The following is a 57,671-nucleotide window of genomic DNA, read 5'->3' as shown; positions in this document are numbered from 1 at the left end:
ACATTAAAAGGCAATTCGGATGTAAAAACAGGTGGTCTGAGAAACAGTTTGACCGTGCTGCAATTTACGATAGCGATTGTATTAATTATCGCCACCATTGTGATCAGCGCGCAGCTTCGGTACATGGCCGACCGACCTCTAGGTTTCGATAAATCAGAAGTAGTCAGTATTCCCATCGGTGAAGGTGTGGATCCGCAGACAGTCTTGCAGCAGATGCGTGTAGAACTAGCCGCCCAGCCCTGGGTACAGGGTGTCAGTGCTTCTGACATCAATATCGGCCGCGGCCGTGACGGAAGCATGTCAACAAGTAAGTTCGGGTTTGACTTTGAAGGCAAGCAGATATCAACCAATTTTATGCGTGTAGATTATGATTATCTAAACACTTTAGGGATCAAGCTGATAGCAGGACGTGATTTTGATAGGTCGTTCGCTACAGATACGAACGCCGTCTTGGTCAATCAACAAATGGCAGCTGTACTCGGTGGTACCGCTAACGTATTGGGGAAAACTATTTCGATGGATGGCAATCCGCAAGTCATTGGGATTATTGATGACTTTAACTTCCAAGATCTCCGGCGCACGGTAGCTCCATTGACCATTTCAATCAACCCGAGGATATTCTCCCTATCGTATATCTTTGTACGCGTTAAGACAGCGAATCTACGTGAAACGTTGAATCGGGTAGAGCAGCTCTGGAAAAAGGTAAACCCAAAAGCAAGCGTTCCGGCCTCATACCTCGATGAGAACACGCAAAATATGTATAAAAGCGAACAACGACTCGCACAGATTATTATAGGCGGCGCCGTTGTCGCTATTGTTATTTCTTGTTTGGGTCTATTTGGCTTGGCCCTACTCATGATCAACAGACGAATCAAGGAGATCGGAATACGGAAGGTTCTGGGGTCTTCGGTCACAAACATTGTCATTCTCCTGTCGAAGGATTTTATAAAGCTAATGGCTGTTGCTTTTGTGATAGCGGCTCCGTTAGCTTGGTGGATGATGAATAATTGGCTCCAGAGCTTTGCCTACCGCATTCCAATTGCCTGGTGGATGTTTGTTGTCGCCGGCTTGTTGACGTTGGTTATCGCGGTTGCGACCATCAGCTGGCAAACATTGCGCGCAGCAATGGCCAATCCGGTGGATAGCCTGCGAGACGAGTAAGATATAAAATAGCATAGACCATCATTTAAGCCCATGATCAAAAATCAAATTAAGATTGCTTGGAGAAGCATCTTCAAAAGAAAGTTTCACAGTTTCATCAATCTAGCTGGACTAGTTTGCAGTCTAGCATTTGTCTTACTCATCGGCGCCTATATTTGGCAAACATACCAGGTAAATTCAAGCCTTCGGCATAAAGACAGGCAGTATGCTTTACAAAGTTCTTACAAAGAAGCGGGTATGGGTCTGGATCTGACAACGGTCGGTGCACTCCCTCGCGCACTGAAAGAAGAGTATCCACATTTGGTAGCAAACTACTACCGTATTGACGGACTCACCTGCATTGTCTCAAACGGAACGAACGTACATGAAGAGAACGTATCCTTAGGTGATGCCAGTCTTTTAGGAATGTTCGGTTTTGAATTGCTTGGGGGCAATGTTCAAACCGCACTATCCTCGCCTTTTTCCGTCGTCCTGAAGGCATCCATGGCCATGAAGTATTTTGGTAGGACAGACGTCGTTGGTCAGCGGCTAACGATCCGCAACTTCGCTGGCAACAAACACGAATTTACAGTAACCGGGATACTAAAACCAACGGAGGCAAACACGGTAATGGAGCTGATGCCGGCTATGCGAGCGGGCGTGTTTATACCATTGTCCAATGAAGATTTCTTTGGTCGAGACGTAGATAATTGGGCGAACCTTTGGATTGCCAGTTTTGTGGAATTGCAAGAAGGTGTTCGCCCCGAACAGCTGGAAGAACCAATTCATAGCTTGCTAACAAAACATGCTGATGAGCGGGTGGCGGCAAGTTTACAGCCTCTGCTGAAGCCACTACAAACCTACTACCTCGACGATAATAACGGAGCTATCCGTCAGCTAATACGTACGCTCGGTATAACCGCGACGTTCTTGCTGCTTATGGCTGTTATCAATTTTGTCAATTTCACGATCGGGCAGAGTGTAAGCCGACTGAAGGAAGTCGGCGTGCGCACAATCATGGGAAGCAATAAGAAGCAACTCGTTTCTCAGCTGTTGACCGAATATACGTGCATGGTCGCTCTCGCTGGGGTCTTAGCGCTAGTGTTATACCCGTTATTATCACACCTTTTTGCAGGCATCATGGCACAGGCCTTACCTGCTCTCTGGGACCTTCCGCTTTCGTTCTTTGCGGCGTTTACAGGAGGCGTCCTCCTGTTGGGTTTATTATCAGGTTTGTATCCCGCGCTAAAACTAGCAAGCAACCCATTGCTTGCTTCTATCCAAAATCAGCTTGCTAATTTTGGAGGCAAACACCATCTCCGGCGCGCGCTATTGTTTTTACAATTTGTGGTCGCGATCGTCGTATGGATAGCGTCGATAGTAATAAGTAAACAAGTGGACACGTTTGTTGACGGACATCTAGGATACAACAAAGATTATTTACTGACGGTTCAAGTACCGCGAGACTGGTCTACACAAGGACTTAGCCACATGGAACATATACGACAAGAATTCAGCCGCTTGTCGCAAGTACAAGATATCAGTTTATCCTATGGGGTACCGGGATCATTGGGTGGCGGTGTGCAGCAAGTACGCAAGTACGGCGCCGAGCAGCCCATCGATGCATTGCTGATCACTTCCGATCAATTTTTTGCATCGACCTACCAAATACCCGTAGTCGCTGGCCATTTCTTTACACGAAGAAGACAGGATCGGCTTTCGGACAATCAGGTGGTCATTAATAAAAAAGCGGCTTTAGCTTTCGGATACTCCGAAGCTGAACAGGCCTTAGGCCAGCAGATTAGTCTATTCGACAATCAGTACATAGGGAAGATAGCCGGCATCACAGAAGATTTCTTCGCGAATTCCATGCATACCGAGTCTCCGGCTGTGGTCTGGTTGCCGGTTACCGCCAGCAATCAGTATCGCTTTCTATCCATCCGGTTGCGTCCAGGCTCAATGCACCAAGCCATAACGGAACTGGAAACGCATTGGAAACGCTTGATGCCTGATGCGCCGTTTGAAATACAGTTTATGGATGATACCATCCAACAGATGTATACCACAGAGCGCCAATTGCTGCGTGCTTCACAAACAGCTACTGCGGTATGTATCTTTATCGTAGCGCTCGGCGTTATTGGCCTGACCACGCTTGCATTGAACCTCCGTATGAAGGAGATCGGAATCCGCAAGGTACTTGGGGCATCCCTGTCCGATTTGGTGCAGCTGTTCGGCAAAGAATTCTATATCGTATTCGCTTTGGCGTTGTCTGTCAGCCTCCCACTTACGTGGATCCTTATGAAAGATTGGTTGATGAATTACGCCGTTCGGATGGAACTAAGTGGTATGATTTTTTTAACACCTATAATCGGTATTCTCCTCCTCTTACTTTCAATAATTACGATCATCATTATTCGCTCGACAAAGGTTAACCCTATCCGTCACTTGAGGAATGAATAAAACGACACCCTAAACCATCCCTTATCACAACATAAGTCAACGTTTTTTATAAATAATTTTTCTTTGAATATAAAAATATCTACCTTTGAGCTAATAATCCTGTATTCCTGCTCCGCGTGAAAAATAGAAACTAATTATACAATATAGGATCCCATTAGCGTTTTACTTTTCTAATCAACTCCCATTATGGACGAACGTGTTCTTTGATGTATTGTATTTTTTAGTGTAGATAGGATTGAGGCTGTGAGAATGTTCTGATGAAATTCAATACCAATCATTCCCCTCGTCTCGTTGGACACCAAGATAACGAGACATCACATGTCGAAAGATATATACACCAATCTTGCGAGGCTTAGGCACTACTCTTCGCAAGTTGAATGGTATACCACTATTTGTTCAAGAACAATAAAAGACTGACCATACAGATCGCATCCATATCATTATCACATGTGCCAATTCCATGCCGTAGATCCAGCTGCTGTCTCCTTCCCGCCCGTCGAAATGACAAAAGAAACAAGAGAAAGGTATATAGTCCGAGCGAGCGGAGACGCGCCATGATCCGGTAGGGATCAAAAAGCACATAATGAGGCTCCTTGTAGCGCCGTAGGATGAGGGTAGACGCCATTCGCTAAATATCCTTTCTTTTTTATCCAAACATTCTCCGATCCATAGTAAAAAACCAATACGCCATGCTCACGGCTGAACAGCTTTCGTGACTCTCCAACGCTTCCGCTCGACGTGTCCGGGATCACGAAATGCTGTTCTTTATGCGACTAACCAACGAACAACTATATGAGAATTCTCTTTCGTGCCTATTTGGGAAAGACCGTTCAGACTGCGTGTTTTGTTTGCAACGGGCTTTGGTTGAACAGCATTAACAAATAGTTTCCAAATCCGTGTGTGCACTAATGACGAGCAGCCCTAGCGTTGTCTGTCCGCTGACGGACGGCTACTGTTCGATATCGAACAGTAGCCGTTTGCCACTTAGACAATAAACAGCTAAAATACAACATCTTACATTTGTGGCGCATCGATTGCAATTTCCTACACGAAAACGGAAAGTACACTTTAAAGCTGCTTACGTATGTGGAAAAATAATATAAAGATCGCTTGGCGCAATATCCGAAAGAACCGGGGTTTTGCGCTATTGAATATCACAGGACTAACAGTCGGTATTACGTGTTTTTTGTTATTAGGTGCGTATATCGTACACGAGATGAGCTACGATCGTTTTATACCGAATGCCGGGCGGATTGCGTACGTATCCTTTGCTTATAAATCACCCAATGATGTTGACTTCCATTATTCTGGTGTAACTCCGTCTGCTGTGGCTCCCACGCTACAAAAAGAATTCGCAGAGGTCGAGCGGGCCGTACGTCTATACCACTACAACCAAGAAGGTCTGATTCAAAAAGACAACGAACAAATTAAGGAGACAAAGCTACGCTTTGCGGATGAAGCTTTCTTCGAAGTAATCAACTATACATTCTTAGCCGGCAATGCAGCACAGGCTCTATCAGCTCCCTATCAAATTGTCTTATCCGAAGCGCTGGCCAAAAAATACTTTCCGGCGAGCGAAGCTTTGGGACAAACTTTACAAATAGACGGACAGCCCTGGAAGGTGTCTGGAGTGGTACCTACCCCGCCTTCGTATACACAATTGCCTTTTGATGCTATCCTTTCTAATAAACATCTTCAACGCTATCAGGAACCTCAATGGCATAGTGCCAATGACGTAACCCTGGTTTTGCTCAAGAACGAAACATCCTTCGGCACATTAGAACAAAAAGCTAATAGCTATATCCAAACGATGTTTGCAGACGTATTTGACAGTGGATCGGCCTTGAAAATACATCTGGAGCCGCTGCCCGATGTGCACCTCTATTCCAACGTTGGTAGTGGGAACCTGACTTATGTGTACATCTTTGGTGCATTGGGCCTCAGCATCATGGTAATAGCCTGCGTCAATTTCGCCAACCTCAGCTTAGCCCGATCTGCTGAGCGCACTAAAGAGATCGGCGTAAAGAAAGTCTTAGGCGCGAGTAGAAGAGCTTTGTTCTTTCACTTTCTGGCAGAATGTAGCATGATGGTACTCGCAGCGCTAATACTCGCTATGTTGCTTGCGTACTTTCTCCTTCCTGTATTTGCGGTATACATTGGTACAGTGATACAACTCAGTTTTCAATCCAGCATACTTTTTTATCTGGGTGTACTAATATTCGCCGTATGCATTGCCCTGCTCGCAGGGAGTGGTCCTGCATGGGTGATTTCTGCCTTTAAACCTACCCAAAACATACAGAGGAAAACTTGGGGAAATGGCAAAGGTCCCTCTTGGAGGAATGCCCTCGTCGTTTTCCAGTTCACGATATCGACCCTGTTCATCATTTGCACCCTGGTAACGACGAAACAGCTGCATTATATACAGACTAAAAACACAGGGCTACAACGCGCACAGATGGTCGTACTAGATGGGGATATTTTATCCAGCGCAGACAGATCAGCGTTGAAAAATAAGCTTTTAGCCTGCCCGGAGATTATTGGATTTAGCGCTTCTTATGACTCGCCGGTCAATATCCAAGGTGGCTATAATGTGAATAAGGCCGAAGGAAAAAGCGCCGACTTCCGGTTGAGTGTTACGGCTATTCCCATCGAGAAGGACTTTGTTTCGGTTTTTGAGATTCCGATCGTTGCGGGCGAACCTTTAACAGATGGAGATATAGCCCGCGCACAAGATACTACGGACGCACGTCGTTACAGCTTTGTGGTCAATGAGCAATTCGTACAAGCCATGCAGTGGACACCAGAATTGGCCATTGGGAAACAGATCAATCTAAATGGAAGGCAAGGCCGCATTAAGACCGTTGTACAAGATTTTAACTTCGCATCCTTGCGGGAAGATATACAGCCTGTGGTTCTTTTTCCGGAATACAGTTACTTCGGGAACGTCTTTGTCAAAGTGGCGACGGGGAGCAATATGCGACAAGCACTAGACCGTATCCAACACGTTTGGAAAGAGGTGAAACCACAGGCTCCATTTACGTATCACTTTTTAGATGATGACTTCACCGCTTTGTACCAACTGGAAAAGCAGACCAGCCGTACCATGCTACTGTTTTCCATCATTACCATTGGGATCGCCTGCATGGGCTTGTTTGCCTTGGCGGCTTTCCAGGCCCAAAAGCGTATTAAAGAAATAGGCATTCGCAAAGTTTTGGGTGCGTCCGTCGGGAAAATCGTATCGTTGTTAACAGCTGGCTTTCTAAAAATGGTGATGCTCGCCCTCATTCTAGCGGTCCCGATCGGGTGGTGGGTTATGCGCGGATGGCTCCAGCATTTCGCCTACCGCATCGCATTAGACTGGTGGATATTTCTTATCGCGGGCTTATTGGCCGTCGGCGTAGCCTTCCTAACGATCAGCGGGCAGGCTATGCGCGCAGCGAGGACAAACCCGGTCAATAACCTTCGAGACGAATAGATGTACAAAACTTAATATAAAAAGCAATGAATAAAATGACGTTACTACTGTTGCTTGATTGGGGTACGCTTCTAGGAGCACAAGCACAGAACGTTCGGAGGCAGCAAAAGCGATTAAATCGAAATACTATTACAGCGAATTGATGCGGAAACTCACCGCTTCTTAGCTCGGCATAAATCAACGGGGTATGATGACGACCTATTTCAAAATCGCTTGGCGGAATATGACGAAAAATAAGTTGTATTCGCTAATCAAGATCGGTGGATTTGCAATCAGCATTTCCATTTGTATTCTCATTGGATTGTATATCAAACATGAACGGAGTTATAACACGTTTTATTCGGATATGAACAGCGTATATCGTTTGGTTGTGCAGATTCCAAACAGCGATATACCAGGACGCTGGCTATCCCTCCCCGCCCCTACAGGGCCGACATTAAAAGACGAACTTCCATTTGTGGAGGCTGCCGGCCGGATATTGCCTAATCCGTTATTTGGTGCAGGCAGCAACCAACTGACATTGAATAACGATCCTAAAACCTATTATGACGACGGCTTTGTCTACATGGATCAGTCGATCTTAGACATGTTTCCTCTTCCCATGGTTGCAGGCCAACTAGCACATGCTTTAGATAGGCCCAACAGCATGGTTCTGACAAAAAGTAAGGCGCAAAAGTACTTTATAGGGGATCCGATTGGTCAAACGGTCTACTTAAATGCAGACACAAATCGTGCCTATACCGTCACCGGAGTTATCGATGATATTCCGACAAACTCCCATCTCTACGGCTATTCATTTTTTATGTCACTTGCCGGAGAACCTTTTTATCCTGGAGAACAAACCAATTGGGTAAGTAACAACTATAGCGTTTATGTAAAACTTCGCCGAGATACAGATGTGCGACAAGCCGAACAGATCATCACCAAAAGTTTTTATGAGGAGCATTACATTCCGGCATTTCTCAAAACGGGCCGTCAGCTAAATCCAGTGGTACGACAAGCTAAAATCAGCCTGCAAAACGCCCTGGACATTCATCTCCTGTCTGCCGATATTGAAGAAGATAAAGTCGCAACCTTAAACAGAGGAGACATCCGGATGGTTTGGATTTTTGGCGGAACAGCACTCTTTATCTTGTTGATTGCTTGCGTCAACTTCATCAATTTATCCACCGCCAATGCGGCGACTCGGGCGAAAGAGGTCGGCATCCGGAAAACGGTTGGATCGGACCGCCATACATTGGTCATACAATTCATCACAGAAGCCATCTTTTACAGTGTACTCTCTGTTTTGCTTGGTATATTGATTTGTTGGCTACTCCTTCCGCTATTCAACAACCTGGCCGGAAAGACGCTTGTATTGCCGTGGTTGACCTGGTACTTTGTTCCTTCTTTGCTGCTAACGAGTGTGCTGATAGGTATGATTTCTGGCATTTATCCGGCTTTTTATTTGTCTCGCTTTAAACCTATCGGCGCCATAAAACATAACATCTATTCGACTTCATCGTCGCTGCTGCGCAACGGACTAGTCGTTTTTCAATTCGCAACTTCTATCATTTTAATCATAGGCGCGCTAGTTACAAACCAACAGGTACACGATATCCTCAACAAGGACCTCGGATTTAATAAAGAGCAGGTCGTAGTATTAAATGGGCTACAAACCGTAAACGATAAACTTCCAAGCTTAAAAGACGAATTAGCGTCCATCCCGACGCTAAAAAGTATATCAGTAGGTGATTTTTTACCTGTCCCAATGGATGGCGCTAAGCGTAATGGTAATCCTTTTTGGCTAGAGGGAAGGCGCTCAGAAGATCTGGCGAAACAAGGTCAATTTTGGGCAATAGATTCTGGGTATATATCCACGTTTGGGTTAAAGCTGGTCGAGGGCAGAAACTTTGATCCGACAATGGCCAGCGATTCGTCCGCGGCGATCGTGAACAAACGTATGGTAGCAGAACTGCAACTTAAAAATCCGATCGGTGCTCAGATTAGTAACGGCGAAACATGGACAATTATCGGGGTAGTGGATGATTTCATCTTCGATATGCTATCGAATGATGATCCAGCACCTTTATGTATGGTGTTGCGGGATAGCCCGTCCCTCCTCTCGATAAAAGTGCAATCCGAAAACATGGATAAGACCTTAGCTGCAATTACCCACGTGTGGAATCGGTTTGCTCCGAATCAAAAAATAAATTACCGATTTTTAGATGAATCATTTGCAGAATTATATGCAGACGTGGAACGCACCAAAAATATTATTAGTTGCTTTGCCTTATTAGCGATCCTTATAGCTAGTCTCGGACTTTTTGGCTTAGTAACCTATATCATTGAACAACGGACGAAGGAAATCGGTATACGGAAGGTGCTTGGAGCTAGCAGTATGGGCATTATTCGACTTTTGTCGACAGGCTTTCTGCGCTTAGTCATCCTATCTATATGTATTGCGTGTCCCATCGCTTGGTGGAGTATGCACCACTGGTTTGGCAATCTTCATGACCGCACGTCAATAGATTGGTGGATATTTATTGTAGCTGGATGTTGTACAACCGTTCTGGCACTGGTTACCGTTAGCTTTCAAGCTTATAAAGCGGCACGAGCCAATCCTATCGACAGCCTGCGTAATGAATAAGGAACAACAACTCGCAACAGATTATAAAAACAAGGAAGGGTACCTATGAACTTTTTAAAATTATTTTGGCGAAACCTGTGGAAGAACAAGACCTATTCTTCCTTAAATATTCTTGGATTAGCCCTAGGATTCGTGGGATTCATACTGTCTTATCAATACATTAACCGGGAAACAAGTTACGATACATGGAATCCAAACTATAACCAGATATACTTGGTCGGCCTCACGATGCACGGTGCCTATACCGATCAGACGCCTTCAACATTTGCCCGTGCCATACAAGAAAATTTTCCGGAAGTAATCCGTGCCGGCAGGCGTATTGATCATTTTTATGGAAACTATCCGGTTTTCGGTGAAGAAACCGCGTATGTGAGGCGCGCTGTTCTCATAGATTCAGCTGCTGCACGTATTTTTGCCGTACACGCCAAAGGTGGCCCGCTATACAAAAGTGCTGAACAAACCGAGGCGACTTTGGTCACCCAGCAGTTGGCAAACCGTTTGTTCCCGCACGACCAATCGTTCGACACTCCGAAGCACGTTCCAGTGCTTTCACTGGAACTCGGAATACAAGAGCGTATTTACGGCATCAGCCAAGAACGAAAACCTTCTGTCTTGACCTATGATCTTCTTTTCATCCGAGAGGTTGGAGGCGAAGGAGATCTACATACTTACCAAACATATATTGAAACGAAACCAGGTTCGGACCCTGCGCTATTGGAGAAAAAACTAGGAGAACTATTTAAAGCAGAGATATCCAAACAACACCATAATACAGCATCTACATTTGCCAATGGAACGGTTTATCTAGATCCCCTATCCCATCTCCATCTCCGGCCGAAACACGGTTCTAGTACACCCTATCTCATGGTTTGGGTGCTGGGCATACTTTCCGTCGTTATTTTAGCGATAGCTGCGGCAAACTTTACGAATCTAATTTTCGCTCAAGCGGACCGCCGCGCAAAAGAGATCGCGCTCAAGAAGGTATTCGGGAGCAATAGACGGGTGATAGCGTGGCAATTCATCGGAGAGATTTTTTACCAATGTTTACTAGCGGCCGCTATAGCGTTTCTATGCATCAATTTAACAGGAAATGTGGCTCAAAAATGGTTTAATGACGATCTGCTTAGGCATATAAACTCAGGTACTACGGTTTGGCAATTGGTAGTTGCTATTATATTCACCACGTTGATCGCCGGCGTTTACCCCGCACTGAACTTATCCGGCTACAAACCCGCATTGCTTCTGAAGGGTGGATTACATACGCGTCCGCAGCGAACGATGTTTCGTCAAAGCTTACTATTCTTCCAGTTTGTTATCGCGCTGATCTTTATTAGCGGTGTGTTGGTGGTGCGGGATCAAGTGCATTATATGCGTGAGAGCGACAAAGGCTTTGAACCGGCTCAAGTTATCAACTTTAAAAGCATTGGCTTATATTATGACTCGAAACCACAAGGGTCGTTTTTTGATTTTAAAATGCGGCTTAGACAACACCCTCATATTGCCTATGTCGCTGCCGCGAGTAATATTCCTGGCGACAGCAATATGCCGCCTAAAAAGCAATTTCGGTATGTCGATCAATACGCGGAATTGGATCATATCGGCATTGACGTGGATTATTTCAAGACATTGAATATAGCAGTGCTCCAGGGTAAAGGAGAGATCTCTTTGGCAAAACTACTGGATACGAGCATGCACTATGCGGTTATCAACGAAACTGCTGCCAAGAGATGGGGATTAAAGGACCCAATTGGTGCAAAAATATCGGGGTGTTCCCTCGACTTTAGCATTGTCGGGGTGGTACAAGACAATAAAGCGTACGGTTTTGAAAGAGCGGCGGCGCCGACACTGTACTCTTTTAAGGACGAATGTGGTCCGGGACACTTCAAGACGACACTGATGGTCAAAACCTCGGCTGGCAAAACCAAAGAAGCCATCAAAGCTGTAGAACAGGAGTGGTCAAAAAATCCACATGCTGAGGCGCTTCCATTAGACTACACATTTATGGATATGCAATATACCTCGCTGCATGAACGGCAAGAGCGCTTAGAGCAGGTGATGTATGGATTCAGCGGTTTATCTTTATTTATTGCTATGTTGGGATTGTTTAGCATGTCAGCCTACCAAATTCACGCCCGTCAAAAGGAGATGAGTATCCGCAAGGTATTAGGAGCCTCTGCCCGAGATCTTTTCATACAATTGAACAAGCCTTTCTTGCGGATCACACTGGGCGCAGGCCTCGTGGCCATTCCCATTACAACCCTTTTGCTCAGACATTGGTTAGGTAATTTTGCCTATAAAAGTCCGATCAACCCTTGGAACTTTGTCCTAGTGGTATTAATTGTTATTTTGCTCCTCCTATTGACCGTATGCCATCAAACACTACGCTCCGCAAGAGCAAAACCTGTAGACAACCTAAGAGACGAATAAAGAAACGACGATATAAACAACAACGACATGATAAAATTAGAAAACATTTTCAAATGGTATAACGTAGGCGGCGCACGCTCCTTTATTTTAAAAGACATTAGTTTAACCATCGAGCAGAGCGACTTTGTTTCGATTATGGGGCCTTCCGGTTCGGGAAAATCGACATTACTCAATGTAATAGGACTCCTGGATGAACCTAATGAAGGAAAATATTACTTTATGGGTGAGGATGTGCTGGCGATGAAACCTAAAAAACGTACGGCGTTGTTCCAGTCGCACATGGGATATGTATTCCAATCATATCACCTGATCGACGAACTGACTGTATATGAAAATATTGAAACGCCCCTGATTTATAAAGATCTTTCAGGAAAAGAACGTAAGGCTATTGTTGGAGATATGTTGGATCGTTTCGGGATTGTGGGCAAAAAAGACCTATTCCCAGCACAACTGTCTGGTGGCCAACAACAGATCGTAGGTATAGCGCGCGCCCTCGCTGCTTCGCCGAAATTGCTCTTAGCAGATGAACCTACGGGTAACCTCAATTCGAAACAGGGAGAAGAGATTATGCAGCTTTTTAAACAGCTAAATGAGGACGGCGTTACCATTATCCAGGTGACACATTCGGAAAAAAACGCAGAATATGGCAAACGCATCATCCATATGCTGGATGGGCAGCTGAAAGCAGATTAGTAGAACGACGGGTAAAGTTATAAACAGTAAAAATACGGGCTTACATCGTTTATTTCACGACTTTACCCGTTTTGCCTTTCTCCAAAAAAGTCGTAAATTCGTTTACAATGAATGAGCAGGAGTTAAAAGCGCTGATCTCGTTATTGGATGATCCCGATACGGACATCTATCAAGCTTTGGAAGATAAGCTGATAACGTGTGGTCCCGAAGTTATTCCCATGTTGGAACAATCTTGGGAAGAGTCGTTTGATGTACTCCTTCAGGGACGGGTAGAACAAATTATCCATAAAATACAATTTAATCAGGTTCAGAATGATTTACAGCTTTGGAAAATCAGCAATCAGGACGATCTGCTGGAAGGCTTGCTGATTATAAATCGTTATCAATATCCAAACCTTCCTGAAGAAGAAATTCACGCCAAACTTGCTGAACTCAAACGGAGTGCTTGGTATTATTTAATGTACGAGATGAGTCCGATCGAGAAAGTCAAGTTGTTGAACAATGTGTTATTTAGAGAGTTTGGTTTATCTGGAAATACCTCCGATTACCACGCACCACAAAATTCATTCATCAATAAGGTGTTAGAGACTAAAAAAGGGAATCCTATATCCCTTGCGTGCATTTACAGCTTAGTAGCTCAGCGCTTGGACATCCCTATTTATGGGATCAATCTTCCCAAGCATTTCGTATTAGCCTATATGAAGGAGGAGAACCCCGAGGAAGTTTTGTTTTATATCAATGTGTTTAATCGTGGACAGATTATGCGTGAAGAAGATATTGTCTCTTTTCTCCATCAGTTGAATCTACCGGCCAGTGATGAGTTTATCCGGCCGTGCGACAACCTAGCTATAATTAAACGCGTGCTACGCAATCTGATCGCTGCTTACAACCACATTGACAATATAGAAAAACGACAGGAAGTACAGTTATTGCTAGACCTTATTGACCCAGCGTAGAGTCATCTCGCGTATCAAGGGCCAAAGCCACCGGAGTGGCCCCTGCTTCCTGTAACTCCATATCGGGCTCCACATTTCCATCATCCGTGTATTTAAACCGGAAAACTTTCTTAGCCCCCCTATCAGCTACATACATATACACCCCGGTCTCGCGTGTGTCAATAGCTACATCCATTGGTTGCTTCAAGCCTGTGGCAAGGCCTTGAATTATACGTGTAGGCGTAATCGTATGGTTTCCTGTTCCAATCAAATCACTAAATTTCTCAAAAATTAAGATTCGACCTGCCATAGCCTCTCCTGATCCGGAATAGTCCGTCACCGCTAGCACGTTTTTAAGCGTATCGTAGGACAGACCTCTCAAATTGGAAGAACCATCAATCGTTAATGTTTGATAGGACATATTGGCTGTAGAATCAGTAGCGTTAACTTGTGTTGTGACAACATTAGAAAACACAGCTATTCCACCGTCTGTACCCTGTATGGAGCTGAAAAGTCTGTTGTTTTCATATGCTGCCCCCCAAAATGGCCGGGAGCTATCTACAATATATTTCTTTAATGGCCGAACATACGCACTACGCGTTGGTCGGTCCACCACATAAATTCTGGAATTAGATGTTCCATCCACATTCACAGCAAAAAGAACGTTAGACGCCCGCTGATACGCTAAACCCTTTACATAAGAGAATATTCTGTTTGGAAGCCTCCCATTATTTTGCAATAAGCCCGTTGTTCCGACCTCCATCGATCGAATTACGGTGTCATTCACGCCATTTAGATTGGCGCTAGCCTGAAATAGCCGCTTCAGATATGGATTAAAGTACATAACTCCGCCTCCCTTCGCTTCAGATACATGGTTCACACCATACTCAAACACCGACGAATCGGCCGGAAATACGATACGGACATTCACAGCAGAAGCACCGGAGGACGTCTCATTTTCTTCAAAGGATACATATAAGCGAGAAAATTTACGCGTCTCCAATTCCGGCTCCGCATCATCTCGTTCGCAAGCAGTGATACCTACAAGGAGCGCCAAGCCGGCCAACATTTTAGAGAGAATAGAAATCTTACACATAATGTTATCGTTGTCTGTTACAAAAGTATAAAAATAAACGCGTCTTCCGTCATGCCTGCGACAGGTAGCTTGTTAACTTTTGTAAAATCTTTCCGTTTTCCGTAAAATTGCAGAATATTTAAGGGATGATGGAAAACAAGGAAGTTCAGAGAGAACGGCTAAACCTACCAAAAGACGGAAAAAAGCTACTGCTTCATTCATGCTGCGCCCCATGTTCGGGTGAAGTGATGGAGGCATTAATCGCATCGGATATTGATTTCACGATTTATTTTTACAACCCAAACATCCACCCTCGAAAAGAGTACGATTTGAGGAAAGAGGAAAATATCCGATTTGCTGAAAAACACAATATCCCTTTTGTAGATGCCGACTACGATGTAGATCATTGGTTTGACTTGGCCAAAGGGATGGAAAACGAGCCGGAACGCGGTATACGATGTACGATGTGCTTCGACATGCGTTTCGAAAAAACCGCAGACTACGCTGCCGCTCATGGTTTTGATGTCATATCCAGTTCTCTGGGTATCTCTCGCTGGAAAAACATGGAACAGATTAACGACTGCGGATTGCGCGCGGCCAACAGACATCCCAATATGGAATATTGGACATTCAACTGGCGAAAAAAAGGGGGATCGGCGCGGATGCTGGAGATTAGTAAACGCGAAAAATTCTATATGCAGGAATACTGTGGATGTGCCTACTCATTACGGGATACCAATCGCTGGCGAATGGCCAACGGCCGGGAGAAAATCGAGCTGGGAAAATATTATTATGGAGACGACGAGCAATAATTTGCAAAAAAGTTTCCATCTTACTGAAATATTAATTAATTTTGCAGGCTCAAATGCAGATTGTGAAATATCTAAAACAATATAGAATTCCCTTTTCAGGCTTAGCCTCCGGAAAACACAATTTTGAGTTTGAGATCGACAATGCGTTCTTTGATTGTTATGAACATTCCCTCATTAAGAAAGGGAAACTCAAGGCAGATGTAGAGTTACAGAAGCAGGAAAACATGCTCATCGTCAATTTCCATATTTATGGAGTCATACAACTGACATGTGATGTATGTTTAGCTGAATTTGAAGCTCCGCTGGACTTTCATGAACGGGCATTAGTTAAATTTACGGAAGAAGATTGGGCCGAAGAAACAGAAGAAGTGATGGTTTTATCAAAAACCGATTACGAATTGGACATCGCCAATCTATTGTACGAATACGTAAATGTGCGTGTTCCTTATTACAGCAAATGTTCGGAACAAGGAGTTAATTTAAGTTGCGATCCAGACATGTTGGCGAAACTGAGCGCAGAAGCGCCCGACGCAAAAACCGAACAAACAGAAGAAAAGATAGACCCACGTTGGGATATATTAAAGAATATTAAAAATAACTAAAACAAAAATACGAGATGGCACATCCAAAGCGTAAAACTTCTAAATCAAGAAGAGACAAAAGAAGAACACATTATAAGGCTGAAAGACCTACATTAACAGTATGTAAAGAAACAGGTGCAGTACATACACCTCACCATGCTTACACAGTAGAAGGCAATGTATATTACAACGGAAAATTGATTATTGAAAACACTGCCGCTGTCTAACGACGTCATTCAACGAAATTAAACATCCCAAATAGGTGTAAAATTCATTTTTTATACTTTAATTTGGGATGTTTTTGCGTATTATTGATTTAAAAATAATAACGGATGAAGATTGGTTTAGACGTTTTAGGGGGTGATTATGCCCCTAACTCTACGATAATTGGTGCTATCGAAGCCCAAAAAACATTGCGAGACGATCAACGTCTTGTTCTCATCGGCGATCAGGAGGCGTGTGTAGATAGCTTGAAACAAGCTGGTGCGGATCCCGAAAACTTTGATTTCGTTCATGCCCCTGATTCGATTAGCATGCATGAGCACCCGACCAAGGCAATTAGCCAAAAACCCAATTCCAGTATTGCAAAAGGATTCGAACTCCTAAAAAATGGAGAAATAGATTCGTTTTCGTCCGCAGGTAACACCGGCGCTATGCTTGTAGGAGCCATGTTCAGTGTAAAAACAATACCGGGTGTGTTGCGGCCGGCTATTGCGACAAATGTCCCAAAAATCAAAAGCGGGTATGGTATCTTACTCGATGTCGGCGCTAATGCAGACTGCAAGCCAGAAATGCTGAATCAGTTTGCCCTCCTCGGAAGTTTATACGCACAGCACGTCTACGGTGTTGGAAATCCCAAAGTCGGTCTATTAAATATTGGCGAAGAAGAAGAAAAAGGAAACAATTTGACGATCGCCACCTATCCCCTTTTAAAAGAGAATACTAAAATTAATTTCATAGGTAATACGGAAGGACGGGATTTATTTTCTGAGCTAGCAGACGTCTATGTATGCGACGGTTTTACGGGAAATGTGGTACTAAAGCTTGCAGAGTCTTTTTACGTGGCCACATTAAAAAAGGGATTTAAAGATGAGTTTTTTGATCGGTTCAATTATGAACAATATGGAGGTAGTCCCATTCTAGGAGTAAACGCTCCTGTGATCATTGGGCATGGAATTTCCAGTCCGGAGGCGATTAAAAACATGGTTTTACTTTCAAAAGACATGATCGAGTCCAACTTTATCGACCGCATCAAGTCTGCTTTCAATTAATTTAATATGTCGAAAATACATGCTGCCATTACCGCAGTAAACGGTTATGTGCCTGATTACATCCTAACGAACAAAGAGTTGGAGACTATGGTAGACACCAACGATGAATGGATCGTAACACGCACGGGGATTAAGGAACGTAGGATACTAAAAGGAGAAGGAAAGGCTACTTCGGATTTGGCCGTACCCGCTGTACAGGGCTTATTGCAAAAACGAGGCATTACAGCCGATGAAATAGAACTGATTATTTTCTGTACGAGCACTCCTGATATGATGTTTCCGGCCACGGCCAATATTCTGGCGGATAAAATCGGTGCTAAAAAAGCATGGGGATATGATCTTCAAGCTGCATGCTCCGGTTTTCTGTTTGGACTGACCACGGCTGCACAGTTTATCGAATCCGGTAAACACAAAAAAGTACTCGTAGTGGGCGCTGATAAGATGTCATCTGTCGTTAATTACCATGATCGCAATACCTGCATCCTATTTGGTGACGGATGTGGATGTGTGCTTTTAGAACCAAACGAAGAGGGCAACGGGTTGATTGATGCCGTTTTAAAAACTGATGGTGCTGGCGGCCCCTACCTAAATATCAAAGGCGGAGGTTCACTGAACCCGGCGACACACGAAACTGTCGAAGCCGGATTGCACTATGCCTATCAAGAAGGGCGTACTGTCTTTAAATTTGCCGTCACAAACATGGCAGATGTTGCCGTCGAGGTAATGGAAAGAAATAACTTGACATCGGACAATGTAGATTGGTTAGTTCCCCACCAAGCCAACAAACGGATCATTGACGCGACGGCCGAGCGGGCTGGACTCCCTGAGGACAAGGTTATGGTCAATATCCACAAGTACGGCAATACAACCAGCGGTACGATCCCACTATGTTTATGGGAATGGGAAGATAAATTAAAAAAAGGCGATAACTTGATTTTGGCTGCATTCGGCGGCGGCTTCACGTGGGGGTCTATTTACCTCAAGTGGGCATATACAAAATCATAATATTTGCTTAACTTTATAAATTCATCTAAAATTTTTATACATAAAAAACCTACTAGAAATATGAGTATGGATATCAAACAAATTCAAGACCTGATCAAATTCGTTGCGAAATCGGGTGTGAATGAAGTCGCTATCGAAGAAAAGGACTTTAAAATTACCATAAAAACAAATCAGGAGCCTACCTATGTGACGGCAACGGTTCCTAATCCCGTAGCAATACCTGCACCAACAGCTATTCCTGCACCAACAACTGCTCCGGTGGCGAGTGCTCCAATAACGGCGAGCGCGCCGGCTGCTGAAGCATCGAATTTGATTACCATTAAATCACCAATGATCGGTACTTTCTATCGTGCGTCAGGCCCGGAAAAACCAGTGTTTGCCAATGTGGGTGATGAAATCGCTCCTGGAAAGGTCTTGTGTATTGTAGAGGCAATGAAGCTCTTCAATGAAATTGAGTCGGAAGTATCTGGTAAAATTGTTAAAATATTGGTAAATGATGCACAACCTGTAGAATTCGATCAACCGTTATTCTTAGTTGACCCGAATTAATTGTGTTTTCTATAAGAAACACCTTTTTAGCGAATAGTCGCATACAGTAACATCATTTATTATCTATGTTTAAGAAAATATTAATAGCCAATAGAGGAGAAATCGCTCTTCGTATTATCCGCACTTGTCGGGAGATGGGTATCAAGAGCGTCGCGGTGTATTCGACAGCAGATCGAGACAGCTTACACGTTCGTTTTGCGGACGAAGCCGTCTGTATAGGTCCCCCTGCCAGCAAAGATTCGTATTTGAGTATTCCGAATATTATTTCTGCGGCGGAATTGACCAATGCTGATGCGATTCACCCGGGTTACGGCTTCCTATCGGAGAATGCCAAATTTTCGGCAATTTGTGCGGAATATGGGATCAAGTTCATTGGAGCCACAGCAGATCAAATCGAAAAAATGGGGGATAAAGCATCCGCTAAAGATACCATGAAGAAAGCTGGTGTTCCAACGGTTCCCGGTTCCGATGGCCTAGTCCCTGATGTAAAAACCGGTATCCGTTTAGCTAACGAGATTGGATACCCGGTGATTATTAAAGCTACAGCAGGTGGCGGTGGGCGTGGCATGCGTATCATTTGGAAAGATGAAGAATTTGAACCAGCTTGGGATTCTGCACGTCAGGAAGCTGCGGCCGCATTCGGCAACGACGGCATATACCTAGAGAAGTTTGTGGAAGAACCTCGCCATATCGAAATCCAGGTGATCGGAGATCAATATGGAAAAGTTTGTCACCTTTCCGAACGGGACTGTTCGATTCAACGCCGTCATCAAAAGCTCGTCGAAGAAGCGCCGTCGCCTTTTATCACTCCGGAGTTGCGGGCACAAATGGGAGAAGCAGCCATAAAAGGGGCTCAGGCTGTGAACTACGAAGGGGCTGGAACGATCGAATTTTTGGTAGACAAACACCGCAACTTCTACTTTATGGAAATGAACACTCGTATCCAGGTAGAACATCCGGTCACGGAAGAAGTCATTAATTTCGACCTGATCAAAGAACAAATTAAGGTTGCTGCCGGAATTCCAATTTCGGGAAAAAGCTATGAACCCACTATGCATGCCATAGAGTGTCGTATCAATGCAGAAGATCCTTTCAACAACTTCCGCCCCTCGCCCGGTAGGATTACTAATTTTCATTCTCCTGGTGGACATGGTGTACGGGTAGATACGCATGTATATGCGGGTTACTCTATTCCTCCAAATTATGATTCCATGATTGCAAAACTCATTTGCGTCGCGCAGACACGCGAAGAGGCAATCAACACCATGGAACGAGCGTTAAGCGAGTTTGTCATCGAAGGAATAAAAACAACGATTCCATTGCATTTACGGTTAATGCGCGACCCGAACTTTAGAGCGGGTAATTTCACAACGAAGTTTATGGAAACGTTCGATCTTACAGAATACCCTGAAGACGAAATTTAATAAAATTTCGTTTACATAACTATAAAATACCATTCTTAACAAGAAGAATGGTATTTTTGTTTTTGTCCGGAAATAAAATTTTACGATGTCAAAATCAAACGATCTAATAAAAGCTATAAAAGAAAAAGGGAAGAACATAGAGGCAGAAATGTCTTTTTTTGACCATCTGGAAGTATTGAGATGGCACATTATCCGGTCCGTTATAGCCATAGCAGTTTTCGCCATTCTTTCCTTCACGTTCTACGATTTCGTGTTCAATTCCATTATCATGGGGCCAAAAAATCTCGATTTTTGGACCTACCGCATGATGTGTAAGGTCGGAGATCTGCTGAGCTTAGAAGGGTTCTGTGTAGAACGAATTCCGTTCAATATCATAAATACAGAATTAGCCGGTCAATTTATGCTGCAAATTAATTCCTGTTTGCTGATGGCTTTAGCATTAGGCTTCCCCTATCTCCTATTTGAGGTATGGTTGTTCGTAAAACCAGCATTGACAGACCTTGAACGCCGATCTGCGCGTGGATTTGTCTTGTATGCATCCATCCTGTTTATTTTAGGTGCGCTTTTTGGCTACTACATCGTCGTACCCTTATCGGTAAACTTTCTTGCTAATGTATCTTTGAGCGAAGAAATTACCAATCAGATTACGATTGATTCTTATCTCTCCACCATAGCAACGTTAACGTTAGGATGTGGGATCGTGTTCCTCTTGCCTATCCTGGTATTTATTCTATCCAAACTTGGATTGATGACGCCGGAATTTATGCGTGCGAGTCGACGTTACGCGACGGTAATTATCTTAATTATTGCGGCGATTATTACGCCAACAGCTGACATTATTACCCTATTAACGGTGAGTGCTCCAATGTTCCTTTTATATGAACTCAGTATTATGGTTTCCGCAAATGTAAAAAAACGGAAACTGGAAGCTGAAAGAGAATTTTATAACAAATAACAATAGATACGATGTCTAAGAAAATTGCAATTGGAAGTGATCATGCTGGTTTCGAATACAAAACAGCGTTGGTAGATTTTTTGAAATCTGAAGGATATGACGTACAAGATTTTGGACCCGCGACGGGAGATTCTGTTGACTATCCCGATTTTGCGCATCCCGTCGCTTCGAGCGTAGAAAACAACGAAAACGAATTGGGTGTATTAATCTGCGGTAGCGCCAACGGTGTTGCTATTACAGCAAACAAACATCAAGGTATTCGGGCGGCCATAGCATGGCAAAATGAAATATCCGCCTTGGCGAGACAACACAACAACGCGAATGTTGTCTGTATTCCAGCTCGCTTCATCGATATCGATTTAGCAAAAAAAATTGTAAACACGTTTGTAACAACGGATTTCGAAGGAGGACGTCACGCTACACGCGTCAATAAAATAGCTTGTAGTTAATTCTGAGACATGATTAAGAACTGGACAAAAGCCCTTTTTCTTGTCCCCGCCCTATATAGCTGCGCGGTGGCTCAAGACCCAACTCAGATTAAGTATGCAAATTTATTGACGGTTGAGTCGGCAAAAACGCATCTTACCGTTCTCGCTTCGAACGAATTCGAAGGACGCGGTACAGGTCAAAAAGGAGGCGAGAAAGCGGCTCACTATATGGCTGAACAATTCGCTTCTTTTGGATTATTGAAGCCCGTGGACGGTAGCTATTTTCAGCCATTACGATTGATAAGACAAACCTATCAGGTGCAGGATTTCAACATAGGGGGACAGCAATATGCTAATGGTAAAGATTTTTTTGTTCAAGGCGATAACCCGTTGGCAGACTTTTCAACAAACGAGGTTGTTTTTGTCGGATTTGGTATACAGGATCCGAAACATAACGATTTAAAGGGTGTCGATATAACCGGGAAGGTCGTCTTGGTTATCAATGAAAGCGAGCCAATGGATGCACACGGAAATTCTGTTATCACAGGCACAAAAAAGCTGTCCGACTGGTCGACCAGCCGTTTTAAACGCCTCCAAGAACTACTTAAGAAAAATCCGAAGCTCATACTGGCCACAGGAAGTAATGCAAGTGATCTCATTGCTAGGTTTGGTGGAAGGCTAACTGCAGGACGCTTTACGTTAGACAAGGGACACACAGCAGAGGCGAAGAACAACTCGAAAGCTCCAGTCGTAAACATGACGGAAGACATGGCCAACCGCATACTGGCAAAAGCGCAAACAACCGTTGAACAACAGAAGAAAACGCCAAAGTCGTTTACCATTTCTGCTGCCCTACACGCTCGAATGGGGGTTACTAACGATCACTTTGCTGATCCCAATGTTTTGGGCCTATTAGAAGGAACCGATCTAAAAGATGAGATCGTAATTATCTCCGGCCATTATGATCACGACGGAGTTCTTCCCGACGGCACGATCTTTCCAGGAGCTGATGATAATGGTTCTGGTACGGTAGGTGTGCTCGAACTTGCGCGCGTGTTTGCCCAGGCAAAAAAAGATGGAAAGGGTCCGCGAAGGAGTATTTTATTTATGGGATTTGCGGCAGAAGAAAAAGGGTTACTCGGATCTCAGTTTTACGCAGAGAATCCCGTGTTTCCATTAACCAATACCGTAACCTGTCTTAATATGGATATGATCGGGCGTATCGACGACAAACATCTGGAAGGAAATCATAACTATATACATGTGATTGGGTCGGACAAATTGAGCTCTGAATTGTATGAAATAAATAGGACCGTTAATCAAACATATACGCAAATGGAACTGGACTATATGTACGATGATCCTAACGACGATATGAAGATATACTACCGGTCAGATCAATACAATTTCGCCAAGCATGGAATCCCCGTAACATTTTATTTTTCGGGCTTGCATCCGCATTACCATACGCCTGATGATACAGTTGACAAGATTGACTTTCCGATGATGGTTAAGCGGGAAAAGCTCGTTTTTCATACCGCTTGGGAGGTAGCTAACCGAGACAAACGACTGGTGGTAGATAGCAACAAAAAATAACATAGTCTAAGCAAAGACGTACAAGCTTTCTCGTGTGAGAAAGCTTTTTTATTTTTTTCTTGTTTTATCGAATTTACATTTTATATTTGTAGTGTATTAATATACTAATACACTAAAACTTACAATTATGATAGCAGTTGAAAACCTGTCCTTTCATTACAACAACAACATAACGATATTCGAGAGCATAACGAGCGAGCTCGCTCCTGGCCACATTTATGGCCTGCTTGGATTGAATGGTATTGGAAAGACAACCTTATTGAAATTATTGAGCGGCGCATTGTTTCCAAAGACCGGAGTCATTCGCATAAATGGCATCATTCCTTCAGAACGAAGCACTCCATTTCTATCCGATGTGTATTTTGTAACGGATGAAGTTGACCTGCCGGATTGGACAATAGCTGACATATGCTCGATATATAGTCCGTTGTACCCCAAATTTGATCTCGTCTATTTCGAATCATTATTAACCAGTTTTCAAGTAGATAATCGAGAAAACATCAAAGATCTGTCATATGGTCAGCGCAAAAAGGTGAATATTGCATTTGCCTTAGCTAGCAACGTTTCTCTTTTACTAATGGATGAACCAACCAATGGCTTGGACATTCCGGCGAAAACCCAATTTCGAAAAATCATTGCCAAACACATTTCCGATGATAAAATTATTATTATATCTACTCATCAAATTCGTGACATACATCATCTCATTGATCACCTTTTGATCTTAAAAAAACATAAACTGGTATTGGATAAATCCATTTACGAATTGGGCAAAGTCATAAAATTTGTTCGCAATTCACATCAGCAAGCTTTATACACCGAAAATCATATAGATGGAGACCATCATATTCTTGCAAATGATGATCAGGAAGATAGTCCCTTTGATATCGAGCTGTTCTTCAATGCCATTCATGAGAATCCGACATTTTTAAACCAGATCAAACAAATAATCCCCCAAAGCCATGCCTAACATTCATCCAACGTCTCGATTATTGCTCTGTCTACGTGAGTTTTGGCTAATCAACCGCAAAACAATCGTAATCATTCCGATCTCCCTATTTCTATTTTTCTTAATTTTCTTACTTTGGCCAGGAAATTTCATGTACAATGCGTTATTTGCTAGTGAATTTGCACACGCGCCAGATTATTTTCTACATGCCATGAATTCCGGATTTAGACCGGAACGAATGATGTTGTTGGCGTCTGCTCCCTTTTTTATAGTTATTTGCTCGAATGGCTACTTGAAAAATTTGAAATATAAATCATCTTATCTCACACGCCCTTTCACCGTAAATGACAGGATTTTCACCCTTTGGATCTCCTCCATTGGAATCGCGATACTTTGTTTTCTCACCATTTGGCTACTTGATTTCCTTACTGTACAAACTGCCAGAGCCGTTTATTACGATAAAACCATAGCGCTACTAGAGCAAACAGGCACCTTATATCCGAAGTTTTCCTATGGATCCTTCTTTGTAGCGTTAGATTCCCGGTTTTATTTTGCAACGACCGCTTTTTGCATCTGCACGATGCCCCTGTTTCACATAAGCTATTTCGTGTTCAAGAAAAATAGTGTGTTATTATCGGTTATCTTATTCATTGTGTTCTATATCGGAGTGTTTTACATTTATCTAAAGCTAATAGTTAGCAATGTCGTGTCTGTACCATTTCATCCTTATCTCACAAAAATTATCATGCTCATGTTGACGGGTTTTGTATTGTGGACCTTCGTTATGGCCGTAAAAGAAGCATTAAGAGAAAGAGAGGTATAAGATGCAATTTCAATCAGACAAAGCAATCTATGTGCAAATAGCCAATTATGTAATGGAAAAGATTTTGACAGGGGAATGGAAAACTGATGATAAGATTCCATCCGTCCGCGATCTCGGTGGAGATATAGAAGTGAATCCGAATACGGTCATGCGCGCATACGACAGTTTGCAGCAACAACATATAATTTATAATAAACGAGGCCTTGGTTTTTTTGTGGCATCCGAGGCTATGGAAATCATCACACAGGATAGAAAACTGAACTTTATAGAAAACGAACTGCCTAACTTATTTCGGAACATGGATATGCTAAAGATTTCCATCGACGAGATCATAACCCTATATCACAAACGTTAATTATGAAAAAATCAATTTTATACCTTATTGTTGGCACGGTGGTAGCCATTTCTATTTTATACTTTCCGAATCTCTATGGGATTGTACAATTGAGAGAAGACAATAGACCGGCCAACGCCCTTTCTAGATTATGGATGGGAACCCGAGATTTGCGTATTGTTAAGCCGTTGACTACACAAGTAACAGTCCTCCGTGTGGAAGGAAACGGCCAACAGATCGGTCTACATATCCAGCCGGGAAATACAAACTTTATGAACAGTTCGGATGTACATGATTATAGGGTGGAACGCGTAGGAGACACACTTATTCTTCACGCCAGCAATGGTTTTGATGCGCATATCTCATTGGCAGTACCACCAAAAGAGGTCATCTTCAATAAGGTAATTGGCAGCCTAAATTATCGCTTCGATCAAACGTCGCTCAAGTTAGTAGCAAATCAACATACGCGTTTGACCGTGCGGGGCGGTCAGGGTAGAGAACGTCGTCCACACCTGGATTCGATTGCGTTAACCGTCAACGAACGATCTGTCGTCAATCTTTCCGAACTGGAAGTAACTGATTTATCTGCGATAATCCAAAATGGCGAAGTAAACTATACAACTTCGCTTAAGGCAGACTCTATCCATGCAGACTTGCGTGGTAAAAGCACGATAAAGTCCGATAAAAGAGAGGATAACCAACAAGTTAAACACTTAGTTGTATCGGGTAATGCTGGATTCTTCAAAAACGAATTCGCAGGTCGCGGAGTTTCCATAAAACGGAATTAAATCCATTGTCCATGATGATCTAGGTATTTTTACCTAAATCATCATCTGTAAAATTTGCGACTTTTTTTCCCGTAATCATCCGGTCGTTATCCACTGATCATCCAACTTACGGCCTATCCTCTCACACGACGGGAATGCACCATAACGGGAATTACGAAAAGAAAAACGAGGTTAACAACTGTTTATCAAGCATTTACTAAAACAAACCTCCATTTGCAGTATGCTGTTTATCATGGACAGCTTATACTGGAAGGTATTGCACATATAAAAGTCGACGTCGCACATACGTTTGTGGACAATACATATGCGTCAGCCGGCAAACAGCACACGTTTGTTCGCTTCGCGCTATGCTTCGTGCGCGAACAGCTTATGTTGGCGAACAACAGCTCACGTTGCGCAGCAATGCAATAGCGTTGATCCATAAACAGTTCATACATGCTCATATTGCAGGCATGTTGTACGACAATACAGGTGCGCAATGTCGAAGAAGTAACTTGCAGTAACTCAAACATGATGCTGTTTATCGTCAACATGATGCTGCAAATGATCCAGACGTCCCGCAAAATGCTCCCGACAAAGCGTATTCATCCCCACTCTCTCCATCCATCGTACGTTTACAGACGCACTACTTTTTATCCCTATGCAGCGTGCGCTTTTTTTTTCCGTTTTTGCTCCTTGACGGGGGTGTAACGTCGCTTATTGAACGGGTTCTTTACAATACAACAAACGTTAGCGTTAGAAACACGCGGAGATAGCGTGCTCCGAGCCCGGATAGAGACAAACGCGTATAACACATTCGCTAGTGTGTCCCGTGTAGGTCAGGCTGGAATGAGGCAAACATCCGTGTAAAAACAACGGTCGGACGGCTCCGTTCTTCCAGTCCGTCTTTCTCCCACGTCGATCTGACATTTTCACCTCTAGAACCAAAAGAAACAGCGAACAAAAGTCCGTAACAATTGTTATCCGTATACAATAAATAAATTATGGCGTTTGTCGATTACTATAAAATACTAGGAGTAGATAAAACAGCTTCTGCAGATGATATCAAAAAAGCCTATCGGAAACTAGCTCGGAAATACCACCCCGACCTCAACCCAAATGATGAAGCTGCAAAACAGAAATTTCAGGAAATCAACGAAGCCAATGAAGTGTTGACAGATCCAGAAAAACGGAGTAAATACGATCAATATGGAGAGCATTGGAAGCACGGCGATGCTTACGAACAAGCGCAGCAACAATATGGTCGAAGTGGACAAAGCGGTCATGCATCAGGGAATCCATTTGAAGGATTCGATTTCGAATATTCTGGAAACTACGACGCGGGTGAGTTTTCTGATTTTTTCGAACAGATGTTTGGAAACAGGCGCGGCGGCGGAAAGCAAACGAAGTTTCGCGGTCATGACTATAATTCCACTCTTGAATTGAGTTTGAAACAAGCCTATACCACGCATCAACAAACATTCACCGTTAATGGCAAAAACATTCGGATCACGATCCCTGCAGGTGTCGATACTGGACAAAAAATACGATTAAAAGGCCAAGGCGGTGAGGGCGTCAATGGAGGCCCTGCAGGAGATCTATACATACAATTTGAGATTAACCCGGACCCAAACTTTCAACGCCGAGGGAACGATCTTTATACCGTATATCCGGTTGATCTGTATACGGCACTTTTGGGAGGCGAAATAATCGTCGACACATATGCTGGAAAAATAAAGGTTAAAGTGAAACCCGAGACGCAAAACGGAACTAAAATACGTTTGAAAGGCAAAGGCTTCCCTGTTTACAAACAAGAAGGGGCGTTCGGCGATCTGTACCTCACGTTAGAGGTATCCCTACCAACAGGGCTTACCGAAAAAGAAAAAGAACTTTTTCAACAATTGGCCGACTTAAAGAAATAATAGTATGAAAACGACTTGGATACGTGTTAGCGATATTTGCAAATCGCACCAGATTGAGATCAGATTCATCCACGAACTATCAGAAAATGGGTTGATTGAGTTGTTTGTCGAAGAAGAAGAAGAGTTTTTGGAAGAAGAACAGTTGCGTCCACTAGAACAATTCGCCGCCTGGCACTACGACTTAGACATCAATCTACAAGGAATCGAAGTCGCGAGACATCTTTTGACAAAAATAGAATACCTGCAAGCGGAAGTAGAACGCTTGCGCACAGATAAACATATAAGATAGCAAATGATGTGTAGTTGCGGTTTTTTCGACGAAGCCGTTAAAACTTTATAGACAAAACCCAACATACATATTGTCTCAATGTAGAAGTACTTGTATACGCATTCGGATTGCCAAAGGCCGAATAATAGATTGAAATATGCTGATCCAATAGTTCACATGCCGATAATTTCAATTCACCTTTTCCTAAAACAGGATATGCACCGAAGCGTTAATAAGGTGCAAACAATACCACGCACCTCGTCCTCGTACTGACCATATACCGTCAATGAAATGGTTTTAACGTATTTCAGAAGCCTATTGATAAACTATCCCGCTGCATTAACTGACCGGATGGCGTCACATACTCTAAAACATATACGTTTGGGCACAGTTTCAATCGCACGGTGTCCGGATCATCCCTTGTTAAGATCTTGGCATAAGTAATTCCTCTGTCGTTCGAATAGACGGCATACATTTTTAAATAAACGATCTTCGATTGCTTGGTCAGATGTTGTCGAATATGAAAGGTCGTAGATATCAACTCATCGGTCTCACAGTCAAACACCTGCCAACTTCCATTAAAAGGCGTTTGTCGTTGAAGTTCCCGGGCATTAATCTCGGCCAAATACGCCATGCCTTTAAAGCGCTGTTCCAGGTTTCTATCTTTGTCAATATAATAGAGCAAGCTGACTAATCCATTTGATCCATAGGGAATGACGACGTGTCTAATATCAACAAAGTCGAGCTCGAAATCTTTAAAGTAATAAAAAGATTCGGTCCCCTGAAACTTCTCGTACGCCACATAATCAAATTTATTGGTTTTATGAAGCAATGCCACAAAGTGATAGCGTGGTAGATTTTTCGGAACCGCGGAAAATAATACATGGACGGATCTTTTTCCTAAACCTATTTTCTGGAAAACAGTGCGATCCATCGGATATAGACTGTCCATTCGAACGCCATATTCCGTATTTTCCTTGGTGAGAAAATCCATATACACCCATATATTCATGCGCTGTTTCAAATTGAAATATTCATCCACCTCGTTTATAAAATGACCTTTTTTCAAAAAAGGATAAGGGGTGCATGCTCCTATACTTATGAGCAATAGACAGTAAAGGAAATACTTCATAACAACTATTTGCTTCAGTTTAGGCTTCTAAATTTAAGGTGATCGGCAACGTGTACGAAACCCGAACGGCACGGCCATTCTGCACACCTGGCATCCAAGGTTCAGCTGTTCGCAAGACGTCAATAGCCGCTTGGCCCGTGCCATGGCCGAGATCTTTAACAACCTTGAAACCGGTAAGTTTTCCGTCAGCCTCCACAATAAACGAAACAATTATTTGCCCTTTGACACCGGCATCTATTGCACCTTGTGGAAAGCCGTAATGTTCCCCTATCCATTTTCTGAACGCATTTAAACCCATTTTAGGTTCGGGTGTAACCTCAGTAACTGTAAACAGTTTTTCCTGTTCAGGTTCTTTTATATGTTCCCGTGCCGTTCCTTTTACGACAAGACGGGGCTCCCGAGATGATGGCTTGGGTTCGTGTAAATCCAAGGTGATCGGCAACGTATAAGCAACACGTACTTTCCGCCCATTTTGGATACCGGGAGCCCATTTAGGAGCACTTTTCAACAACGTAACCGCTGCTTGCCCGGTCCCATAACCGAGGTCATTGACCAACTTAATATGCTGTAACGATCCATCGCGTTCGACAACAAAGGAAACCACGAGCTGCCCACTGACTTTAGCCACGATAGCTTCCTCGGGAAACGTGTAGTGTTCGCCAATCCATTTGCGGAATGCAGGTATTCCACCTATCGGTTCAGGGTTGACTTCAACTGCTGTAAAAATGCGTTGATCATCTGTAGGTTGAACCGTGTCTTTTTGAGCAGTAACATCCAATTCAGCATCATGTAGAAATGTCTGATTAGCTCGGGACGTTAACCCTTCCCCCCGCAGTACCGCTCGACTTGCGGGAGCATGATCTGATATCGTATTCGCATGGATCGACGCCTTAAGATCAGAAAACGTTGCGTTTTCCATCTTGCTTTCTATATTCCCAATTAGATGCTTGGCCTTGCTGGTATTAAAAACAAGCGTCGATAAACCTATCAGTGCCAATACCGGCGCAACAATAAGGTACATATATTTCAGCTGTGCTTTGGATTTTCTTCTGAACAGCATTTTTATCCTTTTTTTCAGCACGGATTCGTTCGAAAATTCGTGTAAAAGTCGAACATCGTCTACACTCAGCGCATTAGCAATCAATAATTCGGCGTAAGCTACGCGATCTTCGGAACAAGCGTCATCAGCAATACATTCGTGTTGAAATTTAAGCTCTTTAACATACAGCGATAAAACAGGATTAAACCAGTTAAAAACGCGAAAAATCTCCATAAAGAGAATATCATACGTATGCCCCTGTCGTGCATGCACCTGTTCGTGAGCGAGAATCGTCTGGTTTTTTGCTAGATCCTTTCGCATCACGACCTTGTTGAAAAAAGTAAAACTACGGGTGTTCTTTTTGCAGCCGATCATGCGATAAATATGAGCTAATTTATAAACAAGGAAACAAGTTGCTAAGAAGACACCACACCAGTATATCGGCACCAAGAAATCAGCAATATAATAGTTTGCGCTTTTCGAGCGAACGAGCATGGGTTGATCATCTAAGAAAGTTGACAAGTCTACCGTGGGAATAGTTTCCTCGATAAAACGGTTCGAGGAAACGTCTATAAAAAGCCCGATGGGAACCAATAGGGCCAATACCGCGGAGCCAAGCAGATAAAATCTATTCCACTGAAAAAAAGTAAGCTTCCTAAAAAGGATACGGTACAGTCCGTAACATATCCATATAGTACTATTAACAAGAAGGATGTAGATCATAATGGTGAGGTTTATTCATTCAATTAGCACCTAATTTTGTCCTGTAAATTTTCTAATAGATCTTACCGTCTACGACGAAGACTTATTTTTTTGGATAATTTGTAAAATTTCATCCAAATCCTTGACATCGACTTTTTTTTCTTCCAAAAAGAAGGACAACATGCTTGTGGGAGAATTATCAAAGTAATTATGCAAGAGTTTGCCCGTGACCAATTTCTTGTAGTCCTCTTTTTCAATTTTCGGCAAGTAACGATGGCTTTTACCAAAGGATTCGTGTATAACGAATCCTTTGGTCTCTAAAATACGAATGATCGTCGATACCGTGTTATAAGCCGGTTTAGGGTCGGGTAGCCGTTCAATGACGTCCTTGACAAATCCTCCGTTCATCTCCCACAATTCCTGCATAATTTGTTCCTCGGCCTTTGTAAGTTCTTTAATATCTTCCATTTCTGTATTATGTATATATTCAGTTAACTCCTATTCGGATAACAAAACAAGTTTACAACTAAAAAATTAGTTTTACAACTATTTTTTTAGTTTTCAGTTTTTCGGTGTTGCCTTCCAAAGAAATACGAAGATAAGATGCGTAACAAAGACTTATTTTACTGGAAAGGATTGGGTTTTCCTCGCCATTGCTTTTTGAGCGCTTGTTTCTTTTTCCGATCTAAACGGTTCAATACATGGGTTCTAGGTATTTTGGTTGCCACACGTTTCTTTCGGGTCTTCAAAGCTTCTGACAACAGTTCGAAGAAACGAGATAGCGCAAGCTCCTTGTTTTTAAATTGGCTTCTATCCGTTGACACATCCAGTTGCAAAATACCTTCCTTATTCAGGCGATGGCTCAAGGAATGAATAAGCTGCGCCTTCTCTGTACGATCGAAGGCGTCAGACTTGTTTAGATCCCAAAACAAAGACACCCTTGATTCAACCTTATTAACGTGCTGGCCCCCCGCACCTCCTGATCTAGATGTTTTAAACGATACTTCTTTTACTAAAAGTTCCTTATTCATAGTCCTTAAACATACATATTGCAGTCAGAAATTATTGCAAAACAATTATAAAACCATCCTTATCTTTACGCCGAGAAAAAGTCGTGAACATGCTCACGGAGACCTTGGTCATGAGGAGTATGCAATGGTAATACACGCTTTGATCACATATATAACAAACAACGGCGTAAGGGCAAAGTTCACAAAATTTGTGTATATAATACGGATCGATTATTGAACATGTCCAAGCAAATAAAACAACAAACTATCAGCGAATGAAAATAGGCATCGTATGTTACCCCACTTTTGGAGGAAGTGGCGTTGTCGCGACAGAACTAGGTAAGGCACTAGCTTCCAACGGTCACGAGATACATTTTATCACATATTCTCAACCGGCCAGACTAGATTTTTTCTCCGAAAATCTATATTACCACGAAGTGGCCATGGCACAATATCCGCTCTTCGACTTTTCTCCTTATGAATCGGCGCTAGCCAGCAAATTAGTGGACGTCGTGAAATTCGAACAATTGGATTTATTACATGTACATTACGCTATCCCGCATGCGTCCGTAGCCTATTTGGCAAAACAGATATTGGCTACCTATGGCATCCATATTCCCGTTGTGACAACACTCCACGGGACCGATATTACCTTAGTAGGAAAAGACAAGAGCTTCAGCCCTGTCGTCACGTTTTCCATCAATCAGTCCGATGGTGTGACAGCCGTATCGGAAAACTTACGTCAGCAAACGTTGGAATCTTTCGAAATCGCCCGAGAAGTACGCGTAATTCCAAATTTTATCGATTTTTCAAGATTTCATAGTAAAAGTAAAGAACACTTCAAGCGGGCCATTGCACCAGGGAACGAACGCGTCATAACACATACATCAAATTTCAGAAAAGTCAAAAACACCCAAGACGTCGTACGTATATTTCAAAAGGTAAACGAAGTCATTCCTAGTAAATTATTGATGGTTGGTGACGGCCCCGAACGCAGAAATGCGGAAGAGCTAGCCAGACAGCTCGGCGTTAGCCAAGATGTCCGTTTCTTGGGAAAACAAGATGCTATCGAAGAAATTCTGTCTGTTTCTGATCTATTTTTGATGCCTTCCTCATCAGAAAGTTTTGGCCTCGCAGCACTCGAAGCGATGGCCTGTCACGTACCCGTTATTTCGTCGAACACAGGGGGACTCCCCGAATTAAATGTACAGGGGATAAGCGGCTTTTTGAGCGAAATTGGCGACGTAGACGACATGGCAAAACATGCCATGTACATTTTAGAAGATTGCGATAGACTTCAACAATTCAAGGAAGCTGCGTTTGCTCGTGCGAAGGAATTTGACCTCGTCAATATCCTTCCTTTATACGAGGCTTATTATGAAGAGGTTGTCAGTCAGTCTAAAAATAAATAAGCTGTTCATACAAGATAGATTAAAGAATTACTTCCAAGAATTGTTTCTTGGGGTTTTTACGGCGAATAAAATCCAAACAGTTTCAGAAAAAAATTCTATCTTTGGCTTTTGGAAATGTTCCAAAAAAACAATCATGAAATATAAACGTATCCTACTCAAACTCAGCGGTGAAGCCTTAATGGGTGAACAAAGTTACGGCATCGACATCAATCGTGTGATGCAATATGCAAACGACATTAAAGAAATTCATAGTCAAGGGCTAGAAATAGCTATTGTCATCGGTGGAGGCAATATCTACCGCGGTTTGAGCGCAGAAAAAGCCGGAATGGATCGTGTGCAGGCTGACTATATGGGAATGTTAGCGACCGTGATCAATAGTATGGCCTTACAGGATGCGTTGGAAAAAGTAGGATTGAAAACGAGGTTGTTAACAGCCATTAAAATGGAACAAATATGTGAGCCTTTCATTCGCAGGCGTGCCGTACGGCACCTCGAAAAAGGTAGAGTTGTTATATTCGGCGCTGGTACAGGAAACCCCTATTTCACAACAGATACAGCGGCATCACTACGCGCAATTGAAATCAATGCAGACGCCGTACTTAAGGGAACCCGTGTGGATGGAATCTATACGGCAGATCCGGAAAAGGATCCTTCGGCTCAACGTTATGAAAACATTTCGTTCCAAGAAGTTTATGAAAAAGGTCTAAATGTAATGGATATGACCGCCTTTACCCTCTGTCAAGAAAACAACCTTCCAATAATTGTCTTCGATATGAATAAACCCGGCAACTTGAAAAAGTTAGCGGATGGAGCCCATATCGGCACAATCGTTAGTTAAGCTATTGCAAAAGAAACAGAAAAGATATGAACGAACTAATCTCCTTGGAACTAGATGACTGTAAAGAGAGCATGGGAAAAGCTGTTGCTCATACAGAATCTGAGCTTACAAAAATCAGAGCTGGAAAAGCTACGCCTTCTATGTTGGACGGAATTTCGGTAGAATACTATGGAAGCATGACGCCACTTTCGCAGGTTAGCAACATCAACACCACCGATGCACGAACGCTCGTTATCCAACCTTGGGAAAAGAACATCATTAATGCCGTCGAAAAAGCGATTATCGATTCGAATATTGGCTTAAACCCTCAAAATGATGGTGTCGTTATTCGTTTGGTTGTCCCCCCGCTAACGGAGGAAAGACGTCGCGACTTAGTGAAAAAGGTAAAGGAAGAAGCTGAGAAAGGACGCGTTGCGGTGCGAAATATACGTAAAGACGCAAACGAATCGATCAAAAAACTAAAAAATGACGGCGTGTCAGAAGATGAGATAAAGACTGGAGAGGCTGAAGTACAGAAGTTGACCGATTCATTTATTGTAAAAGTTGACCAACTTGCTGAGTTAAAAGAAAAAGATATTATGACCGTGTAAAAACGAAATACATAATGTATCAAATGAAAAAAAGGATTCTTACTTACAGAATCCTTTTTTTCATTTAATATTTTTTACTTAAATTACACAATAGATCACCAATTTAAACAGACAGAGGTATGCAACATAACAGAAGAACATTCCTTAAACAGGCCGGTTTAGGTTTGTCCGCAGCTTTTTTAAGCCCTTACCTATTTTCCTGCTCCGGAAATAAAACGGGCAATGGCCCGTTTCACAACTTGGGTATCCAGTTGTACTCGATTCGGGATTTAATCGGCACCGATCCTATAAAAACTTTAGAGACAGTCGCCAAAATAGGTTACAAACACGTAGAAACTTTCGGTGTTGATGCTGCGTCCGGAAGCTACTGGAATTTACCCGTCGCGGAGTTAAAAGGCGTACTGGACAATCAAGGACTAAAAACGCATAGCGGTCATTACGATATGTCCAAATATCTGAGTCGTCATCACCAAGACAAAGAAAATATAGAAAAATACATCGAAATTGCACACCAACTGGGACAAACCTACGTCGTCGCACCCGTAACGCCAATGGACGACCTAAACAATTTAACAATCGAAGATTATCAATACGCTGCAGAACAGCTTAATAAGGCCGGAGAAATGGCAAAGAAAGCCGGCATCAAAATAGGATACCATAACCATTTTTGGGAGTTTCGGAATTTCGCCAATGGCACCAAGGGCCTGGATATACTGATTGCTTTTACGCAACCCGAACTTGTTGATTTTGAACTGGACCTATTTTGGATTGAAAAGGCGGGTTTAAAACCACAATCTTACTTCGAAAAATATCCGGGTCGTTTCAGCATGTGGCACATCAAAGACATGGATAAACAATTTACCACACCTGTTGTTGGTGAAAAGTTCGATACGGCCGACTTTATGGGAATCATGAAGGAAATCAAATATACGGAGGTGGGCACAGGCGCTATCGACTTTGTAAATATTGCTAGTTATGCAGAAAAATCAGGACTTCAATATGCATTTGTAGAACAGGATGACATCTACCTCCCTAACAAATTTGAAAGTATTAAAAAGAGCTTCGACTATGTACAGAAATCCCTAGCTAAATAGCAAAAAGAGAGCAAATGCTCTCTTTTTGCTATTTACTCAGCGCTAAAATTTTAGTTGCTCAACTTCAAGCGCATTTTTTTCAACAGCCTCTTTCAACTCGGCTTTAAAGGCTTTTACCTTTTCCGAAAGCTCAGCAGATCCAATCGCCAAAATTTGTGCAGATAAAATGCCTGCATTTTTTGCTGCGTTCAAAGCAACTGTAGCCACAGGAATTCCGTTGGGCATCTGCAAAATAGAAAGAACAGAATCCCAACCATCAATAGAATTCGAAGACTTTACAGGCACACCAATGACGGGTAGATGCGTAATGGAAGCCACCATCCCGGGCAGATGCGCAGCACCACCTGCGCCTGCAATAATGACCTTAAGCCCCCTTTCCGCAGCAGACTTCGCATAATCAAACATCCGTTCCGGCGTCCGGTGAGCGGAGACGATAGATACCTCGAAATCCACACCTAGTTTTTTCAAAACCTCAATCGCATCTTGCATAACAGGAAGATCCGATTTGCTCCCCATTATTATCCCAACAACTACTTTATTTTCCTGACTCATATAGACAATATCTATGCTTTAACTTTTAACGTTTCCTGCACCCAACGTGCGTTTTTAATGGCTACTTCCCGGTCTTCATTGACAATGCAAACATGCCCCATTTTCCGAAAAGGTTTGGTATATTTTTTACCGTAGAGGTGTACGAAAACTCCCTCTCGACCCAGTACTTCTTCTACCCCATCGTATTTAGCAAGCCCCTCATATTTCGGTTCTCCCAACAGATTAATCATTACTGCGTGCGTTCGCGCTGCTGTAGAGCCTAAGGGTAAATTAAAAATGGCACGAAGATGCTGTGCAAATTGCGATGTCAGATTCCCCTCAATGGTATGGTGTCCGCTATTATGTGGCCGAGGCGCGAGTTCGTTTACCAAGATCTGTCCATCTCGGGTCAAAAACATTTCGACAGCCAACAAACCGACGATCTGTAAATCGCCTGCTATCTTTTTGGCAATCTCTTCTGCCTGAACTTGAATCTCTAAAGCCAAAGTAGAAGGAGATATCAAGAACTCGACCAAATTGGCCTGCGGATTAAATTCCATTTCAACAAGCGGGAAAGTTGAAATGTCGCCACGATCATTCCGCGCGACAATAACTGCGATTTCCTTTTCGAAATCGACCAATTCTTCGACCAAGGAAGGTTCCGTAAAAGCCGTTGCAATATCATCCGGTGTACTGATTTTCTTCACACCTTTTCCATCGTAACCGTCACGCCGCAACTTCTGTATATACGGCAGGCCAATCACTGTTTCATATAAATTGTCTTTCGTGGACATCAATTGAAACGCAGCCGTTGGAATGTCATTTTGCTTAAAAAACTGTTTTTGCAACCCCTTGTCTTGAATCAATCGGATAATACGTGATTGTGGATAAACGACCACCCCCTCTTCTTCTAACTTTTCCAAGGCGTCTACATTCACCTTCTCAATCTCAATGGTAATCATGTCCAATTCCTTACCAAAGTTATACACCGTTTCAAAGTCACTCAACGACCCACATTCGAAACGATTGCACAATTTACGGCAAGGCGCATTCTTGTCTGGATCCAATATATGCACGTTCACGTTGTAATTGATCGCCTCTTGGATAAGCATACGGCCTAACTGCCCGCCCCCTAAAATGCCTAATTGCAACTCGCCATAAAAATCTTTTGCCATACTTACTTTATATATTAACCGTTTTCAGGAAAGTACTGATCCTGAAGAATATTCTCTGTTTCTATTTTTTTCTGTAATTCTAAAAAAGCACCGATCAATGCTTCTGGACGTGGAGGACATCCTTGAACGTAAACATCAACAGGAATGATCTTATCCACTCCCTTTACGACATGATATCCATGCTGCCAATATGGTCCACCGCAGTTCGAACATGAACCCATGGATATTACATATTTTGGTTCAGGCATCTGTTCGTACAACTTTTTTATCCGATCGGCCATCTTGAATGTCACAGTCCCTGCAATGATCATAACATCAGATTGTCTTGGTGAAGGTCGAGGAAAAACTCCTAAGCGGTCCAAATCATAAGTGGAAGCCATGGCTCCCATCATCTCGATGGCACAACACGCAATGCCAAAGCTCACAGGCCACATCGATGATAATCTTGCCCAGTTCAGCAAATCATCCATTTTTGCGATAATTACGCCTCCATTTTGGGATTGGGTCACACTCATAGGCTAATCAGTTTGACTTCTTAAATTTAGGACGGAATCCGACTGTTTTGGCAACAGCTTCTTTCACTTCTTCTTCCAGAGGTTGCAACGTCTCTTCCTTATAACTCCGTAGTGCATATTTCTTCGTGTTCAACAAATCATACGCTTTAGCAGGAATCCCGACAGAAACTTCGGGTGTTCGATGCACAGGTCGAATCCATGAAATATCTCCGCGGCGCCAAACATAAATAAGGCCTATTAGTAATATACCGAGAAAAATCGCCATTTCAATCAGGGTAAACCATCCCCATCTTCCATCCGCTTCAATTAACACCTTATTGCCGAAGACTGTTGCCCAAGGAAAAACAAAGATAAGTTCTACATCAAACAACAAAAAAACAAGTGCAATGACATAAAATCTCGGATTAAGTTGAACCCAAGCAGTACCAACAGCCTCCTCGCCACATTCGTATGTACTTAATTTTTCCGGATTAGGTTTTTTTGGTGACAATACTTTTGCTAAAAAGATCGTCGCGCACACCAATAGAATACCTATTATTGCAATCAATAATATTTTCCCATATTCCGAAAGCTGCGCGGGGTCATCCATATGACAAAATTAAGAAATATTACTGGGAAAAACAGGGGAAAGCCCCATAAAATAAAAACAGGCAACTCTGCATTTTTTAACTAGGTTCGGATGCGCCCATAAGACGGAGCGTACAAACAAATCCATGTTCATGAACCGTATCTCCGCGATCCTTTATATTAGTGAAAATCTTTCCCTATGTCAAACCCATGGTTATATCCCCCGAACAGGGGTTTACGGAAATTGGTAATACGTAGCGCTACACAATCCATCTAAGGGAACCAAACCACTTTGGAACTTACTGGAATACGGACATGGAACAAAAAATGTCCCGTATCCGTATTTTATAACGTCTTAAAAAGGTTTTCCAGGCATCTTCGGCATATTGCGCATCATTTTTGCAGCCATCCCTGGGTTAGACATTTGCTTCATCACTTTCCGCATATCAGCAAATTGTTTCATTAACTTGTTGACTTCATTGATATCCGTACCGGAACCTTTTGCGATGCGCATCCGTCTCTTTGTATCGATCGAATCAGGATTCTCTCGTTCGAAAGGCGTCATCGAATCGATAATTGCTTCAATAGGTTTGAACGCATTGTCGTCAATCTCTACATCCTTTAGCGCCTTTCCAACGCCTGGAATCATACCCATCAGATCTTTCATGTTACCCATCTTCTTAATCTGTTGGATTTGTGTCTTAAAGTCGTTGAAGTCAAACTTATTCTTACGGATTTTTTTCTGTAATTCAGCGGCCTGTTTTTCATCAAACTGTTGCTGTGCGCGCTCCACCAGAGACACCACATCTCCCATTCCCAAAATACGCGAAGCCATACGATCCGGATAGAAAACATCCAGTGCCTCCATTTTCTCACCCGTACCGATAAATTTAATTGGCTTGTTTACAACGGACTTGATAGACAACGCAGCTCCGCCACGAGTATCCCCGTCCAGCTTAGTCAATACAACACCTGTAAAATCCAGACGATCATTAAACGCTTTCGCCGTATTCACCGCATCTTGACCGGTCATGGAGTCAACCACAAACAAGATTTCGTGAGGTTGTGTAGCATCTTTCACTGCGGAAATTTCGTTCATCAACGCTTCATCTATAGCCAAGCGACCAGCCGTATCAACGATCACGACATTATGTCCGCTACGCTTAGCTTCCTCGACGCCTTCGCGCGCGATCGCGATAGGATCAGTTGACTCACGGTTGACATACACAGGAACCTGAACTTGTTCTCCGAGCACCTGTAACTGGTCTACGGCAGCCGGACGATAAACGTCGCCAGCAACCAACAAAGGTTTTTTGCCTTTTTTTTCACGAAGATAATTAGCCAGCTTACCAGAGAATGTTGTTTTACCAGCTCCATTCAGCCCCGCAATCAGGATCACCGTCGGATTTTTTGACAAATCGATATCGGTAACTGTTCCGCCCATTAAAGCAGTCAGTTCGTCGTTCATGATCTTCGTCAACAGTTGCCCTGGCGAAATACTCGTCAATACATTTTCACCTAAGGCCTTCTGTTTTACATCATCGGTAAACGTTTTGGCGGTTTTATAATTCACATCAGCGTCCAAAAGCGCCTTGCGAATTTCTTTCATCGTCTCCGCAACGTTTATTTCAGTAATACTCCCTTGTCCCTTGAGTACTTTAAAGGCCCTATCCAGTTTATCCTGTAAATTCTGAAACATGTTTATTATCGTCTTAAATGCTAAGTGCCAAAGTTACAAAATAGTGATGAAGCTACCATATTTTTTATAACGCGATTTGCGCAGCAGTTCATCGGTCAATATCCGGCCTGTCCGCCCAACACAAAAAAGGGAGCAATTGTGCAATTGCTCCCTTTTTTGTGTCGTATGCTTGTTAATCCCGTCGACCAAACAAAAGGTATGCATAATATAACAACGTGACCAGCGCTGATAACGCTGCGACCACATACGTCATAGCGGCCCATTTTAATGCATCTTTGGCGCCATCATGCTCCTCCGGATTAGGTGTCACATGAGACGCATTCAGCCAAGCTAAAGCCCGATTCGAAGCATCAAACTCTACCGGCAATGTAATAAACGAGAACAGTGTTGTTAAAAACAAAGCACCAACGCCGACGGCTAAAATCCAAGGGTTTCCTGAAAAGGCCATCAAAATAACACCCAACATCAACACCCACGATGTTAGGCGCGAAGCGATACTTACCACGGGTACCATAGCCGAGCGAAACTGCAACCACGAATACGCTGTTGCATGCTGCACTGCGTGCCCACATTCGTGTGCTGCCACTGCCGCTGCCGCTACACTACGCCCATGATAAACTTCTGGGCTTAAATTGACCGTTTTGTTCCCAGGGTTATAATGGTCAGATAATTGACCTTCATTCGCCACCAAAATCTGCACATCATAAATTCCGTTCTCGTGCAACATTTTCTGAGCGATTTCCGCACCAGAAAGCCCCGAAGTCAGCGGCATCTCCGAATACTTCTTAAACTTGTTTTTAAACCTAGATTGCACAATCCAACTGATAAGTGCAATACCAATAAATAAAATCCAATATAGCATAGTTTTCTTTCTTCTTATTTTATATCATTCCCCTATCAAATCACATTCCATACAACGTCATGAACAGTAAGATAACAAAAATCTTTCATTTTGTCAGCTTTTTTGACTTTGTTCATAGAATATTCTGCCATTTTTACGGAAACAAAGAAAAGCCATTCCGAAGAATGGCGTTCACAAGTTCCAATATGTATTTCGAACTACCCCAGATTCAGCATCATGTTGTGCTCTTCAATCATTTTCCGAAGGTTATTTAGCGCATACCGCATTCTACCCAACGCTGTATTGATACTTACCTCTGTAATGTCTGCGATTTCTTTAAAACTCATATCACAAAAATGGCGCATAATCAGCACCTCTTTTTGGTCGTCAGGTAAACGTTGGATGATCTTTCGCAAGTCCACATCGCGCTGATTTAACATGAGTTTTGATTCGGCGCTTTCATCAGCAAACTCCAAGATCCCAAAGATATCGTATCCTTCGCTGCTCACTACCGTCGGGCTCCGCTTTTCCTTTCGGAAATGGTCAATGACCATATTTTGCGCAATCCGGATAACCCAAGGCAAAAATTTACCCTCATCATTATACCTACCCGATTTTAATGTCTTAATTACCTTAATGAAGGTTTCCTGAAATATATCCTCAGCGAGATACTCATCTTTAACCTGAAGATAAATGGACGTGTATATTTTTGATTTATATCTATTCAACAATATTTCGATCCCAGCTTCATCACCCGCTACATAAGCCTGAATTAGTTCAAGATCACTCTTTTCTTTTAACGTTTTCATAATAAATCTCCCAGATTTAGTTTGAATTAATTGTAAGAGTAAAGTGTTTTATAGGCGCTCCTTTTTGTTAAATTATACCCCAAATCAAGCGAAAAATAACGACTATTCAAACTAAAACGCTGATTTTTAACATTTCTTCACATTTTATCACATTCCCGTTACAAAACAAAATGCCCCGGCTTTTAGTCGGGGCGTTTTATGCATATCGAAAAAACAGATTTCTACTTATATAATGGAAATTGTGTCATCAAAGACTTCACTTTTTCGTGAATCTTACCCAACGCAGCATCATCAGCACGGCTAGCTAACGCTTCGTCGATCAACTCACCGATCTGAATAATTTCGTTTTCCTTAACACCTCTCGTGGTTATAGCCGCTGTACCAAAGCGCACACCCGATGTGACGAACGGAGAACGCGTATCAAATGGGACCATGTTTTTGTTTGTCGTAATACCAGCTTTTCCCAATACAGCTTCGGCTTCTTTACCAGAAATATCTTTGTTGCGCAAGTCGACCAGCATCAGGTGGTTATCAGTTCCTCCTGAAATAATTTTGTAGTCTCTTTCTACAAAGAACTGTGCCAACGTCGCCGCATTTTTCCGCACTTGTTTCGCATACTCTAAATACTCATCAGTTAAAGCCTCGCCGTATGCAATCGCCTTTGCTGCGATCGTATGCTCCAAAGGACCGCCTTGTGTACCGGGAAACACGGCGAGATCAAGCAGCTGCGTTATTGTACGGATTTCACCTTTTGGCGTCTTGATGCCCCATGGATTCTCAAAATCTTTCCCAACCATAATCATCCCACCACGCGGCCCGCGGAGCGTCTTGTGTGTTGTTGTGGTCACGATATGACAATGTGGAAGCGGATCGTTTAACAATCCTTTTGCAATTAAACCTGCTGGATGCGAAATATCAGCCATCAACAGGGCACCAACTTCGTCCGCTACCTTACGGATACGTGCATAATCCCAATCACGAGAATAGGCAGAAGCTCCACAGATAATCATTTTCGGCTTTTCACGAAGCGCGGTTTCTTCTAATTGTTCATAATCGATTAACCCTGTTTCCTCCTTCACTCCATAAAACAAAGGTTGGTACACTTTACCAGACAAGTTGGCAGGAGAACCGTGGGTCAAGTGTCCACCATGAGAAAGATCCAATCCTAAGATTTTATCACCAGGCTGTAGGGTCGCTAAAAATACAGCCGCATTGGCTTGCGCTCCAGAGTGAGGCTGTACGTTTACCCATTCTGCTCCAAAAAGTTGCTTTGCACGGTCGATGGCAATACTTTCAATTTCATCAACCACCTCACACCCACCGTAATAACGCTTTCCGGGAAGGCCTTCCGCATATTTATTCGTCAATACAGAACCTGCAGCTTCCATAACTTGCTTGCTCACAAAGTTCTCCGAAGCAATTAACTCAATGCCTTCTTCTTGGCGCTTTAGCTCGTCAGCTATTAGGTTAAAAACGACCTGATCTCTTTCCATTATGAATATTCTTAAGGAGTAAATTCTATTAACTTTCTAAATTTGTTGCAAATATAGTATAAATCCAGCAAAAAGCTTGGACATCCTCTGCAATCTTTTTACGATTGCACGTCCTTGCGCAACAATATCTGTGCAGCATGGTATGGATTATCGACCAGTTTCCCCATGCGGGTCAAAATAAGGCCAATATACTGGTCAACTGTTGTCTCATCGGTCAACCCTTCGGTTGCATTTTTAAAAAGTGCCACCGTATTATCTTTCAATTCCCGAACAATAAGCCAGGCTGCATCCAAAACATATAATTGCTGCGTCATATTGTGTTGGAATTCCCTTTCGATATCCGCAATCACCTGTTGTTTGAAATGCCGCACATCGGTATCTTGTCGCTCTTGTCGCAACATGACCTCACGGGGTTCCATACGGGCGGTCAATAATAGCAACCGTTCATAGGCAGCAAAACGCAATTGTTGAAAAACACGCTTCTCGTCCCTATCTTGACTAATCGCCCGCACCTTCCACATATACGATTCTATGTTGGGCCACAGCAATTTAAATGAAACAAAAGCGCCCCCTATCACCCCAATTGTTACAGACAAAATCTGTACGAAAATATCAGCAAATTCGTCGCTCATCGTTATTGTTTTTTAAGTGTCAAAAATAGGAGTTACCAAAAAATATGGCTAAAAATATGTATTTTTGTTTAATTCGAACGAGTTTAAAAATTGATTCTAATGAGTTTAGAAACCGTAACAGCAGCAGCTCCTGTGAGCTTAACAGACGGAGCTGTACAGGAACTAAAGAAATTAATCGACCAACAGGAAATTGGCGCCGATTTTGGATTGCGTGTAGGTGTAGAAGGCGGAGGTTGTTCTGGCATGAGCTACATTTTGGGATTCGATCAAAAAAAAGATGGAGATAACGAATATAACATCGCCGGAATACGGGTGTTCATGAACAGAGCCCATGGCATGTATCTAGCAGGCATGGAGATAGACTTCAAAAATGGGTTAGACGCACGCGGATTCACGTTCAATAATCCGAATGCAACAAGCACCTGTGGATGCGGAAGTTCGTTCTCCGCCTAAGCCATTTTTTTAATATAACCAAGGAGGCCTATAGCGCGCCTCCTTTCGTTCCTTTCCACCGGTCACCCCTCACCTCGTAGAACGCTATTTTTTCTACGGAAAATCAAATTAACCTTCTTCCTCATTTATGGGCACGCCCGGAATGCGCAAGCATTGAAAAAACCACATTGATCTTCCCGTTTAGGCGTCGCAATTCCCTATTTATTCTTAAATATAAAATCGTTAAATTAGCGACCTTTAATAAAATATAGTAAATTCGGATGTACAAGGAATATAAGCAGTTAAATCTGCCTGAAATTGGCAAGGAAATATTGAAGCGTTGGGAATCGAATAACATTTTTGAAAAAAGTATTTCGAATCGTCCTGCAAGTAAACCGTACACATTTTACGAAGGCCCTCCTTCGGCTAATGGTATGCCGGGAATACACCACGTGATGGCCCGCTCCATTAAAGACATCTTCTGTCGTTACAAAACACTAAAAGGATATCAAGTAAAGCGTAAAGGCGGTTGGGATACTCATGGACTCCCCATTGAACTTGCCGTAGAGAAGACCTTAGGCATCACGAAAGAAGATATCGGAAAAAAAATATCGGTCGAAGCCTATAACGATGCCTGCCGGAAAGAGGTAATGAAATATACAGATGTCTGGAATGACCTAACCCAGAAAATGGGATATTGGGTCGATCTAGAGAATCCCTATATCACCTATCAAACGGCGTATATAGAAACCTTGTGGTATCTCTTAAAAGAATTATATAAAAAAGGGCTTTTATATAAAGGATATACCATTCAGCCCTACTCTCCTGCTGCCGGTACTGGATTAAGTTCGCATGAATTGAATCAGCCCGGCACGTATAAAGATGTAAAAGATACGACTATTGTCGCTGAATTCCGGCTAGACAAGAAACAGGTACATCCGATGATAGCGACCCTGGTGGAAGCTGACGATGAAGATGTTGCCTTCATTGCCTGGACGACAACACCATGGACACTGCCTAGCAATACGGCACTCGTTGTTGGGAAAAACATTGACTATGTAAAAGTCAAAACCTTCAACCAATATACAGGCTCTCCAATTTCAGTTATATTAGCCAAAAACTTGGTAAGTAAACACTTCAAAGCTGAAGGCGAAAACGCGTCGTTTCAGGAGTATCAGCCAGGAGATAAAGTAATTCCATGGGAAATCGCAGCATCTTTTAAAGGCGAAAGTCTAGTTGGATTACGCTATGAACAGCTCCTTCCTTATATTACCAGTGAGGAACTCCAAGAGAAAGCATTCCGGGTGATCGCTGGAGACTTTGTAACGACCGAAGATGGTACGGGGATTGTCCACGCGGCACCGACCTATGGAGGAGACGACTTTCGCGTGGCGAAAGAGAATGACGTACCTGCAATCCTTGTCCGCGATGAAAACGGAAAGGATGTTCCGACCGTGGATCGCACAGGTCGATTTGTAAAAGAAATAACGGATTTTGCCGGTCGTTTCGTAAAAGAAGAATATTATTCTGCCGAAGAACGCGCCGATAAAGATTTTCGGCCGACCGATGTACTAATTGCTATTAAGCTGAAAGAGGAAAATAAAGCGTTCGACGTCAAAAAATATGAACATACCTACCCGCACTGCTGGCGTACGGATAAACCCGTCTTGTATTACCCGCTTGATAGTTGGTTCATTCGCACCACTGCCGTTAAAGACCAATTAGTAGCATTAAACAAAACGATCAACTGGAAACCTGAGGCCACCGGTTCAGGACGATTTGGCAACTGGCTGGAGAATCTCGTAGACTGGAACCTTTCTCGCTCTAGATATTGGGGAACTCCATTACCTATTTGGCGTTCCGCGGATGAAAATGAAGAAGTCTGCGTCGGATCTCTTCCGGAATTAAAAGAGTTACTCGAGGCCTCCATACAATCCGATGTGCTGAGTGCGGAGGAGAAGAAAATAAATCAAGCGTATCTTTCTAAGTTTGGCACAGAGGATCTGGATTTACACCGCCCTTATGTGGATGACATTATTTTGATTTCCGAAAATGGCCAAAAGATGTTTCGGGAGCCTGATTTAATCGATGTATGGTTTGATTCAGGCGCAATGCCTTACGCACAATGGGGGCTGGACCATGCGAAGCTCGCCGCAGGCGACACCTATCCTTTCCAGGAAGGATATGACCATGCCTTCCCCGCTGATTTCATCGCCGAAGGAGTCGACCAAACACGCGGATGGTTCTTCACGTTACACGCCATATCCACGATGATACGAGGTTCTGTCGCATTTAAAAACGTCGTTTCCAATGGCCTCGTTCTGGATAAAAACGGCAATAAAATGTCCAAGCGTCTCGGAAATGGAGTTGACCCCTTTGCAACCATCGAACAATACAGTGCCGATGCAACCCGTTGGTATATGATCAGCAATGCCGCCCCGTGGGACAACCTCAAATTTAATGCAGAGGGACTAGAAGAGGTGCGCCGTAAGTTCTTCGGCACACTTTACAATACCTACGCTTTCTTTGCGCTCTATGCCAACATCGACAATTTCACGTATGCGGAGCCGGACATTACCATTCAAGAAAGACCGGAAATAGACCGCTGGATTCTTTCCTTATTGAACAGCCTGACAAAAGAGGTAGATGCGTGTTACGCAGATTACGAGCCGACGAAAGCTGCTCGTGCTATTCAAAACTTCGTTGATGAACACCTCAGCAACTGGTATGTTCGCTTATGTCGTCGCCGATTCTGGAAGGGTGACTATACAACGGACAAAATCTCCGCTTACCAAACGTTGTACACGTGTTTGGATACCATTGCAAAGCTGATGTCACCGATCTCGCCATTCTTCTCTGATCAGCTTTATTTGGATCTCCACGCTGGAACAAATAAGGAACAGCACGAATCCGTACACTTAGCCGATTTTCCGGTATACCAAGAAGCCTGGGTGGATAAAGCCCTTGAGGAACGTATGGCTTTGGCACAAGACATCTCTTCATTGACCCTGTCTTTACGTAAAAAAACGGGCGTCAATGTGCGACAACCGTTGAACAAGATCTTGGTTCCTGTATTGGATAACGCATTCCAAGAAAAAGTGGAGAAAGTTAAAGAATTGATTCTTTCGGAAACAAATATTAAGGCAATCGATTTCATCACAGATACCACCGGTATTATAAAAAAGAAAATAAAACCAAATTTCAAAGTTCTTGGCGCGAAAGTTGGTAAAGATATGAAATTGGTGGCCGGGGCAATTCAATCGCTAAACGATACACAAATTAGCGAATTAGAACTACAAGGTGTTTTAGCACTCCCGGGCACAGCATATAGTATCAAACCAGAGGATGTCGAAATTATTGCAGAAGATGTGGCTGGATGGCAAGTGGCAAACCTCGGCAAGTTAACCGTTGCACTGGATGTGCATATTACATCAGAATTGAAGAAGGAAGGGCTTTCTAGAGAATTAGTCAACAGAATTCAAAACTTAAGGAAAGAAAAAGGACTTGAAGTTACCGATAGAATTCGCGTATCAGTTAGTCAAAATACTGAAATTCAAGATGCTGTAAATGATAATTTGTCGTATATTTGCACCGAAATTCTAGCAAACTCTTTGGATTTTGAAACATCCGTTGAGTCAGGAGATACAATCGAAATCGATGGTATGGAATTAAGGGTATTAATTGAAAAAGTTTAATTATGGGAACGACTAACGAAAAAACACGGTACAGTGACGCTGAACTTCAAGAGTTTAAAGATATTATTCTTGAAAAGCTTCGCATTGCAAAAGAAGAGCTTTCGGCTTTAACATCGACATTGAGCAATAGCAACGCCAATGGCACTGATGATACGGCTGGAACATACAAGACACTCGAAGATGGTTCTGCAACGTTAGAAAAGGAACAAGTAAACCAGCTGGCAGCCCGCCAAAAGAAATTTATAGACAACTTGGAAGCTGCCTTGGTACGAATAGAAAACAAAACGTACGGCATTTGTAGAGAAACCGGTAAATTGATTCAAAAAGAGCGGTTAAAGGCAGTTCCACATACAACGCTCAGTATAGAAGCGAAAAACAAACAGTACTAATTTTTTGAAAGATGTTAGGATGAGTTTGTCTCCACATAACAATGGGGACAAACTTATTCTTTATGTATATGAAAGGCTACTCAAGACCCCTGATACTTATTGCGATCGTCCTACTTGTGGATCAGCTATCCAAATTTTGGGTGAAACTAAATATGACAATCGGCCAGGATTTTAATATCCTCGGAAATAAATTCCTGATTCATTTTATTGAAAATAATGGAATGGCCTATGGCATGGAATTCGGCGGAGAATTCGGCAAATTATTCCTCACCCTGTTCCGGATAGTTGCCGTAGCTGGTATAGGATATGGTCTCTTTTATATGGTAAAAAACAAATATCATCGTGGCTTCATACTCAATGTCGCACTGATATTTGCCGGAGCCTTAGGTAACATTATCGATTCTACATTTTACGGAATAATCTTCAGCGAAAGTACTTTTTATGATAAAGCTACGCTCTTTCCAGAAGGAGGAGGCTATTCGTCAATTTTTCATGGAAAGGTGGTCGATATGCTCTATTTTCCGCTAATTGAAGGAAATTTTCCTGACTGGTTTCCCATTTGGGGAGGCGAGCATTTTCTATTCTTTCGTCCGGTCTTTAACATAGCAGACTCTGCCATATCCGTGGGAGTATTCTTAATCTTAATCTTTCAACGGCGCTATTTTAAGGAAGAACACATCGAAAAAGAAAGTGTCAATAGCGAAGTATTAGAAGACTAACCGAAGCCCTGCCGTTGCAGGGCTTTTTGCTTACAAGCGATCAAGGTTACGGTGAAAAATAGGAATACGCCCCGGCCAATTGTTAATATCCTCGCGACATGCTCAATCTTTCCACCACATTTTCGTCATACGCACGAGTTCACTTCCGGCAATGAATGTTTTACGAGGAAACCTTATATTTGAATCATGAAAAAAGATCCTTTTTTGCTACAAATAGTAGCCGTTCTTATGTTATCCTTCCTAACATTTCGCACTACGTCCGCCCAAATCCAGACAGAGAAACTAAAAAAACACATTTATTATCTTGCCGACGATAAGATGAAAGGCCGAGGTACGGGCTCCAAACAGGCGGCAAAAGCGGCAAAATATATTGAAAATGAATTTAAAAAATATGGCTTAACGCCAAAAGGCGAAAAAGGATACCGACAAACGTTTGAAGCAAGAGTGCGACGCGTTATCGTTAAAGACAGCATTCGACGAGCAGATAACGTGATCGGTTTCTTAGACAACGGCAGTGCATATACTGTAGTAGTGGGTGCTCACTACGACCATTTAGGCGAAGGGCATCAAGGTAGCTCGCGCGACTCCCTCGGCGTAGGAAAAATCCACAATGGTGCGGATGACAATGCTTCCGGCGTGGCGGGGCTCCTCGAACTCGCCCGTCATTACGCAACGAATAATAACAAAGAAAAATACAACCTGCTATTTATAGCATTTGGTGCAGAGGAGTTAGGATTAATTGGTTCAAAGTACTTTACAGAACACCCTACCTTGCCCCTAGAAAATATACAATGGATGCTCAATATGGACATGATTGGCCGGTACAACCCAGATAATGGCGTCGCGATTATAGGATATGGAACGAGTTCAAAATTTCCAGCCATCTTTGAGGGTATCACCAGCGACATTAAATTCTATACGAGCAGAGACGGAAATGGCGGATCCGACCAAACCTCTTTTTACAAAAAAAACATTCCTGTCCTGTTTTTCCATACCGGTGGACATGTCGACTACCATAAGCCGGGAGATGACCCTGAAAAAATAGATTATAAAGCACTAACTTCTATCCTAGAACTAGAGCGAAGGGTAATTGACAATTCCATGCAACAGCCAAAGATGGACTTTATTTGGACAAACTAGAACGAAGATGCGTATACTGGTAACGGGAGCAAATGGCCTATTAGGTCAAAAACTTTTAGACAAACTTCTCAACAGAAAGGGAGTAACGGTCCTAGGAGTATCTGCAAGCGCAAACCGCAATCCACACCTGCCGCAGGAATCTTTTGCGCAGGCAGATATTACGGACATGCCCCATTTTGCCGCGATCGCCCAACGTTTTCATCCGACACATATAGTCCATGCTGCCGCAATGACAAGCGTCGAACGATGTGAGCAACAGCAAGAACGATGTCTCGAAGTGAATGTGGTCGCAACGGAAAAAATCGCCACATTTTGTCAAGAACAGCAAATTCATTTAACCTTCCTATCTACCGACTTTGTCTTCGACGGAATCGCAGGGCCCTACCGTGAAAACGACGCCCCCCGCCCCTGCAATAATTATGGCATCAGCAAACAGGAGGCTGAAAAACGAATATTGGCGTCAGGCGCTCAAGCAGCTATTCTCCGAACGATCTTGGTGTACGGCGTCATCGCCGATAAAGGACGATCGAATATTGTTCTTTGGGTAAAAGACAATCTATCTCGCGGCGATAGTATTTCCGTCGTGTGTGATCAATGGCGGATGCCTACATGGGTAGACGATCTAGCGGATGCCTGTATACGGTCGATGGAAAGACAGGCCACCGGTATTTACCACATTTCAAGCGATACGATGTTCAGCATTTTAGAAATCGCAGAACAGGTAGCCTGCTATTGGAACCTCGATAAAACACTTATTCGGCCGGTTACTGCGCGCGAGCTCGGACAAGATCAGAATCGACCACGCACGACTGGCTTCTATCTCGAAAAAGCCAAAACCGACTTAGGCTTCTATCCAACACCATTGGTAGAATCATTCAATATAATAGAAAAACAACTGCTAATATTCCAATCTCATGAATAAAAAATTTGCCAAAGAATCGTATACCGAGATGAATGAACTCGTCCTCCCCAACGACACCAATACCTTCGGAAATCTAATGGGTGGGCGCCTACTTTATTGGATGGATATCTGTTCGGCTATGGCTGCACAAAAGCACTCAAATAGTCCAGTTGTTACAGTGTCGGTAGATAATGTATCCTTCAAACGCTCTATCAAGCTCGGGGAAGTCGTTACCATCCAAGCGCAGGTGACACGAGCGTTCTCTACATCGATGGAGGTCCGTATGGAGATATTTGCACAAAATCTACCGGAAGGAACAAAAGAAAAATCAAACGAAGCATATTACACATTCGTGGCCATTGATAAAGAAAACAAACCCACGCCTGTACCAGAACTTATTCCAGAGACACAAACAGAAAGGGAACTATTTGAGAAAGCTTCACAGAGACGGGAACTACGTTTAATCCTGGGCGGCAAGCTTAAACCGGAAAATGCTGTCGAAATACAGAATTTAATCAGCAGTGCTGTTAAGGAGTAAATGGAAAAATGGCTGCGTACATATCGACGTACATAGCCATTTATGTCCTGTTATTCCGATCCTAAAGCGACAATACGATCGAATTCTTCTGCTTTTAAGGGCATCACCGAAAGTCGTCCCTGCTTCACTAAAGCAACGTCCTGTAGCAATCCATCTGCTTTTATAACTTCCAGTGTCACGGGCGTTTTAAAGGTTTCTACAGGAGCCAAATCAACAACGACCCAACGTTCGTCCTCCGTCGTCGGATCTTGATAAAACTCCTTCACTACCTTGGCAATACCTACCACTTCTTTTCCTTCATTACTGTGGTAAAAAAGCACCAAGTCCCCCTTTCTCATCGCCTTCAGGTTATTGCGCGCTTGGTAGTTACGTACACCGTCCCAAAAGGTCTGTCCATCCTTATTGAATTGATCCCAACTATACTTGAAGGGTTCCGACTTGACGAGAAAATAGTTCATAAACAAAATTAAAAAAAATTAAAAAGTAGCGTGTAGCATTTTTTTAAATAAAATATTAGGAGCTACCTCCACCAACTGCTCCCCGAACGTCGGACAACGCTAGCGTAAACAGCCCGTTCTATCTTCTATCAGTAACGAAATACCCCTTCCGCCAAATGACACAATTTTCGGCATATATTCAGTTACGGTGTTGCACCAATGGCCGGCACCACGGTAATCAGGAATGGTTCCATGTGCTTTATGACTACATGGCCAAAGCAGCTATCCGTGTGGATATAGTGCTATCCTTCCGGTTCGAGCACCTCCATCTTATCTGCAAAGTGGGCGCAATAGTCGCGTAAATCGCCGATTACCTTGTCGGCCATGGGATCGCCACCCGATGCACGCAAAAACGAGTCGCCTAATGTTTGTAATGTTTCGTAGAAGAAACGTTTCATTTCATCATAAGGCATATCCTTCGTCCATAGGTCGATACGCAATGAATTCTTATATTGTGCGTCCCACAATGCCAAAAACATGGCCTTGGCTGGCATCTCGTCAGACGTTTCTCCGTCGGTAGATGACCAGTCTATCGTGTCTGGAACATTTTGTTCGTCCAGGGTAACGTTTAGTTTTATCTCTGCTTTCTTCATTTTTCAATATATATTAACTTCAGAAACATATACCTCTTTTGCTGTCAATTATGCTCCTGAATATCCTAAAATCCGGAGAAACACCACAACGATGCTTGTCATTAAAATAAAGCCCATCTGTGCATACCAGAGCTTCTTAACATCCTTCACGAAACTTCGGAACAGCACGTCAGTAAGCACTACGACAATGACGAAAATAACCACCCACCACCAACTCATGTGAAGCTGGTCATTCCCCCATTCCGAAATCATCCATGTCAGAAAGCAGGCTAAAACAATATTTAGCGGTGTTAACTTCATGAAAATCGCTTTCTATTGTTTTTCTTTGGTTTCTTGCCCTTGGCATTATTTGCCTTTGCTTTTATGGCGTACTTTTTTTCATGAAATGCCCCTTTAAAATCGGGATCATCTTTCTTTTTTTGGTTGTCAATTTCACGCGCTATTGCCTGTCGTTCCTCAAACCCGGTCTTCTCCACAAAAACTTCCGCCGGCACCTCATGCACCGGGATGTTTTGGCGGATCAATTTCTCAATTTTATCAACGTAATAACGCTCGGCAGGATTACAGAATGTGATCGCATCGCCCTGATGAAAAGCCCGTCCCGTCCGTCCGATACGGTGCACGTAATCCTCGACAACGATTGGCACATCAAAGTTGAAAACATGACTCACGTTCGACACATCTAATCCTCGAGCAGCGACATCCGTCGCCACCAGGATGCGAATATGCCCGTCTTTAAAGGCTTGAATGGAGTTGATCCGTGTATTCTGCCCTTTATTGGCGTGAATAACACGCACATGATCTTCGCCATATTTCCGCTCTAAATAATGAAAAACATTATCTGCAACAGTCTTTGTCTTGCAAAAGACAATGATACGATGAAATGACGCATCGTCTTGTAGCAAATGCTGCAACAGGTTCAACTTAGTCTTTAGATTAGGCACTTCATACAGCGACTGTGTCACGGTTTGCGCAGGCGTTGCTTGCTCGGTGACTTCGATCACCGTTGGAAATGCTAGGAAATCGCCCGCAATTTTCCGTACCAATTCGCTCATCGTGGCAGAAAACAGTAAATTTTGCCGCTTTCTAGGGACAACTTCCAGAATACGATGGATCTTGCTAATGAATCCCATATCCATCATTTTATCCGCCTCATCCATCACCAAAAATTTTAACGATTTGGTGGGAACGTCCCCAGCTAAATATAGATCGAGAAAACGTCCAGGCGTGGCAACGATGATGTCACATCCTTTTTGCAATTGCTCTTTCTGTGTTTTAGGCCCTAATCCTCCATATAAAACCACCGTCCGCAGATCCAAATAAGTCGAAAAGGTCCGAATATTTTCTTCAATTTGCATGGCCAACTCCCGCGTAGGAGAAAGGATCAATGCACGCGGATCGTTGCCTTGGGCATACTTCAATTTCATTAACATGGGCAATACAAAAGCTGCTGTTTTCCCTGTACCAGTCTGAGCGATACCGAGCACGTCTTGTCCGGCTAATATAGGCGTAATCGCTTTTTGCTGAATTTCAGTCGGCACTTCGTATCCTGCCTCCGCAATTGCCCCGAGCAATTGTTTATTTAATTTGAAATCTTCAAATGATGCCATTCGACAAAGATAGTCAAAATATGAGACTTAAGCGATCCGATTAAAAGCAGGAAGAAACGCTACGTTCCAAATTTTATTTTACAAAATTTTGTTTTGCCAGTGATTTAAATCAACTTTGTGTTATAAAATTGGTTGAATATGAAATATACATGGGTCGGATCTCAAACACACATGCATATTCCATATGATAAATAAACACAAATAACACACATATGAAAAAAATTTGGTTTTTCATACTCTTCAGTATGGTGAGTATGACCACATTTGCCGACGAGGGGATGTGGTTCTTAATGCATATCAAAAGGCTGAACGAAGCCGACATGCAGAAAAAAGGCTTAAAACTAACAGCCGAAGAAATCTACAGCATTAACAATTCCTCACTAAAGGATGCTATCGTGCAGTTTGGCGGCGGATGTACGGCCGAAATTGTTTCTGGGCAAGGATTAGTCTTCACCAACCATCACTGTGGATACGGCGCAATCGCAGAACTCTCTGCGCCTGAGCATGACTATTTGACTAATGGGTTTTGGGCAAAATCACTACAAGAAGAATTGAAACCTAAATCACTTTCAGTGCGTTTCTTCGTTCGTATGGATGATGTATCAAAACGTATCTTAGGTTTGGTGAACGATCAAATGACTGAAAAGGAACGCGAAAAAATCATCAATCAGGAAATCGCGAAAATTGAACAGGAGAACAGCGAAGGAGGCAAATATGTGGTATCGGTTAAATCCTTTTACAACGGCAACGAGTATTACTATTTTGTTTATCAGGATTACACAGACGTACGGTTAGTCGGCACGCCTCCTAGCAGCATTGGAAAATTTGGCGGCGATACCGATAACTGGGAATGGCCAAGACATACCGGCGACTTTTCTATTTTTCGTGTGTACGGCGATAAAAATGGTAATCCTGCAGCATACTCGGAAGACAATGTTCCTCTTAAGCCGAAGCATTTTTTGCCGATCAGTATAAAAGGCGTCAAAGAAGGAGACTTCTCGATGATTCTTGGTTACCCAGGCCGCACCAACCGTTGGATGAATGCGGCCGGCATCGATCAGAATGTTAATTATGCTTACCCCGCATGGGTAGAAGCATCTAAAGTGGGAATGGATGCGATGAAAAAACACATGGACAAAGACCAGGCGGTTAAGTTGAACTATGCGTCTACGTACTCCGGTGTTGCTAACTATTGGAAAAATCGCCAGGGTATGATCGATGCATTGACAAAACATAAAACGGCTGCCACCAAGCGTGTACAAGAGGCGAAATTCCAAAAGTGGGCAAACAAAAAAGCAAACAAAACTCAATATGGCGACGTCTTGACGACCATCAATGCATATTATGCAACTACGAACGAAAAAGCTCGACATGACAATTATTTGATCGGAATGTTGCGTTCTTCTACATTCGCCGCCCTGCCCTATAGCTTAGGGAGCGCGCTGAAACAGTATGCTGCAGCGAACGACGCAAAACGCGCGGAAATGCGTCCATCTTTTGAAGCCGGTTTTGCCGAAACTTTCGAAGACATACACATTCCTTTAGAAATCGACGTACTAGCCGACGAACTGAACTTGTATGCAAAAAAAGCAGGTAACATTGCGCCTTATATCCAGCAGTTAGCCGCTAAAAACAACGCAAACTTCCAAGCGGATGTCCAGCAAGCGTTCGAACAAAGTATTTTCTCTTCCCTAGATAATCTAAATGCCTTTTTAGCAAACCCGACGGAAGCAAAAGTAGACAATGACCCCTTGTTCTTGTTATCCAAGTCACTCATGGATAAGTACAGAGAACGTACACCGGAGACAGAGGCTGCAAATGACAAATTCCAGGCAGCTTACCGTAAGTACATTGCCGGTGTACTTGCGTCTAATCCAAAAGGTAAATACTACCCCGATGCGAATTCGACTTTGCGCCTTACCTACGGAACCATCCGCGCACTGCCGGCAGACCCACGTAACGACGCAACAATTAATAATTATACCACATTAAAAGGTACTATTGCAAAATACAAACCGAATGATGAAGAGTTTGACTTACCGAAACGATTAATGGACCTCTATGAGGCCAAAGATTATGGACGCTATGCAGACAAAGCAGGTTACATGCCTGTAAACTTCCTAAGCGATCAGGACATCACCGGCGGAAATTCCGGATCACCCGTCTTAAACGGAAATGGAGAATTAATCGGTTTGGCGTTCGACGGAAACATCGAAGCCATGGCGGGCGATGTCATTTTCGACCCTGTACTTCAACGTACTATCTCTGTAGACATTCGTTACGTATTGTTCATCATCGATAAATTTGCCGGCGCGCAAAATATAATTGATGAATTAAAAATTGTAGAATAAACGCCTCACAATAAATTTATTTGTGAATTTAGATACAAAAAATGCGGTTTACTTCGTTGTTTTTGTATATTTATGATATCTTAGATCAAGAATTAATAGAAACTAAAATTATATAATTAAAAATGGAAAACTACAACAAATTAAAAAGCTTAGTTGCAGCAATCGAAGCTGACGCAGACAAGTTCTTCAACAATGGTAATTCAGCTGCT

55 protein-coding genes and 1 pseudogene (1 of these 56 only partly in view) are annotated in these 57,671 nt (G+C 42.9%); 37 read left to right on the top strand and 19 right to left on the bottom strand.

Going from position 1 to position 57,671, the window contains the following annotated elements; all coding sequences use genetic code 11:
- A protein-coding gene (locus tag ACFSR5_RS11195) for an ABC transporter permease (protein ID WP_380903747.1) crosses the window boundary here: on the top strand, window positions 1-1,161 show its 3' portion. 1,245 nt of this gene lie to the left of the window's left edge; 1,161 of the gene's 2,406 nt are visible here — the last part of the coding sequence; its start codon lies beyond the left edge, outside the window; the stop codon is at window positions 1,159-1,161.
- A 33-nt stretch (window positions 1,162-1,194) separates the two neighbouring features.
- Complete coding sequence (locus tag ACFSR5_RS11190) at window positions 1,195-3,600, top strand: ABC transporter permease (RefSeq protein WP_380903745.1); 2,406 nt, start codon at window positions 1,195-1,197, stop codon at window positions 3,598-3,600.
- Between the two features lie 388 nt (window positions 3,601-3,988).
- Here ACFSR5_RS11190 and ACFSR5_RS11185 read toward each other — a convergent pair whose 3' ends face one another.
- Window positions 3,989-4,225 carry a hypothetical protein gene (locus tag ACFSR5_RS11185; RefSeq protein ID WP_380903743.1) on the bottom strand — a complete coding sequence of 79 codons (237 nt, stop codon included), beginning with the start codon at window positions 4,223-4,225 and terminating at the stop codon, window positions 3,989-3,991.
- A gap of 459 nt (window positions 4,226-4,684) precedes the next feature.
- Here ACFSR5_RS11185 and ACFSR5_RS11180 point away from each other — a divergent pair, with 459 nt between their 5' ends.
- The 5 genes from ACFSR5_RS11180 (at window position 4,685) to ACFSR5_RS11160 (ending at window position 13,780) form a co-directional block, all read left to right on the top strand.
- Entirely contained in the window at window positions 4,685-7,075 is a 2,391-nt protein-coding gene (locus tag ACFSR5_RS11180; protein WP_380903741.1) for an ABC transporter permease, read from the top strand.
- 187 nt (window positions 7,076-7,262) lie between these two features.
- Window positions 7,263-9,704, top strand: a complete 2,442-nt coding sequence (locus tag ACFSR5_RS11175) for an ABC transporter permease (protein ID WP_380903739.1) — start codon at window positions 7,263-7,265, stop codon at window positions 9,702-9,704.
- A 45-nt stretch (window positions 9,705-9,749) separates the two neighbouring features.
- Window positions 9,750-12,131 carry an ABC transporter permease gene (locus ACFSR5_RS11170; protein WP_380903737.1) on the top strand — a complete coding sequence of 794 codons (2,382 nt, stop codon included), beginning with the start codon at window positions 9,750-9,752 and terminating at the stop codon, window positions 12,129-12,131.
- A gap of 27 nt (window positions 12,132-12,158) precedes the next feature.
- Window positions 12,159-12,824: an ABC transporter ATP-binding protein gene (locus ACFSR5_RS11165; protein WP_380903735.1), complete on the top strand. Its 666-nt coding sequence runs from the start codon at window positions 12,159-12,161 to the stop codon at window positions 12,822-12,824.
- Between the two features lie 107 nt (window positions 12,825-12,931).
- Window positions 12,932-13,780 (top strand): transglutaminase-like domain-containing protein, encoded by an 849-nt coding sequence (locus tag ACFSR5_RS11160; protein WP_380903733.1) that lies wholly within the window; start codon window positions 12,932-12,934, stop codon window positions 13,778-13,780.
- On the opposite strand, the gene ACFSR5_RS11155 is transcribed toward ACFSR5_RS11160, so the two are convergent.
- Window positions 13,764-14,855, bottom strand: a complete 1,092-nt coding sequence (locus ACFSR5_RS11155) for a hypothetical protein (protein ID WP_380903731.1) — start codon at window positions 14,853-14,855, stop codon at window positions 13,764-13,766. The genes ACFSR5_RS11160 and ACFSR5_RS11155 overlap by 17 nt on opposite strands.
- Before the next feature lie 125 nt (window positions 14,856-14,980).
- On the opposite strand from ACFSR5_RS11155, the gene ACFSR5_RS11150 reads away from it, so the two are divergent.
- The 17 genes from ACFSR5_RS11150 to ACFSR5_RS11070 all read left to right on the top strand — a co-directional run bounded on the left by ACFSR5_RS11150 (window position 14,981) and on the right by ACFSR5_RS11070 (window position 28,539).
- Window positions 14,981-15,646, top strand: a complete 666-nt coding sequence (locus ACFSR5_RS11150; RefSeq protein WP_380903729.1) for an epoxyqueuosine reductase QueH — start codon at window positions 14,981-14,983, stop codon at window positions 15,644-15,646.
- 53 nt (window positions 15,647-15,699) lie between these two features.
- Window positions 15,700-16,248, top strand: a complete 549-nt coding sequence (locus ACFSR5_RS11145) for a YceD family protein (RefSeq protein WP_380903727.1) — start codon at window positions 15,700-15,702, stop codon at window positions 16,246-16,248.
- Window positions 16,249-16,262: 14 nt separating this feature from the next.
- Window positions 16,263-16,454, top strand: a complete 192-nt coding sequence (gene rpmF / locus ACFSR5_RS11140; RefSeq protein WP_380903725.1) for a 50S ribosomal protein L32 — start codon at window positions 16,263-16,265, stop codon at window positions 16,452-16,454.
- A 105-nt stretch (window positions 16,455-16,559) separates the two neighbouring features.
- Window positions 16,560-17,498: a phosphate acyltransferase PlsX gene (gene plsX / locus ACFSR5_RS11135; protein WP_380903723.1), complete on the top strand. Its 939-nt coding sequence runs from the start codon at window positions 16,560-16,562 to the stop codon at window positions 17,496-17,498.
- A gap of 6 nt (window positions 17,499-17,504) precedes the next feature.
- Window positions 17,505-18,503: a beta-ketoacyl-ACP synthase III gene (locus ACFSR5_RS11130; RefSeq protein ID WP_380903721.1), complete on the top strand. Its 999-nt coding sequence runs from the start codon at window positions 17,505-17,507 to the stop codon at window positions 18,501-18,503.
- A gap of 60 nt (window positions 18,504-18,563) precedes the next feature.
- The gene (gene accB, locus ACFSR5_RS11125; RefSeq protein ID WP_380903719.1) at window positions 18,564-19,052 is read left to right on the top strand and encodes an acetyl-CoA carboxylase biotin carboxyl carrier protein; all 489 of its coding nucleotides are present in this window, start codon (window positions 18,564-18,566) and stop codon (window positions 19,050-19,052) included.
- Between the two features lie 65 nt (window positions 19,053-19,117).
- Window positions 19,118-20,476 carry an acetyl-CoA carboxylase biotin carboxylase subunit gene (accC, locus tag ACFSR5_RS11120; protein WP_380903717.1) on the top strand — a complete coding sequence of 453 codons (1,359 nt, stop codon included), beginning with the start codon at window positions 19,118-19,120 and terminating at the stop codon, window positions 20,474-20,476.
- Between the two features lie 85 nt (window positions 20,477-20,561).
- On the top strand, window positions 20,562-21,431 hold the full coding sequence (gene tatC / locus ACFSR5_RS11115; RefSeq protein ID WP_380903715.1) for a twin-arginine translocase subunit TatC: 870 nt from the start codon (window positions 20,562-20,564) through the stop codon (window positions 21,429-21,431).
- A gap of 11 nt (window positions 21,432-21,442) precedes the next feature.
- Window positions 21,443-21,880, top strand: coding sequence for a ribose 5-phosphate isomerase B (rpiB, locus tag ACFSR5_RS11110; protein ID WP_380903713.1), 438 nt, complete (start codon window positions 21,443-21,445; stop codon window positions 21,878-21,880).
- Window positions 21,881-21,889: 9 nt separating this feature from the next.
- Window positions 21,890-23,455: a M28 family peptidase gene (locus tag ACFSR5_RS11105; protein WP_380903711.1), complete on the top strand. Its 1,566-nt coding sequence runs from the start codon at window positions 21,890-21,892 to the stop codon at window positions 23,453-23,455.
- A gap of 127 nt (window positions 23,456-23,582) precedes the next feature.
- Window positions 23,583-24,425: an ATP-binding cassette domain-containing protein gene (locus tag ACFSR5_RS11100; protein WP_380903709.1), complete on the top strand. Its 843-nt coding sequence runs from the start codon at window positions 23,583-23,585 to the stop codon at window positions 24,423-24,425.
- A complete protein-coding gene (locus ACFSR5_RS11095; RefSeq protein WP_380903707.1) occupies window positions 24,418-25,227 on the top strand; it encodes a hypothetical protein in 810 nt (269 codons plus the stop codon). Before ACFSR5_RS11100 ends, ACFSR5_RS11095 begins: the two co-directional genes overlap by 8 nt.
- A 1-nt stretch (window position 25,228) precedes the next feature.
- On the top strand, window positions 25,229-25,582 hold the full coding sequence (locus ACFSR5_RS11090) for a GntR family transcriptional regulator (protein ID WP_380903705.1): 354 nt from the start codon (window positions 25,229-25,231) through the stop codon (window positions 25,580-25,582).
- Window positions 25,583-25,584: 2 nt separating this feature from the next.
- Window positions 25,585-26,349, top strand: a complete 765-nt coding sequence (locus ACFSR5_RS11085) for a hypothetical protein (protein ID WP_380903703.1) — start codon at window positions 25,585-25,587, stop codon at window positions 26,347-26,349.
- Window positions 26,350-26,562: 213 nt separating this feature from the next.
- On the top strand, window positions 26,563-26,760 hold the full coding sequence (locus ACFSR5_RS11080; RefSeq protein WP_380903701.1) for a hypothetical protein: 198 nt from the start codon (window positions 26,563-26,565) through the stop codon (window positions 26,758-26,760).
- Between the two features lie 572 nt (window positions 26,761-27,332).
- Window positions 27,333-28,250: a DnaJ C-terminal domain-containing protein gene (locus tag ACFSR5_RS11075; protein WP_380903699.1), complete on the top strand. Its 918-nt coding sequence runs from the start codon at window positions 27,333-27,335 to the stop codon at window positions 28,248-28,250.
- Window positions 28,251-28,254: 4 nt separating this feature from the next.
- A complete protein-coding gene (locus ACFSR5_RS11070) occupies window positions 28,255-28,539 on the top strand; it encodes a chaperone modulator CbpM (protein WP_380903697.1) in 285 nt (94 codons plus the stop codon).
- Between the two features lie 286 nt (window positions 28,540-28,825).
- Here ACFSR5_RS11070 and ACFSR5_RS11065 read toward each other — a convergent pair whose 3' ends face one another.
- The 4 genes from ACFSR5_RS11065 to arfB form a co-directional block, all read right to left on the bottom strand.
- A complete protein-coding gene (locus ACFSR5_RS11065) occupies window positions 28,826-29,650 on the bottom strand; it encodes a hypothetical protein (RefSeq protein WP_380903695.1) in 825 nt (274 codons plus the stop codon).
- Window positions 29,651-29,669: 19 nt separating this feature from the next.
- A complete protein-coding gene (locus tag ACFSR5_RS11060) occupies window positions 29,670-31,412 on the bottom strand; it encodes a TonB family protein (RefSeq protein WP_380903693.1) in 1,743 nt (580 codons plus the stop codon).
- Between the two features lie 69 nt (window positions 31,413-31,481).
- Window positions 31,482-31,859 carry a BlaI/MecI/CopY family transcriptional regulator gene (locus tag ACFSR5_RS11055; protein ID WP_380903691.1) on the bottom strand — a complete coding sequence of 126 codons (378 nt, stop codon included), beginning with the start codon at window positions 31,857-31,859 and terminating at the stop codon, window positions 31,482-31,484.
- A 155-nt stretch (window positions 31,860-32,014) separates the two neighbouring features.
- Window positions 32,015-32,422 (bottom strand): alternative ribosome rescue aminoacyl-tRNA hydrolase ArfB, encoded by a 408-nt coding sequence (gene arfB / locus ACFSR5_RS11050; protein ID WP_380903689.1) that lies wholly within the window; start codon window positions 32,420-32,422, stop codon window positions 32,015-32,017.
- Between the two features lie 254 nt (window positions 32,423-32,676).
- Between arfB and bshA the strand changes: the two genes are divergently transcribed.
- The 4 genes from bshA to ACFSR5_RS11030 all read left to right on the top strand — a co-directional run bounded on the left by bshA (window position 32,677) and on the right by ACFSR5_RS11030 (window position 36,335).
- Complete coding sequence (gene bshA / locus ACFSR5_RS11045; protein ID WP_380903687.1) at window positions 32,677-33,813, top strand: N-acetyl-alpha-D-glucosaminyl L-malate synthase BshA; 1,137 nt, start codon at window positions 32,677-32,679, stop codon at window positions 33,811-33,813.
- A gap of 133 nt (window positions 33,814-33,946) precedes the next feature.
- Window positions 33,947-34,651 carry a UMP kinase gene (pyrH, locus tag ACFSR5_RS11040; RefSeq protein WP_380903685.1) on the top strand — a complete coding sequence of 235 codons (705 nt, stop codon included), beginning with the start codon at window positions 33,947-33,949 and terminating at the stop codon, window positions 34,649-34,651.
- A gap of 26 nt (window positions 34,652-34,677) precedes the next feature.
- Window positions 34,678-35,241, top strand: a complete 564-nt coding sequence (gene frr, locus ACFSR5_RS11035) for a ribosome recycling factor (RefSeq protein ID WP_380903683.1) — start codon at window positions 34,678-34,680, stop codon at window positions 35,239-35,241.
- A gap of 119 nt (window positions 35,242-35,360) precedes the next feature.
- Window positions 35,361-36,335 (top strand): sugar phosphate isomerase/epimerase family protein, encoded by a 975-nt coding sequence (locus ACFSR5_RS11030; protein ID WP_380903681.1) that lies wholly within the window; start codon window positions 35,361-35,363, stop codon window positions 36,333-36,335.
- Between the two features lie 42 nt (window positions 36,336-36,377).
- Here ACFSR5_RS11030 and purE read toward each other — a convergent pair whose 3' ends face one another.
- The 9 genes from purE to ACFSR5_RS10985 form a co-directional block, all read right to left on the bottom strand.
- Window positions 36,378-36,887: a 5-(carboxyamino)imidazole ribonucleotide mutase gene (purE, locus tag ACFSR5_RS11025; protein ID WP_380903679.1), complete on the bottom strand. Its 510-nt coding sequence runs from the start codon at window positions 36,885-36,887 to the stop codon at window positions 36,378-36,380.
- Between the two features lie 11 nt (window positions 36,888-36,898).
- A complete protein-coding gene (locus ACFSR5_RS11020; protein ID WP_380903677.1) occupies window positions 36,899-38,041 on the bottom strand; it encodes a 5-(carboxyamino)imidazole ribonucleotide synthase in 1,143 nt (380 codons plus the stop codon).
- 14 nt (window positions 38,042-38,055) lie between these two features.
- On the bottom strand, window positions 38,056-38,556 hold the full coding sequence (locus ACFSR5_RS11015) for an NADH-quinone oxidoreductase subunit B (RefSeq protein WP_380903675.1): 501 nt from the start codon (window positions 38,554-38,556) through the stop codon (window positions 38,056-38,058).
- 7 nt (window positions 38,557-38,563) lie between these two features.
- Window positions 38,564-39,145, bottom strand: a complete 582-nt coding sequence (locus ACFSR5_RS11010) for an NADH-quinone oxidoreductase subunit A (protein WP_380903673.1) — start codon at window positions 39,143-39,145, stop codon at window positions 38,564-38,566.
- 333 nt (window positions 39,146-39,478) lie between these two features.
- Window positions 39,479-40,822, bottom strand: coding sequence for a signal recognition particle protein (gene ffh / locus ACFSR5_RS11005; protein ID WP_380903671.1), 1,344 nt, complete (start codon window positions 40,820-40,822; stop codon window positions 39,479-39,481).
- A 172-nt stretch (window positions 40,823-40,994) separates the two neighbouring features.
- The gene (locus tag ACFSR5_RS11000) at window positions 40,995-41,684 is read right to left on the bottom strand and encodes a zinc metallopeptidase (RefSeq protein WP_380903669.1); all 690 of its coding nucleotides are present in this window, start codon (window positions 41,682-41,684) and stop codon (window positions 40,995-40,997) included.
- Window positions 41,685-41,881: 197 nt separating this feature from the next.
- Complete coding sequence (locus ACFSR5_RS10995) at window positions 41,882-42,472, bottom strand: RNA polymerase sigma factor (protein ID WP_380903667.1); 591 nt, start codon at window positions 42,470-42,472, stop codon at window positions 41,882-41,884.
- A gap of 221 nt (window positions 42,473-42,693) precedes the next feature.
- A complete protein-coding gene (glyA, locus tag ACFSR5_RS10990; protein WP_380903665.1) occupies window positions 42,694-43,965 on the bottom strand; it encodes a serine hydroxymethyltransferase in 1,272 nt (423 codons plus the stop codon).
- Between the two features lie 98 nt (window positions 43,966-44,063).
- On the bottom strand, window positions 44,064-44,597 hold the full coding sequence (locus ACFSR5_RS10985) for a DUF7935 family protein (RefSeq protein ID WP_380903663.1): 534 nt from the start codon (window positions 44,595-44,597) through the stop codon (window positions 44,064-44,066).
- A gap of 99 nt (window positions 44,598-44,696) precedes the next feature.
- On the opposite strand from ACFSR5_RS10985, the gene ACFSR5_RS10980 reads away from it, so the two are divergent.
- From ACFSR5_RS10980 to ACFSR5_RS10950, 7 genes are all read left to right on the top strand, one after another.
- The gene (locus ACFSR5_RS10980; protein WP_380903661.1) at window positions 44,697-45,050 is read left to right on the top strand and encodes a HesB/IscA family protein; all 354 of its coding nucleotides are present in this window, start codon (window positions 44,697-44,699) and stop codon (window positions 45,048-45,050) included.
- A 260-nt stretch (window positions 45,051-45,310) separates the two neighbouring features.
- The gene (gene ileS / locus ACFSR5_RS10975) at window positions 45,311-48,724 is read left to right on the top strand and encodes an isoleucine--tRNA ligase (protein WP_380903659.1); all 3,414 of its coding nucleotides are present in this window, start codon (window positions 45,311-45,313) and stop codon (window positions 48,722-48,724) included.
- A gap of 2 nt (window positions 48,725-48,726) precedes the next feature.
- Window positions 48,727-49,113, top strand: a complete 387-nt coding sequence (locus tag ACFSR5_RS10970; RefSeq protein ID WP_037495781.1) for a TraR/DksA family transcriptional regulator — start codon at window positions 48,727-48,729, stop codon at window positions 49,111-49,113.
- Between the two features lie 68 nt (window positions 49,114-49,181).
- Window positions 49,182-49,832 carry a lipoprotein signal peptidase gene (locus ACFSR5_RS10965; RefSeq protein WP_380904359.1) on the top strand — a complete coding sequence of 217 codons (651 nt, stop codon included), beginning with the start codon at window positions 49,182-49,184 and terminating at the stop codon, window positions 49,830-49,832.
- Between the two features lie 186 nt (window positions 49,833-50,018).
- Window positions 50,019-50,972, top strand: a complete 954-nt coding sequence (locus ACFSR5_RS10960) for a M20/M25/M40 family metallo-hydrolase (protein WP_380903656.1) — start codon at window positions 50,019-50,021, stop codon at window positions 50,970-50,972.
- 7 nt (window positions 50,973-50,979) lie between these two features.
- A complete protein-coding gene (locus ACFSR5_RS10955; RefSeq protein ID WP_380903654.1) occupies window positions 50,980-51,894 on the top strand; it encodes an SDR family oxidoreductase in 915 nt (304 codons plus the stop codon).
- Window positions 51,887-52,411 (top strand): acyl-CoA thioesterase, encoded by a 525-nt coding sequence (locus tag ACFSR5_RS10950; RefSeq protein WP_380903652.1) that lies wholly within the window; start codon window positions 51,887-51,889, stop codon window positions 52,409-52,411. The genes ACFSR5_RS10955 and ACFSR5_RS10950 overlap by 8 nt, the downstream gene beginning before the upstream one ends.
- Window positions 52,412-52,461: 50 nt before the next feature.
- Here ACFSR5_RS10950 and ACFSR5_RS10945 read toward each other — a convergent pair whose 3' ends face one another.
- The 4 genes from ACFSR5_RS10945 to ACFSR5_RS10930 form a co-directional block, all read right to left on the bottom strand.
- Entirely contained in the window at window positions 52,462-52,869 is a 408-nt protein-coding gene (locus ACFSR5_RS10945; protein WP_380903650.1) for an EVE domain-containing protein, read from the bottom strand.
- 281 nt (window positions 52,870-53,150) lie between these two features.
- Window positions 53,151-53,501 carry a gliding motility protein GldC gene (gene gldC, locus ACFSR5_RS10940; protein WP_380903648.1) on the bottom strand — a complete coding sequence of 117 codons (351 nt, stop codon included), beginning with the start codon at window positions 53,499-53,501 and terminating at the stop codon, window positions 53,151-53,153.
- 48 nt (window positions 53,502-53,549) lie between these two features.
- Window positions 53,550-53,801 carry a hypothetical protein gene (locus ACFSR5_RS10935; RefSeq protein WP_380903646.1) on the bottom strand — a complete coding sequence of 84 codons (252 nt, stop codon included), beginning with the start codon at window positions 53,799-53,801 and terminating at the stop codon, window positions 53,550-53,552.
- Complete coding sequence (locus ACFSR5_RS10930) at window positions 53,798-55,111, bottom strand: DEAD/DEAH box helicase (protein ID WP_380903644.1); 1,314 nt, start codon at window positions 55,109-55,111, stop codon at window positions 53,798-53,800. Before ACFSR5_RS10930 ends, ACFSR5_RS10935 begins: the two co-directional genes overlap by 4 nt.
- A 212-nt stretch (window positions 55,112-55,323) precedes the next feature.
- On the opposite strand from ACFSR5_RS10930, the gene ACFSR5_RS10925 reads away from it, so the two are divergent.
- Window positions 55,324-57,462 carry a S46 family peptidase gene (locus ACFSR5_RS10925; RefSeq protein WP_380903642.1) on the top strand — a complete coding sequence of 713 codons (2,139 nt, stop codon included), beginning with the start codon at window positions 55,324-55,326 and terminating at the stop codon, window positions 57,460-57,462.
- 122 nt (window positions 57,463-57,584) lie between these two features.
- A pseudogene (locus tag ACFSR5_RS10920) lies at window positions 57,585-57,671 on the top strand (histone H1); the annotation flags it as partial.

Origin of the sequence: Sphingobacterium suaedae (assembly GCF_042684625.1) — a bacterium.
Taxonomy (GTDB): domain Bacteria; phylum Bacteroidota; class Bacteroidia; order Sphingobacteriales; family Sphingobacteriaceae; genus Sphingobacterium; species Sphingobacterium suaedae.
Note: the sequence above shows the minus strand (reverse complement) of the source record. Positions and strands in the feature narration are given on the sequence as shown.

What these genes read in the sequence shown, in the direction of transcription:
- ffh (WP_380903671.1), bottom strand. Translation starts at nt 40,822, where the DNA reads ATGTTTCAGAATTTACAGGATAAACTGGATAGGGCCTTTAAAGTACTC.
- ACFSR5_RS11160 (WP_380903733.1), top strand. Translation starts at nt 12,932, where the DNA reads ATGAATGAGCAGGAGTTAAAAGCGCTGATCTCGTTATTGGATGATCCC.
- plsX (WP_380903723.1), top strand. Translation starts at nt 16,560, where the DNA reads ATGAAGATTGGTTTAGACGTTTTAGGGGGTGATTATGCCCCTAACTCT.
- ACFSR5_RS11010 (WP_380903673.1), bottom strand. Translation starts at nt 39,145, where the DNA reads ATGGATGACCCCGCGCAGCTTTCGGAATATGGGAAAATATTATTGATT.
- ACFSR5_RS11030 (WP_380903681.1), top strand. Translation starts at nt 35,361, where the DNA reads ATGCAACATAACAGAAGAACATTCCTTAAACAGGCCGGTTTAGGTTTG.
- ACFSR5_RS11190 (WP_380903745.1), top strand. Translation starts at nt 1,195, where the DNA reads ATGATCAAAAATCAAATTAAGATTGCTTGGAGAAGCATCTTCAAAAGA.
- ACFSR5_RS11185 (WP_380903743.1), bottom strand. Translation starts at nt 4,225, where the DNA reads ATGGCGTCTACCCTCATCCTACGGCGCTACAAGGAGCCTCATTATGTG.
- ACFSR5_RS10930 (WP_380903644.1), bottom strand. Translation starts at nt 55,111, where the DNA reads ATGGCATCATTTGAAGATTTCAAATTAAATAAACAATTGCTCGGGGCA.
- ACFSR5_RS11130 (WP_380903721.1), top strand. Translation starts at nt 17,505, where the DNA reads ATGTCGAAAATACATGCTGCCATTACCGCAGTAAACGGTTATGTGCCT.
- bshA (WP_380903687.1), top strand. Translation starts at nt 32,677, where the DNA reads ATGAAAATAGGCATCGTATGTTACCCCACTTTTGGAGGAAGTGGCGTT.
- ACFSR5_RS11055 (WP_380903691.1), bottom strand. Translation starts at nt 31,859, where the DNA reads ATGGAAGATATTAAAGAACTTACAAAGGCCGAGGAACAAATTATGCAG.
- ACFSR5_RS10965 (WP_380904359.1), top strand. Translation starts at nt 49,182, where the DNA reads ATGAAAGGCTACTCAAGACCCCTGATACTTATTGCGATCGTCCTACTT.
- ACFSR5_RS11020 (WP_380903677.1), bottom strand. Translation starts at nt 38,041, where the DNA reads ATGGCAAAAGATTTTTATGGCGAGTTGCAATTAGGCATTTTAGGGGGC.
- rpiB (WP_380903713.1), top strand. Translation starts at nt 21,443, where the DNA reads ATGTCTAAGAAAATTGCAATTGGAAGTGATCATGCTGGTTTCGAATAC.
- ACFSR5_RS10950 (WP_380903652.1), top strand. Translation starts at nt 51,887, where the DNA reads ATGAATAAAAAATTTGCCAAAGAATCGTATACCGAGATGAATGAACTC.
- ACFSR5_RS11015 (WP_380903675.1), bottom strand. Translation starts at nt 38,556, where the DNA reads ATGAGTGTGACCCAATCCCAAAATGGAGGCGTAATTATCGCAAAAATG.
- arfB (WP_380903689.1), bottom strand. Translation starts at nt 32,422, where the DNA reads ATGAATAAGGAACTTTTAGTAAAAGAAGTATCGTTTAAAACATCTAGA.
- accC (WP_380903717.1), top strand. Translation starts at nt 19,118, where the DNA reads ATGTTTAAGAAAATATTAATAGCCAATAGAGGAGAAATCGCTCTTCGT.
- ACFSR5_RS11000 (WP_380903669.1), bottom strand. Translation starts at nt 41,684, where the DNA reads ATGCTATATTGGATTTTATTTATTGGTATTGCACTTATCAGTTGGATT.
- ACFSR5_RS10995 (WP_380903667.1), bottom strand. Translation starts at nt 42,472, where the DNA reads ATGAAAACGTTAAAAGAAAAGAGTGATCTTGAACTAATTCAGGCTTAT.
- ACFSR5_RS11165 (WP_380903735.1), top strand. Translation starts at nt 12,159, where the DNA reads ATGATAAAATTAGAAAACATTTTCAAATGGTATAACGTAGGCGGCGCA.
- ileS (WP_380903659.1), top strand. Translation starts at nt 45,311, where the DNA reads ATGTACAAGGAATATAAGCAGTTAAATCTGCCTGAAATTGGCAAGGAA.
- ACFSR5_RS11175 (WP_380903739.1), top strand. Translation starts at nt 7,263, where the DNA reads ATGATGACGACCTATTTCAAAATCGCTTGGCGGAATATGACGAAAAAT.
- ACFSR5_RS11095 (WP_380903707.1), top strand. Translation starts at nt 24,418, where the DNA reads ATGCCTAACATTCATCCAACGTCTCGATTATTGCTCTGTCTACGTGAG.
- ACFSR5_RS10960 (WP_380903656.1), top strand. Translation starts at nt 50,019, where the DNA reads ATGAAAAAAGATCCTTTTTTGCTACAAATAGTAGCCGTTCTTATGTTA.
- ACFSR5_RS11075 (WP_380903699.1), top strand. Translation starts at nt 27,333, where the DNA reads ATGGCGTTTGTCGATTACTATAAAATACTAGGAGTAGATAAAACAGCT.
- accB (WP_380903719.1), top strand. Translation starts at nt 18,564, where the DNA reads ATGAGTATGGATATCAAACAAATTCAAGACCTGATCAAATTCGTTGCG.
- pyrH (WP_380903685.1), top strand. Translation starts at nt 33,947, where the DNA reads ATGAAATATAAACGTATCCTACTCAAACTCAGCGGTGAAGCCTTAATG.
- ACFSR5_RS10985 (WP_380903663.1), bottom strand. Translation starts at nt 44,597, where the DNA reads ATGAGCGACGAATTTGCTGATATTTTCGTACAGATTTTGTCTGTAACA.
- purE (WP_380903679.1), bottom strand. Translation starts at nt 36,887, where the DNA reads ATGAGTCAGGAAAATAAAGTAGTTGTTGGGATAATAATGGGGAGCAAA.
- ACFSR5_RS11180 (WP_380903741.1), top strand. Translation starts at nt 4,685, where the DNA reads ATGTGGAAAAATAATATAAAGATCGCTTGGCGCAATATCCGAAAGAAC.
- ACFSR5_RS11060 (WP_380903693.1), bottom strand. Translation starts at nt 31,412, where the DNA reads ATGATCTACATCCTTCTTGTTAATAGTACTATATGGATATGTTACGGA.
- ACFSR5_RS10980 (WP_380903661.1), top strand. Translation starts at nt 44,697, where the DNA reads ATGAGTTTAGAAACCGTAACAGCAGCAGCTCCTGTGAGCTTAACAGAC.
- ACFSR5_RS11065 (WP_380903695.1), bottom strand. Translation starts at nt 29,650, where the DNA reads ATGAAGTATTTCCTTTACTGTCTATTGCTCATAAGTATAGGAGCATGC.
- frr (WP_380903683.1), top strand. Translation starts at nt 34,678, where the DNA reads ATGAACGAACTAATCTCCTTGGAACTAGATGACTGTAAAGAGAGCATG.
- ACFSR5_RS10970 (WP_037495781.1), top strand. Translation starts at nt 48,727, where the DNA reads ATGGGAACGACTAACGAAAAAACACGGTACAGTGACGCTGAACTTCAA.
- ACFSR5_RS11145 (WP_380903727.1), top strand. Translation starts at nt 15,700, where the DNA reads ATGCAGATTGTGAAATATCTAAAACAATATAGAATTCCCTTTTCAGGC.
- ACFSR5_RS11170 (WP_380903737.1), top strand. Translation starts at nt 9,750, where the DNA reads ATGAACTTTTTAAAATTATTTTGGCGAAACCTGTGGAAGAACAAGACC.
- tatC (WP_380903715.1), top strand. Translation starts at nt 20,562, where the DNA reads ATGTCAAAATCAAACGATCTAATAAAAGCTATAAAAGAAAAAGGGAAG.
- ACFSR5_RS11090 (WP_380903705.1), top strand. Translation starts at nt 25,229, where the DNA reads ATGCAATTTCAATCAGACAAAGCAATCTATGTGCAAATAGCCAATTAT.
- ACFSR5_RS11150 (WP_380903729.1), top strand. Translation starts at nt 14,981, where the DNA reads ATGATGGAAAACAAGGAAGTTCAGAGAGAACGGCTAAACCTACCAAAA.
- ACFSR5_RS10925 (WP_380903642.1), top strand. Translation starts at nt 55,324, where the DNA reads ATGAAAAAAATTTGGTTTTTCATACTCTTCAGTATGGTGAGTATGACC.
- ACFSR5_RS10945 (WP_380903650.1), bottom strand. Translation starts at nt 52,869, where the DNA reads ATGAACTATTTTCTCGTCAAGTCGGAACCCTTCAAGTATAGTTGGGAT.
- ACFSR5_RS10955 (WP_380903654.1), top strand. Translation starts at nt 50,980, where the DNA reads ATGCGTATACTGGTAACGGGAGCAAATGGCCTATTAGGTCAAAAACTT.
- ACFSR5_RS11100 (WP_380903709.1), top strand. Translation starts at nt 23,583, where the DNA reads ATGATAGCAGTTGAAAACCTGTCCTTTCATTACAACAACAACATAACG.
- ACFSR5_RS11105 (WP_380903711.1), top strand. Translation starts at nt 21,890, where the DNA reads ATGATTAAGAACTGGACAAAAGCCCTTTTTCTTGTCCCCGCCCTATAT.
- ACFSR5_RS11155 (WP_380903731.1), bottom strand. Translation starts at nt 14,855, where the DNA reads ATGTGTAAGATTTCTATTCTCTCTAAAATGTTGGCCGGCTTGGCGCTC.
- ACFSR5_RS10935 (WP_380903646.1), bottom strand. Translation starts at nt 53,801, where the DNA reads ATGAAGTTAACACCGCTAAATATTGTTTTAGCCTGCTTTCTGACATGG.
- ACFSR5_RS11085 (WP_380903703.1), top strand. Translation starts at nt 25,585, where the DNA reads ATGAAAAAATCAATTTTATACCTTATTGTTGGCACGGTGGTAGCCATT.
- gldC (WP_380903648.1), bottom strand. Translation starts at nt 53,501, where the DNA reads ATGAAGAAAGCAGAGATAAAACTAAACGTTACCCTGGACGAACAAAAT.
- rpmF (WP_380903725.1), top strand. Translation starts at nt 16,263, where the DNA reads ATGGCACATCCAAAGCGTAAAACTTCTAAATCAAGAAGAGACAAAAGA.
- ACFSR5_RS11070 (WP_380903697.1), top strand. Translation starts at nt 28,255, where the DNA reads ATGAAAACGACTTGGATACGTGTTAGCGATATTTGCAAATCGCACCAG.
- glyA (WP_380903665.1), bottom strand. Translation starts at nt 43,965, where the DNA reads ATGGAAAGAGATCAGGTCGTTTTTAACCTAATAGCTGACGAGCTAAAG.